At 61.6% G+C, this 52,094-nt stretch carries 37 protein-coding genes (1 of these 37 cut by a window edge); 13 read left to right on the forward strand and 24 right to left on the reverse strand.

Annotation, left to right across the window (positions count from 1 at the left end; all coding sequences use genetic code 11):
* Positions 1–999, forward strand: partial view of a YccS family putative transporter gene (yccS, locus tag NPS29_RS07725; RefSeq protein WP_274131765.1) — the final stretch only. The gene continues 1,209 nt to the left of window position 1, outside the view; 999 of the gene's 2,208 nt are visible here — the last part of the coding sequence; the start codon falls outside the window, past its left edge; the stop codon is at positions 997–999.
* On the opposite strand, the gene NPS29_RS07730 is transcribed toward yccS, so the two are convergent.
* Positions 980–1,717, reverse strand: coding sequence for a substrate-binding periplasmic protein (locus NPS29_RS07730; protein ID WP_274131767.1), 738 nt, complete (start codon positions 1,715–1,717; stop codon positions 980–982). The genes yccS and NPS29_RS07730 overlap by 20 nt on opposite strands.
* A 285-nt stretch (positions 1,718–2,002) precedes the next feature.
* On the opposite strand from NPS29_RS07730, the gene NPS29_RS07735 reads away from it, so the two are divergent.
* The gene (locus NPS29_RS07735; protein WP_274131768.1) at positions 2,003–2,461 is read left to right on the forward strand and encodes a GNAT family N-acetyltransferase; all 459 of its coding nucleotides are present in this window, start codon (positions 2,003–2,005) and stop codon (positions 2,459–2,461) included.
* 1 nt (position 2,462) lies between these two features.
* Here NPS29_RS07735 and NPS29_RS07740 read toward each other — a convergent pair whose 3' ends face one another.
* From NPS29_RS07740 to NPS29_RS07750, 3 genes are all read right to left on the reverse strand, one after another.
* Positions 2,463–2,759 (reverse strand): winged helix-turn-helix domain-containing protein, encoded by a 297-nt coding sequence (locus NPS29_RS07740; protein WP_274131770.1) that lies wholly within the window; start codon positions 2,757–2,759, stop codon positions 2,463–2,465.
* Between the two features lie 150 nt (positions 2,760–2,909).
* Positions 2,910–3,419, reverse strand: a complete 510-nt coding sequence (locus tag NPS29_RS07745; protein ID WP_274131771.1) for a YgjP-like metallopeptidase domain-containing protein — start codon at positions 3,417–3,419, stop codon at positions 2,910–2,912.
* Between the two features lie 39 nt (positions 3,420–3,458).
* Positions 3,459–5,600, reverse strand: coding sequence for a putative bifunctional diguanylate cyclase/phosphodiesterase (locus NPS29_RS07750; RefSeq protein WP_274131772.1), 2,142 nt, complete (start codon positions 5,598–5,600; stop codon positions 3,459–3,461).
* Between the two features lie 318 nt (positions 5,601–5,918).
* Here NPS29_RS07750 and NPS29_RS07755 point away from each other — a divergent pair, with 318 nt between their 5' ends.
* Positions 5,919–6,590, forward strand: a complete 672-nt coding sequence (locus NPS29_RS07755) for a polysaccharide lyase family 7 protein (RefSeq protein ID WP_274131773.1) — start codon at positions 5,919–5,921, stop codon at positions 6,588–6,590.
* Between the two features lie 172 nt (positions 6,591–6,762).
* On the opposite strand, the gene putP is transcribed toward NPS29_RS07755, so the two are convergent.
* A complete protein-coding gene (gene putP, locus NPS29_RS07760; RefSeq protein WP_274131774.1) occupies positions 6,763–8,247 on the reverse strand; it encodes a sodium/proline symporter PutP in 1,485 nt (494 codons plus the stop codon).
* 343 nt (positions 8,248–8,590) lie between these two features.
* Between putP and putA the strand changes: the two genes are divergently transcribed.
* Positions 8,591–12,544, forward strand: coding sequence for a trifunctional transcriptional regulator/proline dehydrogenase/L-glutamate gamma-semialdehyde dehydrogenase (gene putA, locus NPS29_RS07765; RefSeq protein WP_274131775.1), 3,954 nt, complete (start codon positions 8,591–8,593; stop codon positions 12,542–12,544).
* A gap of 1,215 nt (positions 12,545–13,759) precedes the next feature.
* Here the strand turns inward: putA and NPS29_RS07770 are convergent.
* Complete coding sequence (locus NPS29_RS07770) at positions 13,760–14,203, reverse strand: hypothetical protein (protein ID WP_274131776.1); 444 nt, start codon at positions 14,201–14,203, stop codon at positions 13,760–13,762.
* A gap of 4 nt (positions 14,204–14,207) precedes the next feature.
* A complete protein-coding gene (locus NPS29_RS07775) occupies positions 14,208–15,110 on the reverse strand; it encodes a hypothetical protein (RefSeq protein ID WP_274131777.1) in 903 nt (300 codons plus the stop codon).
* A 52-nt stretch (positions 15,111–15,162) separates the two neighbouring features.
* On the opposite strand from NPS29_RS07775, the gene NPS29_RS07780 reads away from it, so the two are divergent.
* The 4 genes from NPS29_RS07780 to selO all read left to right on the forward strand — a co-directional run bounded on the left by NPS29_RS07780 (position 15,163) and on the right by selO (position 23,791).
* A complete protein-coding gene (locus tag NPS29_RS07780; protein WP_274131778.1) occupies positions 15,163–16,965 on the forward strand; it encodes an acyl-CoA dehydrogenase in 1,803 nt (600 codons plus the stop codon).
* Between the two features lie 142 nt (positions 16,966–17,107).
* Complete coding sequence (locus tag NPS29_RS07785; RefSeq protein WP_274131779.1) at positions 17,108–18,850, forward strand: potassium/proton antiporter; 1,743 nt, start codon at positions 17,108–17,110, stop codon at positions 18,848–18,850.
* A gap of 36 nt (positions 18,851–18,886) precedes the next feature.
* Entirely contained in the window at positions 18,887–22,279 is a 3,393-nt protein-coding gene (gene mscK, locus NPS29_RS07790; protein ID WP_274131780.1) for a mechanosensitive channel MscK, read from the forward strand.
* A 48-nt stretch (positions 22,280–22,327) separates the two neighbouring features.
* Positions 22,328–23,791: a protein adenylyltransferase SelO gene (selO, locus tag NPS29_RS07795; RefSeq protein ID WP_274131781.1), complete on the forward strand. Its 1,464-nt coding sequence runs from the start codon at positions 22,328–22,330 to the stop codon at positions 23,789–23,791.
* A gap of 380 nt (positions 23,792–24,171) precedes the next feature.
* On the opposite strand, the gene NPS29_RS07800 is transcribed toward selO, so the two are convergent.
* The 3 genes from NPS29_RS07800 to NPS29_RS07810 form a co-directional block, all read right to left on the reverse strand.
* Positions 24,172–25,146: a hypothetical protein gene (locus NPS29_RS07800; RefSeq protein ID WP_274131782.1), complete on the reverse strand. Its 975-nt coding sequence runs from the start codon at positions 25,144–25,146 to the stop codon at positions 24,172–24,174.
* Positions 25,147–25,471: 325 nt separating this feature from the next.
* On the reverse strand, positions 25,472–25,768 hold the full coding sequence (locus tag NPS29_RS07805; protein ID WP_274131783.1) for an AbrB/MazE/SpoVT family DNA-binding domain-containing protein: 297 nt from the start codon (positions 25,766–25,768) through the stop codon (positions 25,472–25,474).
* A 136-nt stretch (positions 25,769–25,904) separates the two neighbouring features.
* Complete coding sequence (locus NPS29_RS07810; RefSeq protein WP_274131784.1) at positions 25,905–26,600, reverse strand: aspartate/glutamate racemase family protein; 696 nt, start codon at positions 26,598–26,600, stop codon at positions 25,905–25,907.
* 162 nt (positions 26,601–26,762) lie between these two features.
* Between NPS29_RS07810 and trxC the strand changes: the two genes are divergently transcribed.
* A complete protein-coding gene (gene trxC, locus NPS29_RS07815; protein WP_274131785.1) occupies positions 26,763–27,197 on the forward strand; it encodes a thioredoxin TrxC in 435 nt (144 codons plus the stop codon).
* 135 nt (positions 27,198–27,332) lie between these two features.
* A complete protein-coding gene (locus NPS29_RS07820; protein WP_274131786.1) occupies positions 27,333–27,704 on the forward strand; it encodes a PAAR domain-containing protein in 372 nt (123 codons plus the stop codon).
* Positions 27,705–27,753: 49 nt separating this feature from the next.
* On the opposite strand, the gene NPS29_RS07825 is transcribed toward NPS29_RS07820, so the two are convergent.
* Positions 27,754–28,533, reverse strand: a complete 780-nt coding sequence (locus NPS29_RS07825) for a ParA family protein (RefSeq protein ID WP_274131787.1) — start codon at positions 28,531–28,533, stop codon at positions 27,754–27,756.
* Between the two features lie 366 nt (positions 28,534–28,899).
* On the opposite strand from NPS29_RS07825, the gene NPS29_RS07830 reads away from it, so the two are divergent.
* Positions 28,900–29,385 (forward strand): hypothetical protein, encoded by a 486-nt coding sequence (locus NPS29_RS07830; protein ID WP_274131788.1) that lies wholly within the window; start codon positions 28,900–28,902, stop codon positions 29,383–29,385.
* 21 nt (positions 29,386–29,406) lie between these two features.
* On the opposite strand, the gene NPS29_RS07835 is transcribed toward NPS29_RS07830, so the two are convergent.
* On the reverse strand, positions 29,407–30,297 hold the full coding sequence (locus NPS29_RS07835) for a LysR family transcriptional regulator (protein ID WP_274131790.1): 891 nt from the start codon (positions 30,295–30,297) through the stop codon (positions 29,407–29,409).
* 112 nt (positions 30,298–30,409) lie between these two features.
* Between NPS29_RS07835 and NPS29_RS07840 the strand changes: the two genes are divergently transcribed.
* Positions 30,410–31,678 carry an MFS transporter gene (locus NPS29_RS07840; protein WP_274131792.1) on the forward strand — a complete coding sequence of 423 codons (1,269 nt, stop codon included), beginning with the start codon at positions 30,410–30,412 and terminating at the stop codon, positions 31,676–31,678.
* Between the two features lie 35 nt (positions 31,679–31,713).
* Here NPS29_RS07840 and NPS29_RS07845 read toward each other — a convergent pair whose 3' ends face one another.
* The 12 genes from NPS29_RS07845 to NPS29_RS07900 all read right to left on the reverse strand — a co-directional run bounded on the left by NPS29_RS07845 (position 31,714) and on the right by NPS29_RS07900 (position 49,398).
* On the reverse strand, positions 31,714–33,168 hold the full coding sequence (locus tag NPS29_RS07845) for a lytic polysaccharide monooxygenase (RefSeq protein ID WP_274131794.1): 1,455 nt from the start codon (positions 33,166–33,168) through the stop codon (positions 31,714–31,716).
* Between the two features lie 223 nt (positions 33,169–33,391).
* Positions 33,392–34,456 carry a uroporphyrinogen decarboxylase gene (gene hemE, locus NPS29_RS07850; protein ID WP_274131796.1) on the reverse strand — a complete coding sequence of 355 codons (1,065 nt, stop codon included), beginning with the start codon at positions 34,454–34,456 and terminating at the stop codon, positions 33,392–33,394.
* A gap of 213 nt (positions 34,457–34,669) precedes the next feature.
* Positions 34,670–36,088, reverse strand: a complete 1,419-nt coding sequence (locus NPS29_RS07855; protein ID WP_274131798.1) for an FAD-dependent oxidoreductase — start codon at positions 36,086–36,088, stop codon at positions 34,670–34,672.
* 135 nt (positions 36,089–36,223) lie between these two features.
* On the reverse strand, positions 36,224–40,669 hold the full coding sequence (gene gltB / locus NPS29_RS07860; RefSeq protein WP_274131818.1) for a glutamate synthase large subunit: 4,446 nt from the start codon (positions 40,667–40,669) through the stop codon (positions 36,224–36,226).
* A gap of 359 nt (positions 40,670–41,028) precedes the next feature.
* Complete coding sequence (locus NPS29_RS07865; RefSeq protein WP_274131800.1) at positions 41,029–42,657, reverse strand: SPOR domain-containing protein; 1,629 nt, start codon at positions 42,655–42,657, stop codon at positions 41,029–41,031.
* 10 nt (positions 42,658–42,667) lie between these two features.
* Positions 42,668–43,771 (reverse strand): 3-dehydroquinate synthase, encoded by a 1,104-nt coding sequence (gene aroB, locus NPS29_RS07870; protein ID WP_274131802.1) that lies wholly within the window; start codon positions 43,769–43,771, stop codon positions 42,668–42,670.
* A 131-nt stretch (positions 43,772–43,902) separates the two neighbouring features.
* Entirely contained in the window at positions 43,903–44,421 is a 519-nt protein-coding gene (gene aroK / locus NPS29_RS07875) for a shikimate kinase AroK (protein ID WP_274131804.1), read from the reverse strand.
* Between the two features lie 4 nt (positions 44,422–44,425).
* On the reverse strand, positions 44,426–46,528 hold the full coding sequence (pilQ, locus tag NPS29_RS07880) for a type IV pilus secretin PilQ (RefSeq protein ID WP_274131806.1): 2,103 nt from the start codon (positions 46,526–46,528) through the stop codon (positions 44,426–44,428).
* Between the two features lie 53 nt (positions 46,529–46,581).
* Positions 46,582–47,109 carry a type 4a pilus biogenesis lipoprotein PilP gene (gene pilP / locus NPS29_RS07885; RefSeq protein WP_274131808.1) on the reverse strand — a complete coding sequence of 176 codons (528 nt, stop codon included), beginning with the start codon at positions 47,107–47,109 and terminating at the stop codon, positions 46,582–46,584.
* Positions 47,106–47,753, reverse strand: coding sequence for a type 4a pilus biogenesis protein PilO (pilO, locus tag NPS29_RS07890; RefSeq protein WP_274131811.1), 648 nt, complete (start codon positions 47,751–47,753; stop codon positions 47,106–47,108). Before pilO ends, pilP begins: the two co-directional genes overlap by 4 nt.
* On the reverse strand, positions 47,750–48,334 hold the full coding sequence (locus NPS29_RS07895) for a PilN domain-containing protein (RefSeq protein WP_274131812.1): 585 nt from the start codon (positions 48,332–48,334) through the stop codon (positions 47,750–47,752). The genes pilO and NPS29_RS07895 overlap by 4 nt, the downstream gene beginning before the upstream one ends.
* Entirely contained in the window at positions 48,334–49,398 is a 1,065-nt protein-coding gene (locus NPS29_RS07900) for a pilus assembly protein PilM (protein ID WP_274131813.1), read from the reverse strand. The genes NPS29_RS07895 and NPS29_RS07900 overlap by 1 nt, the downstream gene beginning before the upstream one ends.
* Positions 49,399–49,607: 209 nt before the next feature.
* Between NPS29_RS07900 and NPS29_RS07905 the strand changes: the two genes are divergently transcribed.
* Complete coding sequence (locus tag NPS29_RS07905; RefSeq protein WP_425312463.1) at positions 49,608–52,082, forward strand: penicillin-binding protein 1A; 2,475 nt, start codon at positions 49,608–49,610, stop codon at positions 52,080–52,082.
* Positions 52,083–52,094: the final 12 nt, after the last annotated feature.

Genomic DNA, 52,094 nt, shown 5'->3' on the forward strand with positions numbered 1-52,094 from the left:
CTGCCTCTGGCGCTGGTGGTCGGCTACATCATGCTGCACCTGATCCATCCCTCCCAAGGCTACTGGATCATCCTGACCACGGTATTCGTTTGCCAGCCCAGCTACGGCGCCACTCGGCGCAAGCTGGGGCAGCGGATCATCGGTACGGCCATCGGCCTGACGGCGGGCTGGATTCTGTTCGACCTGGTCACCTCACCGATTCTGCAATCGATGTGCGCGGTGCTGGCCGGGGTGGTGTTCTTCGTCAACCGCACCACGCGCTACACCCTGTCCACGGCGGCGATCACAGTGATGATCCTGTTCTGCTTCAACCAGGTGGGCAACAGTTACGGCCTGTTCCTGCCACGCCTGATGGACACCCTGCTGGGCAGCCTGATCGCAGGCCTCGCGGTGTTCCTGTTCCTGCCGGACTGGCAAGGCCGGCGCCTGAACAAGGTGCTGGCCAACACGCTCACCTGCAACAGCATTTACCTGCGCCAGATCATGCAGCAGTACGCCCGCGGCAAGAGCGACGACCTCGCCTATCGCCTGGCCCGGCGCAACGCCCACAACGCCGACGCCGCCCTGTCGACCACCCTGGCCAACATGCTGATGGAGCCCGGGCACTTTCGCAAAGAGGCCGATGTCGGCTTTCGCTTCCTGGTGCTTTCCCACACGCTGCTCAGCTACCTGTCAGGCCTGGGCGCGCATCGGGGCACCGAGCTTCCGGACGAGGTGCGCGAGCAGTTGATCGAAGGCGCCGGGGCGCAGTTGGCGTCGAGCATCGACGAAATCGCCCAGAGCCTGGCCAGCCGTGAAGCGGTGGCGGTACAAAGTGACGCCGAAGAGGCGCTGGCGGTGGATCTGGAGCAGATGCCCGAGGAGATCGACGAAGGTCAGCGCCTTGTGCAGACCCAGCTTGCGCTGATCTGCCGCCAGCTCGGGCCGCTGCGCACCCTGGCTGCACACCTGATCAAAGACCCGGTCAAAGAACCGCAGATCACAGACCGTGCAGCTTGAGCAGCTTGTCGTAGCTGCCGTCGGCCTTCATCGCGGCGATGGCCTTGTCGAAGTCGGCCACGATCTTGTCGTGGCCAGGGGTTTTCAGGCTGACGAGGATGAACAGCCCGTTTTCGCTGAGTGAGCGTGGCAGGAATTCGACGTTGTCACGGACTTCGGCGGGCTCGCGCCCCAGCGCCACTTTGGCCGCGTATTCGTCCTCGACGGTCAATTCGACCCTGCCCGCCGCCAGCATCCGAACTGCCGTCGAGAAGCTCGCCACCGGCACTTTCTTCAGATTGGTGTCGTTATCGAACGCCGGCGAGTAGGCATAGCTGCGCACCACCGCGATGGAGTACGGGTGCAGTTGGGTGAGGTTCTGATAATCGACGGTCGATTCCTTGCGCTTGAGAAAACGCAGGCGGTTGACGAGGTACTCCTGTGAAAACTCACCAATCTGCTCGCGATCTTCGCTGTACCAGGCGTTGATCAGCACGTCATAGCGGCCCTCGCCCACCCCATGAATCGCCCGCGCCCACGGCACCTGTTCATACTCGGTGGTGTAGCCGGCGCGGCCCAGTGCGGTGCGAATCAGGTCGGTGGAGAGGCCGTCGTTGAGCAGCGACACATCGGCGTAAGGCGCCCATGCATCACCCACCAGGCGGAGTGTCTGCGCCGCCGCGCCATGGGCGATCAGCAGCATTCCCAGCAGCACCACGGCTCGCACCAAACGCGACATGCTCAGAATCCTTCAGGCAACGGATGGCAACTGGCCTTCATTGAAGACCTGTTCGGTCGATTTCACAACTCACAAGAACATGAAGTTTGTGCGGCAGTTCAAGAATTACAACTCCCCTGCTCCTGTAGCCCGCGACCGCGGTATTTCATGCAACATTGCGCTGTCTGGTCCACTGCAATCGCGGGCAAGCGCGCTCCTACGGCTGTTCAAGGCAGACTGTGGATTTGGGGTTGGCGCATTAAGCGTTTAGTATCCGGCATGGACTTTTTTTCGTGAGCCGGCTTCATGTCTATCAACTGGATTTGCAAACACCACACCGCCCTGACCAAAGAGCAGTTGTACGCCATTTTGCAGCTGCGCGCGCAGGTGTTCGTGGTGGAACAGAAATGTTGGTATCAAGACGTCGATGGTCAGGACCTGCTGGGCGATACCCGCCACCTGATGGCCTGGCAGGGCGAGGAGCTGGTCGCGTACCTGCGCCTGCTCGACCCGATCCAGCAGGACGGTGACGTGACCATCGGCCGGGTCGTGACTGCCCCCTCGATGCGCAACAAGGGCATGGGCCATGAACTGATGGTGCAGGCGCTGGAACACGCCGAACGCAACTGGCCCGACCAGCCGATCTACCTTTCCGCACAGGCTCATCTGCAAGGCTATTACAGCCGTTACGGCTTCAACCCCGCAGGCGAGGTGTACGTCGAGGACGGCATCCCGCACATCGGCATGCGCCGCGACCTGGACTGACTCAGGGATACCCCAGCACCGCCTTGATCTGCGAGAGGTTCGAGTCGATCCACTGCCGGTCGATGGCGCCCCAGTCGCGGATCCGGTAGCTGCCGGCATGATTGCGCCCACCGTCCAGTTGCTCGAATTCACAGACGATATCCAGGTCCGCCAGCGCCGCAATGGTGTCCTGGGCGGTGCGCCGCGGCATGCCGGTGACGTCGGTCAGGGCCGGCACGCTGCTGGCGATTTCGCTGTCGATCAGATACGCCACGTACAGGCGCCGGTAGAAGCTGCTCTTGGTCTTGCTGACGTCCATCGTCAGGTCCTTGTGGATGAAGAGTGCATTGTCGTTATACAGCCCCTGTAGGAGTGAGCTTGCTCGCGATTACGGTTTACCAGACGCTGCACTATCGACTGACACACCGCAATCGCGAGCAAGCTCACTCCTACAGGTCAGCGGCGGATTCTAATTCTGCATATCCCGCCACGTCAGGTACACGCGCAGGTCGAACTCCAACTGGTGATACCCGGGCTGCATGTACTCACACAATTTGTAGAACGCCTTGTTGTGCTCGCTCTCTTTGAAGTGCGCAAGCTCGTGCACCACGATCATCTTCAGAAACTCCGGTGCCGCGTCCTTGAACAGGGACGCCACGCGGATCTCCTTCTTGGCCTTGAGCTTGCCGCCCTGCACCCGCGACACGGTGGTGTGCAGCCCCAGGGCGCGGTGCGTGAGGTCCAGGCGGTTGTCGAACAGCACCTTGTCGATGGTCGGCGCATTGCGCAGGTGTTCCTGCTTGAGGGCCAGGGCGTAGGCGTACAGCGCCTTGTCGCTCTGTACGTCATGCCGCCCGGGATAGCGCTGTTGCAGGTAGGCGCCCAGCTTGTCCTGGGCGATCAACTGGCGAACCTGATCCTGCAGCGACGCCGGATAGGCCTGCAGGTACTTGAGTGGCGTGACGGCGGTAACGGTCATGGTGAGGTCAGGAAACGGAAAAGGCGCCAGTCTAGCGCTTCAATCATGGCCAAGCAGCGGATCTTTGCCCGGCAGCACGGTCGGCTCGACGAAACGCAGCGCGTCGTCCGGCGTCTGCGGGTGCGCCAGCAAAAAGCCCTGGATGATCTGGCAACCGTTTGCGACCAGCCACTGATACTGCTCCAGCGTTTCGACGCCCTCGGCTATCACTTCGATATTGAGCAACCGACACATGTCGATAATGCTGCGCGCCACCGCCAGATCCCGTGGCGAACTCATCATGCCGCCGATGAAGTGCCGGTCGATCTTGAGCGTATCAAGATCCAGATTGCGCAAGTGCGCCAGGGAGCTGTCCCCCGCCCCGAAGTCATCCAGCGAGACCCGCACGCCAATGTCATGCAGTTGCTGGAGCTGTTTGCGGCTGTGCACCAGGTTATGCACCAGCGACGGCTCGGTGATCTCGACCTCCAGTTGCCGAGGCTTCAGGCCGTGCAGGTGAATGGCCCGTGAAAGCTCCGCCGCCAGGTTGGGCATGCTGAACTGCGCAGGACTCACGCTGACACTCATGACCAGATCATCGGGGAACACGTCCTGCCAGCGTTTGCGCTGCGCGGCCCCCTGCTCGAAAATCCAGCTGCCGAGCTTGTTGATCAGACGTGTCTCTTCCAGCAGCGGAATGAACAGGCTCGACGGCACGTCGCCGGCGTCCGGGTGATTCCAGCGCAACAGCGCCTCGAAGCCGCGAGTGCGGCCGGTGACCACGTTGATCTGTGGCTGATAGACGATGGAAAAATCCTTGCCCTCGATGGCCGTGCGCACACTTTCTTCGAGCATCAGGCGCGAACGCGCGCGACCGTTCATGTACTGGTCATAGAAGCGGTATTGCTGGCGCCCCGCCCGCTTGGCCTCGTACATGGCGATGTCGGCTGCGCGCAACAGGCCATCCAGGTTGGTGCCGCAATCGGGATACACCGCAATACCGATACTGGCGCCAAGAGTCGCCTCGATTCCATCGACGTGACGTCGGGCCGAGACGCGCTCGATGAGTTTCTCCGCGACCTTGGCCGCGTGCTCGGGGAAGTCCAGGCCGTCGATGACCACCACGAACTCGTCCCCACCCATGCGCGCCAATACGTCGTAGGGGCGCAGACATTCCTTGAGCTGCTCGGCGACCCAGACCAGCACCTGATCGCCGGCGTCGTGCCCCAGCGAATCATTGACGTGCTTGAAGCCGTCCAGATCCAGATAGAGCACCACCAGGTATTTTCCGGCGTGCTCGTTGCGCGACAGCATGCCTTCGACGGTCTGGTAGAAACCACGTCGATTGAGCAGCCCGGTCAGCGAATCGGTCACGGCCTGATGTTCGAGCTGGCGGTACAGATCGCGCACCACCGACATGTCGAGCACGCTCAACACCATGGCTTTCTGTTCTTCGGGCAGCGGCGCGCAGGACAGCGCAACCGGCACCTGGCGGCCTTCCGGCGTGCGCAGGATCGCGTCGTGCACACGGTAGGTATCGGCGCGGCGATAGTGGTGATAGAACCCCGAGTCCATCCATTCGCTGACGTAGGGTTCTTGCAGGTAGCCGCACAGCGAGGTGCCGCGCAGCTCGCCGTCGGTCATGCCCAGCAGCCGGCAGATGGCGGGGTTGGCAAAACTGATGTTGCCATCTTCGCCAACCACCAGAATGCCCTCGGCCACATTGGCCAGCACCGAGGCGTTGAACGCCCGCGCCGACTCAAGCTCACGGCTGAGTTTCTGCAGGGCGCGGCGATTCTGCTGATGCTCCAGCAGCGCCTGGACCTTGGGCTTGAGGACGTTGGGGTCGAACGGTTTGAACAGGTAGTCCACCGCGCCGCTGGCGTAGCCCTTGTGCACGGCATCGCGAGACTGCTCGTTGGCGGTCAGGAAGATGATCGGGGTCAGCCGGGTTCGCTGGCTGCCGCGCATCAGCCGCGCGACTTCGAAGCCGTCCATCTCGGGCATCTGTACGTCGAGCAGGACGATGTCGACATCGACATCCAGAAGCAGCCCCAGGGCTTCCATACCCGAACTGGCCGTGACGATTTCCCAGTCCTGTCGTTGCAGGACCGCACGCATCGTGACCAGGTTTTCAGGGTAGTCATCGACTACCAACAGGACTGATTTGCCATTAGGTGGCTGTGGTTGCACGCATTCCATGCTGCTACTCATTTCACGTTACTGCCTGGTGAAAGGGCTCCGCCCGTGAATCGGATCGCCTTTACTCTAGCCCCGAATGCGGAAAAGAGAAGCAGCGCCACCGTTATGCCATCTCTAAATAATACACAAGCCGACTAACGGTATCTCCTCTAACAGCCCCACCCAAACGGATAGAGCGAGGAAATAGCGGCCTTTTGACTGTATCCGTTCGACGGAATCACATTAACAAAGCAGGCCCCCATACGTATAAGGAGCACCCCTGAAACCCTTGCGCCAGACACGTTTACTGGCAATGAGACATATCGGACAGCATACACAATGATTGATCTGGGATCGTGGAATCTGAGCATTCCAGTGGGCTCGCCCCCCGCTACCATCGAAACGAAGAAGCTCGTCCAGGGATACGACGACAAATATTTCAAATCCGGCTCGTCGAACGTCACCTTCTGGGCTCCGGTCACCGGCGCCAAGACTGCCAACGCCATCTACCCGCGTACGGAACTGCGCGAAACCTTCTCTGACGGCACCCTGCGCAACTGGTCCTACACCGACGCCGACAATTTCCTCAATGCCAAGCTCAAGGTGCTGCAGGTGCCCTCCTCGGGGCGCGTGGTGATCGGCCAGATTCACGTCTACGAAAGCACCCAGCCACTGCTGAAGGTCGAATACCAGTACCGCGACGCCACCAAGGACGGCGCCATTGTGGCCAAGGTGCGATTTCATCCCACCGACAAGAAAGCGCGGATTTTCACCGTGGCCGAGGGCATCCCCCTCAATGAAACCTTCAATTACGAAATCCACCTGAACAAGGCCGGCTTGTTGACCGTCAAGGCAGGGAACATGGCCTGGTACGACCGCATCAGCGCGACCTGGAGCAAGGAACAGCTGTATTTCAAAGCCGGCGTGTACACCCAGGACAACACCGGGTACACCAGCGAAGGCGGCAAGACGATGTTTTTCAACCTGGACATCGACCACCGCAAGACCTGATAGCTCCACCGAACCTGTAGGAGTGAGCTTGCTCGCGATTGCGATCTGTCTGTGACGTATTCGTCGCCTGACACACCCCATCGCGAGCAAGCTCACTCCTACAGGAGGGGTGCAAGACACAAAAAAGCCCGCGCTCCTTGCGAAGCGCGGGCTATCCTTTATAGGCAGGTTTTTACGCCGCCTTGTACTCTTTCTCAGCCGCTTCGAATCGCGCCTGCATACCCGGCGTCGGCCCTTTGCCCATCAGGCTGAACACCACGATGGCAATGCTGGCGAAGATGAAGCCCGGAATGATTTCGTACAGCCCCAGCAGTTCGAAATGCTTCCACAGCACCACCGTGATCGCACCCACCAGAATCCCGGCCAGCGCACCGTTGCGGGTCATGCCTTTCCAGATCACGGAGATCAGCACCACCGGCCCGAACGCTGCACCGAAGCCTGCCCAGGCGTAGCTCACCAGGCCCAGCACGCGGTTTTCCGGGTTGGCGGCCAGCGCAATGGCGATCAGCGCCACCAGCAACACCATCGCCCGGCCCACCCAGACCAGCTCAAGTTGCGAAGCGCCTTTGCGCAGGAAGGCCTTGTAGAAGTCCTCGGTCAGGGCACTGGAGCACACCAGCAACTGGCAGCTCAGGGTACTCATGACCGCCGCCAGAATGGCCGACAGCAACACGCCGGCGATCCACGGGTTGAACAGGATCTTCGCCAGCTCGATGAACACCCGCTCGTGGTTTTCGGTTACCGGAACCGCCATGTCTGGGTGCGCCGAGAAATAGGCGATCCCGAAGAAGCCCACCGCCACGGTGCCGCCCAGGCACAGGACCATCCAGGTCATGGAGATACGGCGGGCGTTGGCAATCGACTTGACCGAATCCGCCGCCATGAAGCGCGCCAGGATATGCGGCTGGCCGAAGTAGCCCAGGCCCCAGCCCATCAGCGAAATGATGCCGATGAAGGTGGTGTTCTTGAGCATGTCGAAGTTGGCCGGATCTTTCGCTTCGATGGCCAGGAACGTGGTGTCGACGCCACCGGTGGCCAGCAGGACGATGATCGGCGTGAGAATCAGCGCGAAAATCATCAGGGTGGCCTGTACGGTATCCGTCCAGCTAACGGCCAGGAAACCGCCGATGAAGGTGTAGGCAATGGTCGCCGCAGCGCCCGCCCACAGGGCCGACTCGTAGGACATGCCAAAGGTGCTTTCGAACAGGCGCGCGCCTGCGACGATGCCCGAGGCGCAGTAAATGGTGAAGAACACCAGAATCACGATCGCCGAAATCACCCGCAACAGACCGCTGTTGTCCTCGAAACGGCTGGAAAAGTAATCCGGCAGCGTCAGGGCGTCACCGTTGTGCTCGGTCTGCACCCGCAGGCGCCCCGCCACGAACAGCCAGTTCAGGTAGGCACCGACGATCAGGCCAATGGCGATCCAGCTTTCCGACAGGCCGGACATGTAGATTGCGCCGGGCAAGCCCATCAGCAGCCAGCCGCTCATGTCGGAGGCACCCGCCGACAGCGCAGTGACGACGCTGCCCAGGCTGCGGCCACCGAGGATGTAGTCCGAGAGGTTATTGGTGGATCGATAGGCCATCAGTCCGATCAGGACCATTGCCGCGATGTAGATCACGAAGGTGATCAGGGTTGGGTTACTGACGCTCATTGGGTGTCCATGCTTTATATTTTTATGGCAGGGGGCAACGGGTTGCACCAAGGGCGCGCATGCTAGACAGAATAGCAACACAGGCGCAACCAGAAGATGAGAATCAGTTGCACCCGGATGGGCAAAAAATGTAACCGACTGGTTTTATTAGGCTTTCGGAAAACCGCCGCAGCACGCCGCAACGCCTGATTACAGGGGGCCATCGCCCCACTTCGGGGCATGCGTGACGCTTTCTGAAATATTCGGAAAAAACAGGTTGCACCCGGTTGCACCCCGTCCGATGCGCAGATAATCTTGGCGGCAACGATAGCCACGCGAACAGTGGCTCCTATGAGGACAAGAAATGGCCACCACTACTCTGGGCGTCAAACTCGACGACCCGACCCGCGAGCGTTTGAAGGCAGCTGCGCAGTCCATTGACCGGACCCCGCACTGGCTCATCAAGCAGGCAATCTTCAATTACCTGGAAAAGCTCGAGAGTGGTGCAACCCTCAACGACCTCAATGGCCTGACCGGCAAGGATTCCGACGATCAGGGCGACCTGCCGGCCGACAATGGCCACCAGGCGTTCCTCGAATTCGCCGAAAGCATCCTGCCGCAGTCGGTGCTGCGCGCCGCGATCACTTCCGCCTACCGCCGCCCGGAACCCGAAGTGGTGCCGATGCTGCTGGAACAGGCTCGTCTGGCCCAGCCGATGGCCGACGCCACTCATAAACTGGCCGCCTCCATTGCCGAAAAACTGCGCAACCAGAAGAGCGCCGGTGGCCGTGCCGGCATCGTGCAGGGTCTGCTGCAGGAATTCTCATTGTCGTCGCAGGAAGGCGTGGCGCTGATGTGCCTGGCCGAAGCGCTGCTGCGCATCCCGGACAAAGGCACCCGCGATGCCCTGATCCGCGACAAGATCAGCACCGGCAACTGGCAACCGCACCTGGGCAACAGCCCATCGCTGTTCGTCAACGCCGCCACCTGGGGCCTGCTGCTGACCGGCAAACTGGTCAGCACCCACAACGAGGCGGGCCTGACCTCTTCGCTGAGCCGCATCATCGGCAAGTCCGGCGAGCCGATGATCCGCAAGGGCGTCGACATGGCCATGCGCCTGATGGGCGAGCAATTCGTGACCGGCGAAACCATTGCCGAAGCCCTGGCCAACGCCAGCAAGTTTGAATCCAAAGGTTTCCGCTACTCCTACGACATGCTCGGCGAAGCCGCACTGACCGAGCACGACGCACAGAAATACCTGGCCTCGTACGAACAAGCCATCCACTCCATCGGCAAAGCCTCCCACGGCCGTGGGATCTACGAAGGTCCGGGCATTTCCATCAAGCTGTCGGCACTGCACCCGCGCTACAGCCGCGCCCAGTACGAGCGCGTCATGGAAGAGCTGTATCCACGCCTGCTGTCGCTGACCCTGCTGGCCAAGCAGTACGACATCGGCCTGAACATCGACGCCGAAGAGGCCGACCGCCTGGAGCTGTCGCTGGACCTGCTCGAACGCCTGTGTTTCGAACCGCAACTGGCGGGCTGGAACGGCATCGGCTTCGTGATCCAGGCCTACCAGAAGCGCTGCCCGTACGTGATCGACTACGTGATCGACCTGGCTCGTCGCAGCCGTCACCGCCTGATGATTCGCCTGGTGAAAGGCGCCTACTGGGACAGCGAGATCAAGCGCGCCCAGGTCGAAGGCCTGGAGGGCTATCCGGTCTACACCCGCAAGGTGTACACCGACGTTTCCTACATCGCCTGTGCTCGCAAACTGCTGTCGGTGCCGGAAGTCATCTACCCGCAGTTCGCGACTCACAACGCCCACACGCTGTCGGCTATCTACCACATTGCCGGTCAGAACTATTACCCCGGCCAGTACGAATTCCAGTGCCTCCACGGCATGGGCGAGCCTTTGTACGAGCAGGTTGTAGGCAAAGTCGCCGATGGCAAGCTGAACCGTCCGTGCCGTGTGTACGCTCCGGTCGGCACCCACGAAACGCTGTTGGCCTACCTGGTGCGTCGCCTGCTGGAAAACGGCGCCAACACCTCGTTCGTCAACCGAATCGCCGACCAGTCGATCTCCATCCAGGAACTGGTGGCCGATCCGGTGTCCAGCATCGAGCGCATGGCCACCCAGGAAGGCGGTTTCGGCCTGCCGCATCCGCGCATTCCATTGCCGCGTGACCTGTATGGCAGCGAGCGCGCCAACTCGGCGGGCATCGACATGGCCAACGAACACCGTCTGGCGTCGCTGTCCTCGGCCCTGCTGGCCACCGCCCACAACGACTGGAAAGCCCTGCCGATGCTGGCGCACCCGGTCAGTGCGGGCGCTGAAACCCCGGTGCTGAACCCGTCCGACCTGCGTGATGTGGTCGGTCATGTGCAGGAAGCCAGCATCGAAGACGTCGACAACGCCCTGCTCGGCGCACTGAGTGCCGGTCCGATCTGGCAAGCCACGCCGCCTGCAGAGCGCGCCGCGATCCTGGAGCGTGCCGCCGACCTGATGGAAGCCGACATCCAGCCGCTGATGGGCCTGCTGGCCCGCGAAGCCGGCAAGACCTACGCCAACGCCATCGCCGAAGTGCGCGAAGCCGTGGACTTCCTGCGCTACTACGCCGTGCAGGCGCGCAACGATTTCAGCAACGACGCCCATCGCCCGCTGGGCCCTGTGGTGTGCATCAGCCCGTGGAACTTCCCGCTGGCCATCTTTAGCGGCCAGGTGGCTGCGGCACTGGCTGCGGGCAACCCGGTCCTGGCCAAGCCTGCCGAACAGACCCCGCTCGTCGCTGCCCAGGCCGTGCGTTTCCTGCTCGAAGCCGGTATCCCCGAAGGCGTGGTGCAACTGTTGCCCGGCCGTGGCGAGACCGTCGGTGCGCGCCTGGTCGGCGATGATCGCGTCAAGGGCGTGATGTTCACCGGCTCCACCGAAGTCGCCCGCCTACTGCAACGCAACATCGCCGGTCGCCTGGATTCTCAAGGCCGTCCGATTCCGCTGATCGCCGAAACTGGTGGCCAGAACGCAATGATCGTCGACTCCTCGGCGCTGACCGAACAAGTGGTCATCGACGTGGTGTCCTCGGCGTTCGACAGCGCCGGTCAGCGCTGCTCAGCCCTGCGCGTACTGTGCTTGCAGGAAGATTCCGCCGACCGTGTCATCGAAATGCTCAAGGGCGCCATGGCCGAAAGCCGCCTGGGTAACCCTGAGCGCCTGTCCGTGGACATCGGCCCGGTGATCGACGCCGAAGCCAAGGCAGGCATCGAGAAACACATTCAGGCCATGCGCGACAAAGGCCGTAACGTTTACCAGGTCGCCATCGCCGACAGCGACGAAATCAAGCGCGGCACCTTCGTGATGCCGACCCTGATCGAGCTGGAAAGCTTCGACGAGCTGCAGCGTGAAATCTTCGGCCCGGTCCTGCACGTGGTGCGCTACAAGCGCAAGGAACTGGATCAGTTGATCGCCCAGATCAATGCGTCGGGCTACGGCCTGACCCTGGGTGTACACACCCGCATCGACGAGACCATCGCCAAGGTGATCGACTCGGTGAACGCGGGCAACATGTACGTCAACCGCAACATCGTGGGTGCGGTGGTCGGGGTGCAACCGTTCGGCGGCGAAGGCCTGTCGGGGACCGGCCCGAAAGCCGGTGGCCCGCTGTACCTGTATCGTCTGCTGTCGACGCGCCCTGCCGATGCCGTGCAGAAATCCTTCGCGCTGCGTGACGCCGGGACTACACCGGACACCCGCATGCGCGACGTGCTGCTCAAGCCACTGACCGCCCTGCAAGCCTGGGCTGCGAGCCAGCAACTGGCGGATCTGGAGGCGGTGATCTCGCAGTTCGCCGAGCAATCGCAAAGCGGCGTCACTCGCCAGCTGGCAGGCCCGACCGGCGAGCGCAACAGCTACAGCATCTTGCCCCGCGAGCACGTGCTGTGCCTGGCAGAAGATGAGGCCGACTTGCTGACGCAACTGGCTGCGGTCCTGGCGGTTGGCAGCACTGCCATCGTGCCGGACAACGAGCTGAGCAAACCGCTGTTCAAACGCCTGCCAAAAGAAGTTCAGGCGCGGATCAAGCTGGTAGGCGACTGGAACAAGGACGACGTACTGATCGAAGCCGTACTGCACCACGGCGACTCCGACCAGTTGCGCGTCATCTGCGAGCAAGTCGCCCAACGCAACGGCGCCATCGTGGGTGTGCACGGCCTGTCCAAAGGCGAAACCAGCATCGCGCTGGAACGCCTGGTGATCGAACGCGCGCTGAGCGTAAACACCGCGGCAGCAGGTGGTAACGCAAGCCTGATGACGATTGGCTAACCCCCCCCCCGATAAAACGCAATAACACCGTAGCAGTCCGGCTTGCCGGCGACAGCGCCCACAAAATCGCCCCCGCCGGCGAGCCGTGCTCCTACAGGTGACCTAAACCAACCTCTGTAGGAGCGCGCTTGCCCGCGACGGCGTCGGGTCAGACGCCACTGCGGTGTCTGCACTGACGCAATCGCGGGCAAGCGCGCTCCTACACATCCTGCGGCGCTTCGACCATTCGCGCCCAACCCCACCCACCGTAGCAGTCCGGCTTGCCGGCGGGACCACCCTCAAAATCGCCCCCGCCGGCGAGCCGTGCTGCTACGGATCATCTACCTCAACCTCTGTAGGAGCGCGCTTGCCCGCGACAGGGCCAGGTCAAATACCCCTGCGTTGTCTGCCCCGACGCAATCGCGGGCAAGCGCGCTCCTACACGCTCTGCGGCGCTTCGACCATTTGCGCCCAACCCCACCCACCGTAGCAGCACGGCTTGCCGGCGGGACCACCCTCAAAATCGCCCCCGCCTCCAAGCCATACTCAGATAGACAATCGGCCCCGATCGCTGTGGGAGCGCGCTTGCCCGCGATTGCGTTGGGTCAGACGCCATTGCGGAATATGTGTTGACGCAATCGCGAGCAAGCTCACTCCTACAGGTTCTGCGGACGTTCGACCATTTGCGCCCAACCCCACCCACCGCAGCAGTCCGGCTTGCCGGCGACAGCGCCCTCAAATCGCCCCCGCCGGCAAGCCGTGCTGCTACAGGTGACCGAAACCAACCTCTGTAGGAGCGCGCTTGCCCGCGACGGCGTCGGGTCAGACACCACTGCGGTGTCTGCACTGATGCAATCGCGAGCAAGCTCACTCCTACAGGTTCTGCGGACGTTCGGGCATTTGTGCTCAACACCGCACACCGTAGCAGCACGGCTTGCCGGCGGGAGCGCCCTCGAAATCGTCCCCGCCGGCAAGCCGTGCTGCTACAGGTGGCCTAAACCAACCTCTGTAGGAGCGCGCTTGCCCGCGACGGGGCCAGGTCAGGCCCCCTGCGTTGTCCGCCCCGACGCAATCGCGGGCAAGCGCGCTCCTACACACCCTGCGGCGCTTCGACCATTCGCGCCCAACCCCACCCACCGTAGCAGTCCGGCTTGCCGGCGACAGCGCACTCAAAATCGCCCCCCGCCGGCGAGCCGTGCTGCTACATATCCCCTACAGGCACGGCCTATTACAGAATTACTCCAAGGCATAACGCCCCCTGCCACTTACCCATAACGTCCATACCTTCAAACCTTCAGAAATAACTAACAACGACAAAAGCAGGGCAATGCCATACCGTTCTTTAAGATCTGCCCCCATGAACAGCACAGAAATTGAGGGAACAAACAGCACCAACCTCAATGGCACTTGAACGTAGGCCAACCATCTTGCAATGCGCCAGCGCAAGAAAAATAAGCAACAACTCAATACGATTGAAATTTCCAACGCCCATACCAAAGCCGCCAAAAACTTCGGCAAAGCCCCATGAACGGCCAAGAGCCCCATGGCACTGTTAAAATCGTCCACATAAGGGATCCTGCCTGCACTCACGCTCAACAACACATAACGAACAATATAAATAGCATCAAAGACTCCCCAACCCACATAAACCTTCTCAGCAGAAAGTTTTATTCGACCCATCCGCTCACTTTTCCTTGAGTTCATATTCAATGTCCGCCGTAACAGGACGCCAGTGCCAAGAGCTGCCAGATAGTTGCCAATGGTCATCCGCCTCTACGAATTGCTGCCTGATGTGGCGCAGCTCGCCGAATTCGCGATGGACCGATTTAGCTTTGAGCCGCCTCTCCCCGTCCGTTAGAGGCTGCCATTCCTGAATTATCGTCCGGAACGTATTCGCATAATCCTTCCCCTCAGCAAGAAATACCCGCCCTTCATCCCCTCTGGAAGTGAGCCAGTTTGCAGCGAAGGACAATGCGTTGGTTGCGATATCGGCCTGTATGTCAAGGGTCACCCAACGGCCCGGGCCGTGGGGCAGACACATGTTCGCCCTCGCCATGCTTAGCTGCCGGCAGGGAGGTGCTGAAAACCTGAACCCGTAATACTTTTCGAGTTCAACAGAGGTGAGTGGCTTGATAGGCCTGTCCGTTATAAAAAACCAATCACCTCGATTAATCTTTTCACCAATTCGGCTTCTATGGTAATCCAACTGGCAGTCTTCTATAGAGATACCGCACTCTCGAATCAATTCGGGCAACCCTCTGATACTGGCGGGATCACTCAAAGCCCTCTGAATTTCACGTGTTGCGAAAACCGGGCTTTCTATTCGCTGCAACTGATGACGTCTTATCTCACCTTTGGCAACAACCTCATTCATCTCCGGCCCCTTGAAAAGACATGACCAATAAAAACACTCGGCCTTGATACCGTCTTTGCTGATCCAGGAATGCCGGATACATCTTCTATCAACGTAGGATGATTCCGTTTTCAGTTGCTTCCGAAAAACCACGGCTGGATACCGACGTTCCTGCGCCACACAGACCCACCGCTTTTCTACCCCCCCATCACCCAAATCAATCTTGCTACCCACCCCACCCTCGCCCTCCTAGACTCGGCAGCACTTCAATGAAAGGTACGCCGCCATGTCCGAGATGCTGCTCAGTTCCCGCAATCTGGCTTTCGAGCTATATGAGGTGCTGGACGCCGAGGCGCTGACTCGGCGGGAGCGTTTTGCCGAGCACAGTCGGGAGACGTTCGACGCGGCGATCACGACGGCGCGGACCATTGCCGAGAAGTTCTTTGCCCCGCATAACCGCAAGAACGATGAAAACGAGCCGCGCTACGAGAATGGCGAGGCGGTTTTGATTCCTGAGGTCAAACCTGCGGTGGATGCGTTTCTCGAGGCGGGTTTTCTCAATGCCGCTCGCGGTTTCGAAGACGGCGGCATGCAGTTGCCGACGCTGCTGTCTCAGGCCTGTTTTGCGCACTTTCAGGCCGCCAACGCGGCTTCTGCGTCCTATCCGTTTCTGACCATGGGCGCGGCGAACCTGATCGAGAACTTCGGCAGCGAGGAGCAAAAGCGCCGCTTCCTGCAGCCGATGATCGAGGGCCGGTTCTTTGGCACCATGGCCCTGACCGAGCCCCACGCCGGCTCGTCCCTGTCAGACATCCGCACCCGCGCCGAGCCCGCAGCAGACGGCAGCTATCGCCTGCGCGGCAACAAGATCTTTATCTCAGGTGGGGACCATCCGCTGTCGGAGAACATCGTCCATCTGGTGCTGGCCAAGCTGCCGGACGCGCCTGCCGGAGTGAAGGGGATCTCTCTGTTCATCGTGCCGAAATTCCTGGTCAACGACGACGGCAGCCTTGGGCCGCGCAATGATGTGCTGCTGGCCGGGCTGTTCCACAAGATGGGCTGGCGCGGCACCACGTCCACCGCGCTGAATTTCGGCGACAACGGCAACTGCACGGGATATCTGATCGGCAAGCCGCACCAAGGCCTGAGCTACATGTTCCAGATGATGAACGAGGCGCGCATCGGCGTCGGCATGGGTGCGGTGATGCTGGGTTACGCCGGCTACTTGTACTCACTGGACTACGCCCGCGAGCGTCCGCAAGGCCGGCTGCCCGAGAGCAAGAACCCGGAAAGCGCGCAGGTTTCGATCATCCAGCATGCCGACGTCAAACGCATGCTGCTGACCCAGAAAGCCTATGTCGAAGGTGCGTTCGATCTGGGCCTGTATGCCGCCCGTCTGTTCGACGACACGCAAACCGCTGAAACCGCGGACCAGCGCACCCAGGCACATGAGCTGCTGGACCTGCTCACGCCCATCGTCAAATCCTGGCCGTCGGAGTTCTGCCTCAAGGCCAACGAGCTGGCGATCCAGATCCTCGGCGGCCACGGCTACACCCGCGAATACCCGGTGGAGCAATACTACCGCGACAACCGCCTGAACCCGATCCACGAAGGCACCCACGGCATTCAGTCGCTTGACCTGCTGGGGCGCAAGCTGGCGCAGAACGGCGGGGCCGGGCTCAAACAACTGCTGCGTCTCATTGCAGCCACCTGTGAGCGTGCGCAGCAGCACCAGAACCTCGACTCGTTGCGCGAGCCGCTGGAAAAGATCGTCGCCAACCTGCAAGTGGTCACGCTGGCACTGCTGACCGACCTGGCCCAAGGCAAAGTCACGGGCACACTGGCCAACTCGGCGCTGTATCTAAAAGCCTTCGGCCATACCGTGATCGGCTGGCGCTGGCTGGAGCAGGCGATTCGCGCCCAGGAGGGTCTGAATGCAGGCAACGAAACCGACGCCGACTTCTACCGGGGCAAGCTGCAAGCGGCGCGCTACTTCCTGACGTGGGAAGTGCCAGCCTGCCACCATGAGCTTGCGATTCTGCAAGCCCGTGATGATGTCTGCCTGGCCACTCAGGACAGCTGGTTCTGATTTATCCAGACATGGCATTGCGCACCGGACACTCGACAAAGCTTTGACAGCTCGCTAATTCAACGGGTTAAATCCCTTGGCACGTGGACTGCATGTCAGTCCGCGCATGCGTTCTTATCTGCTTTTGTCTGGAGTACCGCCCTTGGATGCCACGACCATCAACAGCCTGTTCCTGATCGGCGCGTTGCTGGTGGGCGCAAGTATTCTGGTCAGTTCGCTGTCGTCGCGTCTGGGCATCCCGATTCTGGTCATCATTCTGGCGGTCGGCATGGCGGCCGGTGTCGATGGCGGCGGTATCATCTTCGACAATTACCCAACGGCCTATCTGGTCGGCAACCTGGCACTGGCGGTGATCCTCCTCGACGGCGGATTGCGCACGCGGGTGGCGAGTTTCCGGGTGGCCCTGTGGCCTGCGCTGTCTTTGGCGACGGTGGGCGTGCTCATCACCACCGGGCTGACGGGCATGATCGCGGCCTGGCTGTTCGACCTGAACATCATCCAGGGCCTTTTGATCGGCGCCATCGTTGGCTCCACGGACGCGGCGGCGGTGTTCTCGCTGCTGGGCGGCAAGGGCCTGAACGAACGGGTCACGGCCAGCCTCGAAATCGAATCTGGCAGCAATGACCCGATGGCGGTGTTTCTCACCGTCACGCTGATCGACATGCTGTCCAGCGGCCAGACCGGCCTGCACTGGAGCCTGCTGGGGCATCTGATTCAGGAATTCGGCATCGGCAGCATTCTGGGCCTGGGCGGCGGCTGGCTGATGCTGCAACTGGTCAACCGGATCAACCTGGCCAACGGCCTGTATCCGATTCTGGTGATCGCCGGGGGCCTGGCGGTCTTCGCGTTGACCAACGCCATTCACGGCAGCGGCTTTCTGGCCGTCTACCTCTGCGGCCTGGTGCTGGGCAACAAGCCGATTCGCAGCCGCCACGGCATCCTGCACATGCTCGACGGCATGGCGTGGCTGGCGCAGATCGGCATGTTCCTGGTGCTGGGCCTGTTGGTCACGCCTCACGATCTGCTGCCGATTGCCGTGCCTGCGCTGGGCCTGGCCCTGTGGATGATTCTGGTGGCGCGGCCGCTGTCGGTGCTCGCCGGCTTGCTGCCGTTTCGGGTGTTCCATGGCCGCGAAAAGGCCTTTATCGCCTGGGTCGGCCTGCGCGGCGCGGTGCCGATCATTCTGGCGGTGTTCCCGCTGATGGCCGGGCTGCCTCAGGCGCAGCTGTTCTTCAACCTGGCGTTCTTCATCGTGCTGGTGTCGCTGCTGGTGCAGGGCACGAGCCTGCCGTGGATGGCCAAGTGGCTGAAGGTGACGGTTCCGCCAGATCCTGCTCCGATCTCCCGCGCGGCGCTGGAAGTTCACGTGACCAGCGAGTGGGAACTGTTCGTTTATCGACTCGGTGCGGAGAAATGGTGCATCGGCGCGGCCCTTCGTGAGCTGAAAATGCCCGAAGGCACCCGGATCGCCGCCCTGTTTCGCGGCCAGCAACTGCTCCATCCGTCGGGTAGTACGGTGCTGGAGACCGGTGACCTGCTGTGCGTGATCGGCCACGAACACGACCTTCCGGCACTGGGCAAGCTGTTCAGCCAGGCACCGCAGCGTGGTCTGGATCTGCGCTTCTTCGGTGACTTCGTCCTCGAGGGAGACGCTCAGCTCGGGGCTGTCGCGGCTTTGTACGGTCTGAAACTCGACGGCCTAGATTCGAATATGCCGCTGAGCCAGTTCATCATTCAGAAGAATCGCGGCGAGCCAATCGTCGGCGACCAGATCGAATGGAACGGAACTATTTGGACAGTTGCAGTGATGGAGGGGAACAAGATCCTCAAAGTGGGCGTCAGATTCCCCGAAGGAAGCCGCCCGGGTCCCGGGTTGTTCCTCTAAACTGCTCCCCTTTCCTGATTGTTCGACCCGGTGTCTATGTTCTCGCTGCGTACCTTTCTTGCCTCAGCCTTGCTGGGGCTTTGCCTGTCCAACGTCCCGGCTCACGCCGCCGACACGCCCCCACCGTCCAGCGAAGCCGTTCAGCAGAGCCTGGACAAGATCGCCGACCGCAAGCTGTCGCCCGATGACCAGAAAGCCCTGCAACAGGTGCTGGAGCAGACGCTCACGTTCCTGGCCAGCCAGAAGGACAACCAGCGCAAGCTCGAAGACCTGAAGAAGCAGTTGGCCGACGCGCCGAAACAGACGGTAGACAATCAGAAAGAACTGACACGCCTCAAGGGCATCCGCCAGATACCGGTGGCCCAGCGCTACGCCAACATGGACGTGCCGGCCCTCGAGCAGTTGCTCAGCCAGCGCAGCGCCCAGCAGGCCGACCTGCAGAAAGCCCTGAACGACGCCAACAGCCTGACGATCACCGCCCAGACCCGCCCCGAGCGTGCGCAGGCGGAAATCAGCAGCAGCCAGACGCGCATGCAGACCATCAGCGGCATTCTCAAGTCAGGCAAGGATGGCAGCAAAGCCATCAGCGCCGACCAGCGCAACCAGCTCAATGCAGAACTGGCCTCGATCAACGCGCTGATCGCCCTGCGTCGCCAGGAGTTGGCCGGCAACAGCCAGTTGCAGGACCTGGGCGGCAGCCAGCGTGACCTGTTGACCGAAAAAGTCGCCCGCCAAGACCAGGAAATCCAGGACCTGCAAACGCTGATCAACGACAAGCGCCGCGCACAGTCCCAGGAAACCGTGACGCAGTTGTCCATCGAGGCACAAAAAGCTGGCGGCAGCAGCCTGCTGGCGACCGAAAGCGCGACCAACCTCAAGCTCTCGGACTACCTGCTGCGCGGCACCGACCGCCTCAACGAACTGACTCAGCAGAACCTCAAGACCAAGACCCAGCTGGACGCCATCACCCAGACCGACGCGGCGATGGACGAGCAGATCAACGTGCTCAGCGGCAGCCTGCTGCTGTCCAAGATTCTCTATAAACAGAAACAGGCACTGCCCAAGCTCAAGCTCGACAGCGGCCTGGCGGACGAAATCGCCGACATTCGCCTGTATCAGTTCGAGGTCAACCAGCAGCGCGAGCAGATGAGCAACCCGGCCAGCTACGTCGACACCCTGCTGGCCACCCAGAAGCCCGAAGACGTAACCCCGGCGCTGCGCAAGACCCTGCTGGACCTGGCCACCACCCGCAGCGACCTGCTCGAACGCCTGAACCGCGAACTGAGCGCCCTGCTCAACGAGTCCATCACCCTGCAGCTCAACCAGAAGCAACTGGTCAGCACGGCCACCAGCCTGCGCCAGACCCTGGACGAGCAGATGTTCTGGATTCCCAGCAACAAGCCGCTGGACCTTGAGTGGTTCCAACGGGTGCAGCCACGCCTGATGAAGCAGATCACCACGCTGCCGTGGACGTCCACCGTCAGCGAACTGGGCGACGGCCTGAGCCAGCGCCCGCTGATCTTCCTGCCGCTGTTGCTGGTCATCGGCGCCTTGATGTGGAAGCGCAAGGCGCTGTACGCCAAGCTCAATCGCCTGCATGGCGACATCGGCCATTTCAAGCGCGACAGGCAGTGGCAGACGCCGCTGGCGATCTTCATCAACATCCTGCTGGCCATGCCCCTGTCCCTGGCACTGGCCTTGTGCGCGCTGGCGCTGCAGATCGACGCCCGGGAGCAGAACGTCAATCTGGGCGCGGCGCTGATGCAGATTTCCCTGGCCTGGCTGGTGTTCTACACCGCCTACCGCATCCTCGCGCCGGGTGGCGTGGCGCAGTTGCACTTCCGTTGGGAAAAGCCGCAGGTCGAATTTCTGCGTGGCTGGATCCGGCGCATGGGCCTGGTTGTGCTGGCGTTGGTCACCGTGGTGGCTGTGGCCGAGCACGAGCCCTCCGCTCTGGCCGACGACGTCATCGGCATCGCCGTGGTCCTGACCTGCTACGCCATGATGACCTGGCTGCTGGCCAAGCTGCTGCTGACAAGCCCCACGCACCAGAACGCCTCGCTGTTCCGCCGCGCCGTGGGCCTGGCGTTTACCGCGCTGCCCATCGCGCTGTTCCTGGCGGTGTGCTTTGGCTACTACTACACCGCGCTGAAACTCAGCGACCGGCTGATCGACACCCTGTATCTGATGATGCTGTGGCTGGTCATCGAAGCGGCGTTCGTGCGCGGCCTAGGCGTCGCGGCACGCCGTCTGGCCTACAACCGCGCGCTGAGCAAACGCCAGGCGGCCAAGGAAGCCGGCGAAGGCGAAGTGCTGGTCGAAGAGCCGACGCTTGACATCGAGCAGGTCAACCAGCAGTCGTTGCGCCTGATCCGCCTGGCGCTGATCGGCGGCTTCATCGGTGCGCTGTATCTGGTCTGGGCCGACCTGATCACGGTGTTCTCGTACCTGGACAACATCACCCTGTACGAATACACCAGCGGCACCGGCGCCAACATGAGCATGGTGCCCATCAGCCTGGGCGACCTGATCGGCGCGCTGGTCATCATCGGCATCACCTTCGTGCTGGCGGGTAACCTGCCGGGCCTGCTGGAAGTGTTCGTGCTGTCGAAACTGAACCTAAAGCAGGGCAGTTCCTACGCGACCACTACCCTGCTTTCCTACATCATTGCGGGCGTCGGCTTTGTCTCCACACTGTCGGCACTGGGCGTGAGCTGGGACAAATTGCAGTGGCTGGTGGCGGCGCTGTCGGTCGGCCTGGGTTTCGGCATGCAGGAAATCTTCGCCAACTTCATCTCCGGCATCATGATCCTGTTCGAGCGTCCGGTGCGGATCGGCGACACCATCACCATTGGCAACCTGTCGGGCACCGTGAGCAAGATCCGCATCCGTGCGACCACCATCACCGACTTCGACCGCAAGGACATCATCGTCCCGAACAAGACGTTCATCACCGGACAGCTCATCAACTGGTCGCTGACCGACACCATTACCCGCGTGACCCTGAAACTGGGCGTGGATTACGGCTCGGACCTGGACCTGGTGCGCACTCTGCTGCTGCAGGCCGCCCATGACAGCCCGCGGGTGCTCAAGGAGCCGGAGCCGATCGTCTACTTCCTGAACTTCGGCGAGAGCACGCTGGACCACGAACTGCGCATGCACGTGCACGACCTGGGCGACCGCAACCCGGTGCTGGACGAGATCAACCGCTTCATCAACAAGGAGTTCAAGAAGCACAAGATCAACATCTCGTTCCGGCAGATGGAGGTCTACCTCAAGAACATGCAGGGCCAGGAATACAAGATGGTGCCCGTCGAACCCGAGCACAAGACCATCGCCCCGCCGCTGGTTGCACCGGCTTCGGCGCCCGCCGAGATCAAGCCTGCGCCCAAGGATGCCCCCGAGCCGCCGGAAGTCAAACTCGACTGACCCGGTAAATTCCAGCAGAGTAGTCATCTACTCTGCTGGAGCTGTCCCTTGAAAGCCCTCGACGAACTGACCTTCGATAACCGCTTCGCCCGCCTGGGCGACGGTTTTTCCACGTCCGTGCTGCCCGAGCCCATCGCCGAACCGCGGCTGGTGGTCGTCAGCAATGCGGCACTGGCGCTGCTGGACCTGGACCCTGCCCAGGCCGAAGAGCCGGTGTTCGCCGAGCTGTTCAGCGGCCACAAGCTCTGGGCCGAAGCCGATCCGCGGGCGATGGTCTATTCGGGCCACCAGTTCGGCTCCTACAACCCGCGCCTGGGCGATGGCCGCGGCCTGCTGCTGGGCGAGGTGTACAACGAGGCGGGCGAGCATTGGGACCTGCACCTCAAGGGCGCAGGGCAAACGCCCTATTCGCGCATGGGCGATGGCCGGGCCGTATTGCGCTCTTCGATCCGCGAATTCCTGGCCTCCGAGGCGCTGCATGCACTGGGTATCGCCACCAGCCGGGCCGCCTGCGTGATCGGCTCCAGTACGCCGGTGTGGCGCGAAACCCAGGAACGCGCGGCCATGGTTCTGCGCCTGGCCAAGAGCCACGTGCGTTTTGGCAGCTTCGAATACTTTTTCTACACCAAGCAGCACGAGCAGCTCAAAGAACTGGCCGACCACGTGCTGTCGCTGCACTACGCCGAGTGCATGGAACAGCCCGAGCCGTATCTGGCGATGTTCCGGGTGATCGTCGAGCGCCAGGCGGAAATGATCGCCAAATGGCAAGCCTACGGCTTCTGCCACGGCGTGATGAACACCGACAACATGTCGATCCTGGGCATCACCTTCGACTTCGGTCCGTTCGCGTTTCTGGACGACTTCGACCAGCACTTCGTCTGCAACCATTCCGACCACGAAGGCCGCTACTCCTTCAGCAATCAGGTGCCCATCGGCCAGTGGAACCTCAGCGCACTGGCCCAGGCGCTGACGCCTTTCGTCGAGGTCGAACCGCTGCGCGAAGCACTCGGGATGTTTCTGCCGATTTACCAGGCCCACTACCTGGACCTGATGCGCCGCCGCCTGGGCCTGACCACCGCCGAAGACGACGACGCCGACCTGATCGCCCGCCTGCTGCAACTGATGCAGAACAGCGGCGTGGACTACAGTCTGTTCTTCCGCCGACTGGGCGACGAACCCGCCGATGTTGCCGTCAGCCGCCTGCGCGATGACTTCGTCGACATGCTGGGCTTCGATGCCTGGGGGCAAGCCTACTTGGCACGCGTCGCCCGCGAACCCCAGACCACCCAGGACGAACGCCGCACCCGCATGCACGCGGTCAATCCGCTCTACGTGCTGCGCAACTACCTGGCCCAACGCGCCATAGAAGCCGCCGAACAGGGCGACTACAGCGAAGTGCGCCGCCTGCATCAAGTCCTCACCCGCCCGTTCGAAGAACAGCCAGAAATGGACAGTTATGCACAGCGGCCACCGGATTGGGGCAAGCATCTGGAGATCAGTTGTTCGTCGTGAGCACCAAACGCCGTGCCGCTACGGATGACCGACACCAAACCCCTTAGGAGCGCGCTTGCCCGCGACAGGGCCAGGTCAGGCGCCGCTGCAGTGTCTGTACCGACGCCGTCGCGGGCAAGCGCGCTCCTACAGGTATTGCGGTGTTAGGGGATTTGGTTCAACACGCCCACCGTAGCAGCACGGCTTGCCGGCGGGAGCGCCCTCAAAATCGTCCCCGCCGGCAAGTCGCGCTGCTACGGGTGACATACACCCATTCCCGTAGGAGCGCGCTTGCCCGCGACAGGGCCAGGTCAGGCGCCACTGCAGTGTCTGTACCGACACCGTCGCGGGCAAGCGCGCTCCTACAGGTTTGGCGGTGTTAGGGCATTGCGTTCAGGCTGCTACGGACCTGGGGCAGCCGGCGCAGGCGTGGTGTCGGGAGCCTTCTGCGCTGGTGCTGCGCCCGCGACGGCAGCAGCCTGGGCCGACCTCGCTTCACGTTTTTTCATGTAGGCCTCGGTCCAGGTCACTGGCACGGGGGAAGTCCTCGGGCTGAATTTCTTGCTGTAAGCAGAGTTCACCAGGCTGGATTTCTCCTGTTTGGTGTCAACGACTCCGGCGAGAATGTCATAGAGCGTCAGCTTGCGGTCCGGCGCCTGACGACTCGGCACGCCGGGCAGCCCGGGCAAGGTCGGATCGTTTTTGATCCTGTCACGCAGAACCGCCTCGGCATTTTTCGGATACCCCACCGCCTTCTCGATAGCCGGCAAAGACTGGTAATAACTCAACGCCTCCCGATAGAACTTCGACGCCTTGCCGGTTCGCACCTGCTCGATGGTCCCCTCGGCAATCGCAACCTTCTGCCAGGCGTCGTCCATCTTCTGCACCACATGCCACGCTGCCCGCCGCTCATTCTGGGTGAACATGCCGCTGTCGTCGTACACGACCGCGTTCAACTGCTCACGGGACAGATTATCGAAGGGACTCGTCGCATGCTTGTCACCTGCGATGGTTCTGGACACAAACTCGCTGGCCTTGCGGGCGCGGTCCAGCAGTTCGGGATCCTTGGTGTTCGGCACTTCCATCGCGCGGGTAAAACTGTTGGCGGTCTTGGTCTCCTGCAGAAACTCATTGACCCGCCCCACCCCGTACTTGCCCAGGTCATCGTGAGTCATCTGTGCCTCACGCTTCGCGGCACGGGCGGTGCTTTCGTTCAACTGATTGGCCAGCGTCGAAAAACTCGCCTTGTCGGTTGACGGCTTGGCGGTTTTGTCCACAGCGGGCTGGTTGCTCTCCTGCTCCTGAGGCGGTGTAACGGCGGTGCCTGACATCCTGGCGACAACCGTCGCGGCGGCAGCTTGTATCTGACTGATCATTGGCGACTCCCTGGCAATGAGATGACAGGGGCCGATGCATCAGGTCCGGATAAATGCCCCCTCAGCGCGGGAAGCTAGGCGTGGTGCTGGTTGGTGACTAGCTGGGCAAACGGGCCTCTCTTTCGGATAAAGCGCCGCAGACGCTAGCGGTAAGCGCAATGATTCTGGAGGGAAGGGGTGATAAATCGAAAAATGGTGAACGTCGCGGATTGCCGCTGACGCTTGGGTGAAACGGTAAAAACTTAGATGAAATGTGAAATGAGGCACAAACGTCTGGTGAGCCGCGAATCCTGCAAATCAATCCCACTGAGGACTAAGGATACGATTAGATGACTTCCCGGCCGACCGGCTCACCATCTCTTGCCCAGGCGGTTTCGCTATTGAGTTCGGCGACATGCTCGGCACCTTTCAACAACTCTGCAGCCGAGTAGCGCTTCCTGACCATCTGAGGGACTGGCTTAGCGATCAGTCCGCCCGCTTCAACGCTCAGTTCGACCTGAGACCCTATATCCAGATCCAGTAGTCTGAGAAAAGCAGGAGGAATGGTCATTACCGCCGCCCCGCCTTGCCTGCGAATAGTGGAGTTCATCGTCATCGTCTTTCTCTTGTCGACCATAGCCATTGCCTCACCTGACAGTGCTACAAAAGTAGCACCCGACACCGGCCTTTGCGATGAGCGAGGATAAGCGTCCAGCCTAATCATCTGCGAAAGACCATCCAATGCGAAACGTCATCCAGCCTTGTGGGAATTGGCTGAATCAACTCCCCAACAACCACCCCAACCCCATCTCCACATGCTCCTGAGTGCTGTCCACCAGCGGCAGCGGGCTTTGCACGCCTTCCAGCAGCAGGCCGATTTCGGTGCAGCCCAGAATGGCGGCCTGGGCACCCTGGTCGCGCAGTTGCTCTAGCACGCCCAGGTAGAAGTCGCGGGCGGGTTGGTGGAATTGGCCCAGGCACAGTTCGGCGAAGATCACGCGGTCGATTTCGGCCATGGCGTCGAGGCTGGGCAGCAGCGTTTCGATGCCGAAGCGGTCAGCCAGGCGGCGCTTGTAGAAGTCTTCCTGCATGGTGAAGCGGGTGCCCAGTAGCGCGGCGCGGGTGACGTCCCTGGCCTGTAGCGCCTGGCCGACGGCGTCGCCGATGTGCAGCAGGGGGATGTCGACGGCGGACTCGATGGCTGCCGCCACCTTATGCATGGTGTTCGTCGCCAGCAGGATCGCGCCGGCACCGGCGCGTTCGAGGCCCCGGGAAGCCTCGGCCAGTCGTTCGCCTGCCAGGTCCCACTGGCCGGATTTCTGCAGCGCGGCGATGCCGGCGAAATCCACCGAGTGCAGCAGCAACGGCGCCGAGTGCAGGCCGCCCAGGCGATTGCGGACGCCTTCGTTGAGCCATTTGTAATACGTCGCGGTGGATTCCCAACTCATCCCGCCCAGAACACCGAGGGTTTGCATAAGGTTCTCTCTGTTTTTATTGGCAACTCAGGCTAGGCCGATTGCCACGAGCAAGCCAGTAACAGAAGCGGCTCAAGCTGGCGGTACAGTCGTGGTCCACACTTGATATGCGGCCGCCCTGGCTCCATCTACCGCTCATTCGCCCTTATTCCGGTAACCATCATGTCCGAGCCCCTTGTCATCCCCTGCCCTCAGTGCAACGGCCTGAATCGCATCCCTGCCGACCGTCTGGGCGATGCGCCCAAGTGCGGGCGCTGCAAACAGCCAGTGCTGCTGAACAAACCGTTCAACCTCACCCAGGGCGACTACGCCAGCCAGATCAAGGGCGACCTGCCATTGCTGGTGGACGTGTGGGCGGACTGGTGCGGGCCGTGCAAATCCTTCGCGCCGACCTTCGAACAGGCCGCCGCTCAACTGCAAGGGCGCGTGCGCCTGGCCAAGCTGGACAGCGAAGCCAACCAGCAACTGTCAGCGCAATTGGGGATTCGTTCGATTCCCAGTCTGATCCTGTTCAGGAATGGCCGCGAAGTGGCGCGTCAGAGCGGTGCCATGCCCTTGCCTCAGTTGACCGCCTGGCTGGCAAGCCAGGGCATCTGACAGCCTTTGCTGCACGGCTCGCAGTGCTTTCCTGTTTTGGCGGTAGGGCATTTCTGAAAGCGCTTTTCAGCCCTTCGCGGGTTGGTTTCAGCGCCTAGGGTTAGCAGCTCACTGGTTAATCCGAGGCTGCGAACGATGACATGTGCAATCAGGGAAGGCGACTCGACCACCACCGGCGGCATTGTGCTGCAGACATCCGCGACGCTTTCGTGGGAGGACCGCCGGCTGGCCCGCATCGGCGACCCGGTATGGTGCGCCGCCTGCCGACAGGTCGGCTTCATCGCCCAAGGCAATCCGACGTTCATCGATCAGGTGGTGGCCATCGCCACCCACGATCAACTGGTGTGCTGTGGCTGCCCGTTCGGCGAGCACAGGCTGATCGCCAGCCAGGACCAGCTCAAGGCAGACATGCAGGCAGCGATCAGCATCTCAAGGGATCAGGCAGAAAAAGCCCGCAGCCACGCCCGACACTTGATGAAGACGATGCGTGGAGGCAAGGCAGCCTAGTCGCCGTTCACATGTCGGCGGTGTTCTCGCACCGCCGACATGGGCGCAATCAATGGTCGGTGTTGCTCTCGAGCAGATGGTGCAACTCGACGAACTGCTGGCTCAGCTTGTGCCGCGCGTCCAGGTGGATCAGCGGCAGGCTGGCCTGGTGCGACTCACGCATCTTCACCGAACTGTTGAGGTACACCGGCAGCACCGGCAGCCCTTCGGCGATCAGTTCGTCGAGCATCTGCTGGGGCAAGCTGGCGCGAGCCTGAAACTGGTTGACAATAATGCCTTCCACCTCCAGATCCTCGTTGTGATCCTCCTTGAGCTCTTCGATTTCCTTGAGCAGGCCATACAGCGCCTGACGGGAAAAGGTGTCGCAGTCGAAGGGAATCAACACTCGATCAGCAGCGATCAACGCCGAAACCGCGTAGAAGTTCAAGGCTGGCGGCGTATCCAGGTAGATACGGTCGTAATCCTCGTCCAGTTCATCCAGCAGTTTTCGCAGCTTGTTGATCTTGTGCTTGGCCTCAAGCTTGGGCTGAAGGTCGGCAAGCTCCGCAGTCGCGGTGACCACATGCAGGTTGTCAAAAGGGGTTTCGTAGATATCCACCTGGTTCTTCTTGGCGAACGGCCCCGATGACAGGCTTTGCTTGAAGAATTCGGCAATGCCCATGGGGATGTCTTCCCCGGTAAGACCCGTGAGGTAGTGCGTCGAGTTGGCCTGAGCGTCCAGGTCGATCAAGAGGGTCCGATACCCCTCGTTGGCGCTGACCGCCGCCAGATTGCAGGCGATGCTCGATTTGCCAACGCCGCCTTTCTGATTGAACACCACACGCCGCATTTCTTAACTCCCTGTTGCCGTCTTGCTGTGGAGGACCGCCGAGCGATCCGATGAATGGTCCCGAGTTTAGGCAATTGAGATAAGTCGGGCGAGCATCATGGAAAAATCTGACGACTGGAGCGGACATGTGATCCAGCCGCTCCAAAGCCTCCCACAGCGCATCGTAATCCCTTTGCCCCGTATCAGTAGGAAAGATCCCAAGTAAGCACACTATTTGTTTCAGCGTTTGCCTCTGCGCATTGGCATCGGGATAATGCCCGCCACTCGGGAATGGCTCCATTGGCCGGCCGCGCCTGCTGGCAAAAACCTCTGGCCCCGCCTGGCAGCCTCAGCCTGTCGGCGAACACTCTACAAAGGTGACTCCCCATGATTCGCGCTCTGCTGGTGGCTTGCATGTTGTTTCTGAGCGCCTGCGCCAGCCACGCCCCGCTGCCTGCCCAAATCCCGCATATCAAGTTCCCGGTTCAACTGCACGTGCAGCGCGAACAGGCCGGCCAGCGTCAGGACTGGACCCTGCAGGCGCAGAAAGAACGCCACGGCCTGCGCTTTTCCCTCACGGACCCGCTGGGCATGCCGGTAGCCCGCCAGCTATTGCACGAAGAAACCTGGAAGGCCGATGGTTTGCCGCCCAACCCTGAAGCCCGCGAGCTGTTCGCGGCTGTGCTGTTCGCGCTGACGTCCGAAGAGGAAGTGCGCTTCGACTACCCCGGCGTGCAACTGCTGCCCCATGGCCGCACCCTGGATGAGCGCTGGCGGGTCGACTACGCCTCCGAAGGCATTTTCCGGCTCACGCTTGAGGGTGGCGAGTTGAAATACATTGTCAGCCCATTGCAGGGCAAGGCGTCCAAATGACCGCGATAACGTAGGGCACCCTCACCCCGCCTTGCGCGTCACCAGCTCCACGAACGCCTTGGCCATGGGTGATTTCTGATCCTTACGCTGCACCAGCCATACCGCCGAGGTCGCCTCGGGGTCGAGCAACGTGCGGTAGACCACCCCTTCGATACGCATCCGCTGATAGGACGCTGGCAGCACCGTCACCCCCAGCCCAGCCGCCACCAGGCCGATGATGGTCATCGCCTCGCCCGCTTCCTGGGTGAACAACGGGCTGAATCCCGCCTCTCGCGCCAGGCTCAGCAGTTGCGCATACAGGCCACTGCCGTAGCTGCGGGGAAAGAACACGAACGGTTCGCTCGCCAGCTCCTTTAGGTACAGGCCCTTGTCGCTGCCCGTGGCCAATGGATGATCCGAACGCAGAATTGCCACCAACGGCTCACGCAACAACTCCACCGCCACCAGTGAATCCGGCAGGGGCAATGGCCGCATGATGCCGACCTGCATCGACTCCTCCTCCAGCCGATCAGACACCTCCTTGCTGCTCATTTCCTGAAGCGCCAGATGCACGGCCGGATAGCGTTGGCGGAAGGCAAAAATCGCCTGGGGAATGCTGGAGGTGAACGGTGCTGACGCGGTAAAGCCCATCTTGAGTTCGCCCAGTTCGCCCAACTGCGCGCGCCGGGCGACGTCCGAGGCTTTTTCCACCTGCGCCAGCACGAGACGCGCTTCGTCCAGAAACAGCCGCCCAGCCTCGCTCAGTTCCACTCGTCGGTTGGTTCGCTCGAACAGCCGTGCCCCTAACTCCTGTTCGAGCGCCTGAATCTGCTGGCTCAGCGGTGGCTGCGAAATACCGAGAGACTCGGCAGCCCGGCCAAAGTGCAGCTCTTCGGCGACCGCGATGAAGTAGCGCAGGTGTCGTAATTCCATGGAAATCCTATTAGGTCGTGAAACCTATCAAACAGGTCGAACAATATATTGGAAGGAATCGTTAGCTGGCTATATTCTTTTTCTCATCGCCGCTTCATCCCTGAGGTTCTCCGTGAATACTGCTGCATCCCCCGCCGCGTCTGCGCCTGACTCGATCAACGCCGCGATACCGCTGGGTGATACCTACATCGAAAAAGACACCCCGGCCTTCATGCGCACCGTGCTCGCGCTGTTTGCCGGCGGCTTCGCGACCTTCGCCCTGCTCTACTGCGTGCAGCCGATGATGCCGATGCTGTCCCACGAGTTCTCGATCAATGCGGCCCAGAGCAGCCTGATCCTCTCGGTGGCCACCGCCATGCTCGCCATCGGCCTGCTCATCACCGGCCCGATTTCCGATCGTCTCGGACGCAAATCGGTGATGGTGTTCGCGCTGTTCTCCGCCGCATTTTTCACCATCGCCAGCGCCTTCATGCCGACCTGGGAAGGCATCCTGCTCACACGGGCGCTGGTGGGGCTTTCGCTGAGCGGCCTGGCCGCCGTGGGAATGACCTACCTCAGCGAAGAGATCCACCCCCAGCACATCGGCCTGGCCATGGGCCTGTACATCGGCGGCAACGCCATCGGCGGCATGAGCGGACGCTTGATTACCGGGGTGCTGAGCGACTTCGTCAGTTGGCACACCTCACTCATGATCATGGGCCTGATCGCCCTGGGCGCTGCCAGCCTGTTCTGGAAATTCCTGCCGCCGTCACGCAACTTCCGCCCTCGCCCGCTCAATGCCCGCAGCCTGCTGGACGGCTTCGTCCTGCAATTTCGCGACGCCGGCCTGCCGTGGCTGTTCCTCGAAGGCTTCCTGCTGATGGGCGCCTTCGTGACACTGTTCAACTACATCGGTTATCGGCTGCTGGCTGATCCCTACAACCTCAGCCAGGCAGTGGTCGGGCTGTTTTCGGTGGTCTACCTGTCGGGCATCTACAGCTCGGCGAAAATCGGCGCCCTGGCCGACAAACTCGGCCGTCGCAACGTGCTGTGGGCGGTGATCGTGCTGATGCTGGCGGGCCTTGCGCTGACGATGTTCACTCCGTTGACCGTCGTGGTCATAGGCGTGCTGATGTTCACCTTCGGCTTCTTCGGCGCCCACTCCGTGGCCAGCAGCTGGATCGGCCGCCGCGCCATCAAGGCCAAGGGTCAGGCCTCCTCGCTGTACCTGTTCAGCTACTACGTCGGCTCCAGCGTCGCCGGCACCGGCGGTGGCATGTTCTGGCACTACGCGGGCTGGAACGGGATCGGCGTGTTCATCGGCATCCTGCTGCTGGTGGCCCTGGGTGCAGCGCTGAAGCTTACGAAGGTGAAGCCGTTGGCGGTGAACATTCAGGCTTAGTCACACCGCCGGGCCTTGCTCGTAACCGCCGATCCCTACTTCAGTTTCCAGGCATCCTGCCAGTCGGAGCCTGTTCCGGGACCATAGTGATGAGGGCTTTGCTTGCACCAGCCCGATGCAGGGAACGGCAGGCACTCGTAGACCTTGCCGTCGGCCGGCTGCAGGACAGTGGTGCCGGCGGTGTAGGTATCGATGTCTTGCGGGTAAACCGCGTCGTATTCCTGGCCACCACCTTCGCCGGTCAGGGTGAGATTCTCCAGAGCCTGGCGCGTGGTACGCCCGTCTGGGGTGACCCCGGTCAGCTTAATCTGGTGCTGGCCCGGCTCGCTGAGCAAGGCAATGTCGAGCGTCGCGCTGCCAGGTTCAAACGCACGGGTGACAGCACCGACAGGTTTGTGTGAAGCATCGAAAACCGTGGCTTCGATGTTCATGCTGCGGTTGCCGGTCACGACCAGTGGCAGCGTTGCTCGTCCCTTGACCAGCTCCAGGTCCTGGCTGACGGGCTGGATGTTCAGTTGGGCCTGGGCATCCTCCACCAGATCCATCTGCAGTTCATACCGGTTCACGCCGCTTTCCTGTTTGGCGTAGAGGTTGTTCGCGCCCCTGACCGGAGCGATGGTGCCGTCTTCGCCCCGCACGCCTGCCCGTACCAGTGTGTGCGCTTCATTGAGTTGCCGCGCAAGGTTGAATGACCAGTTCCCGGGCTTGCCGTCTTCTGCGCTGGCGATGGTGATCTGCGAGCTGAACTCGGCGCTCTCGCCCTCACCGGTCATGGCCCGGACCTTGACCTTGTCACCGACCCACAATTCATCCCGAGGCGTGATGTTGCCCACCGGTCTCCAGCCATCCGGCGCCTCCGCCTCGGCGACAATGTTCACATCGAGCACGTTATGAAACGCGCCTCCCGTGTCATGGACGGTCCAGATACCGAGGATGACGTGATGGCCGCTGCGATCCGAGGGTAGTTCACAGCTGTGTTTCTCCCGGGCAGGCCCCTCGCTGCCCGGCGGCTGATCCGTGGGTAAGCGGCCACCCGCATCGATGACACAGAAAGGGGTAAGGGCGAACGAGCTGCGTGCCAGTTCGGCGTTGGGATTCCAGCCGTTCTGGGTGATGAAGTATTCGTACTTGGTAGCAGGGTGAGTCGCCTTGTAATACCAGTCAAAGGCGACGCTGCGATCCTTGATTTCGGTCTTGTGCCAGCGGGTGGCGGACTGCACATCCAGCGCTGCAAACCTGGAAATCGCGCCGCTGGCGATCTTGCCGTTGGGCACGCCCGTGGCGGGAAAGCCCTTGTCCGTTTCACCTACGCTTTGCGGCTCGTACTGTGCACCCCCGCACTCCTTGTTGAGTCCCTTCTGACAGAGCAATGCCCGGGAAGGAGGGTCATTCAGATAACCGTGGGCAGCGGCATATCGAGGCGATGCCAGCGTAGCTAAAATGGCGAGAGAGGTGACTCCAAGTGACGCAATGGTGAGCTTCGACATCATTCATTCATCCTGTCTGAATTCTTAGGCGTCCGTCCGTGAACGACCTGACCAAGTCTATGCGCATCATTTTTTTTTGATGTAGGAATGCTTCCCGCTAATTTGAGAGGACATTCGCCAAATGTTGACAGCGAAGTTACCGACCACCTGAGCGCCCAGACGTGGAACACGCAGACACAAAAACGCCCGGCAATGACCGGGCGTTTTCACATCTGAGCTTTAGCGCTTACTGGTGATACTTCGCCGACAACTCGTGCACAGCCTCGATGAAGGCACCGGCATTGGCCGGGTCCACTTCGGGGGTGATGCCGTGGCCGAGGTTGAAGACGTGGCCGGTGCCGCTGCCGTAGCTGGCCAGGATGTTGGAGACTTCCTGACGGATGGCTTCCGGGCGGGCGTAGAGCACGGTGGGGTCCATGTTGCCTTGCAGGGCGACTTTGCTGCCGACGCGGCGGCGGGCTTCGCCGATGTCGCAGGTCCAGTCCAGGCCCAGTGCGTCGGCGCCAGCTTCGGCGATGCTTTCCAGCCACAGGCCGCCGCCTTTGGTGAAGAGGATCACCGGGACCTTGCGGCCATCGTGTTCACGGATCAGGCCGCTGACGATCTTGCGCATGTAGGCCAGGGAGAATTCCTGGTACGCCGCCGCCGAGAGGCTGCCGCCCCAGCTGTCGAAGATCTGCACCGCTTGCGCACCCGCCAGGATCTGGCCGTTCAGGTAAGAGGTGACCGATTGCGCCAGTTTATCCAGCAGCAGGTGCATGGCCTGCGGGTTGTCGTAGAGCATGGCCTTGGACTTGCGAAAATCCTTGGAGGAGCCGCCTTCGACCATGTAGGTCGCCAGGGTCCAGGGGCTGCCGGAGAAGCCGATCAGCGGTACGCGGCCGTTGAGTTCACGGCGAATGGTACTGACCGCGTCCATCACGTAGCCCAGGTCTTTCTGCGCATCCGGGATCGGCAGCGCTTCGATGTCGGCCAGGGTGGTGACGGTTTTCTTGAAACGCGGGCCTTCGCCGGTCTCGAAGTACAGGCCAAGGCCCATGGCATCGGGAACGGTGAGAATGTCAGAGAACAGGATCGCGGCATCCAGTGGATAGCGCTCAAGGGGCTGCAACGTGACTTCGCAGGCGAACTCCGGGTTCTTGCACAGGCTCATGAAATCCCCGGCCTTGGCGCGGCTGGCGCGGTATTCCGGGAGGTAGCGACCGGCCTGACGCATCATCCACACGGGGGTGACGTCTACGGGTTGCTTGAGCAGGGCGCGAAGGAAACGGTCGTTCTTCAGGGCAGTCATGGCGAAATCCGCTAAAAAAGTGCGCGCATTTTCTCAGACACCAACGCAAAAGGCACGGTAAGTACCGTGCCTTTTGTCTATGGGGGCGATTTGTCGCAGAAAAGCCTGGCTGTTGGCGCTATCAATTACCGTAGCAGCACGGCTTGCCGGCGGGGGCGGCCGGAAGATCGCTCCCGCCGGCAAGCCGTACTGCTACGTGGCGCCCCACGCAAATCAGACGCCCAAGTAGTCCAGGATGCCTTCAGCCGCATTGCGGCCTTCGAAGATCGCGGTCACTACCAGGTCCGAACCGCGGACCATGTCGCCGCCGGCGAAGATCTTCGGGTTGCTGGTCTGGTGCTTGAACTTACCTTGCTCGGGCGCCACGACGCGGCCCTGGCTGTCCATCTCGATGCCGTATTGCTCGAACCACGGCGCCGGGCTTGGGCGGAAGCCGAACGCGATGACCACGGCATCGGCCGGGATGATCTCTTCGGAACCCGGAATCGGCTCGGGGCTGCGGCGGCCGCGGGCATCGGGTTCGCCCAGACGCGTCTCGACCACCTTCACGCCTTCGACCTTGTCTTCACCGACAATGGCGATTGGCTGGCGGTTGTAGAGGAACTTCACGCCTTCTTCCTTGGCGTTCTTCACTTCCTTGCGCGAACCCGGCATGTTTTCTTCGTCGCGGCGATAGGCGCAGGTCACAGCCTTGGCGCCCTGACGGATCGAGGTGCGGTTGCAGTCCATCGCGGTGTCGCCACCGCCCAGTACCACGACCTTCTTGCCTTTCATGTCGACGAAATCTTCCGGCGACTTTTCAAAGCCCAGGTTGCGGTTGACGTTGGCGATCAGGAAATCCAGCGCATCGTGCACGCCCGGCAGGTCTTCGCCCGGGAAACCACCTTTCATGTAGGTGTAGGTGCCCATGCCCATGAACACGGCATCGAACTCGGTCAGCAGTTGCTCGACGCTGATGTCCTTGCCGACTTCGGTATTGAGGCGGAACTCAATACCCATGCCGGTGAAGACTTCGCGGCGGTTGCTCAGCACGCTCTTCTCGAGCTTGAACTCAGGAATACCGAAGGTCAGCAGACCACCGATTTCCGGGTTCTTGTCGAACACCACCGGGGTCACGCCGCCACGCACCAGCACGTCGGCGCAGCCCAGGCCAGCAGGGCCTGCACCGATGATCGCCACGCGCTTGCCGGTCGGTACAACGCGGGACATGTCCGGACGCCAGCCCATGGCGAAGGCGGTGTCGGTGATGTACTTCTCGACCGAACCGATGGTCACCGCGCCGAATCCGTCGTTGAGGGTGCACGCACCTTCGCACAGACGATCCTGCGGGCACACGCGGCCGCAGACTTCCGGCAGGGTGTTGGTCTGGTGGGACAGCTCGGCGGCGGCGAGGATGTTGCCCTCCGACACCAGCTTGAGCCAGTTGGGAATGAAATTATGCACAGGGCATTTCCATTCACAGTACGGGTTACCGCAACCCAGGCAGCGGTGGGCCTGGTCGGCCGACTGCTGGGGTTTGAAGGGTTCGTAGATCTCCACGAACTCTTTCTTGCGTTGACGCAACAGTTTCTTCTTCGGATCTTTGCGCCCGACATCGATGAACTGGAAGTCGTTACTGAGACGTTCAGCCATTCTCTTCAACCTCTTGAAGCAGCCTCAAGCTGCAAGCCCCAAGCTATAAGCTTGAAGCGATCAAATTTATTTCCGACACCGCGTACCGCTTTGGCTTGCAGCTTGAAGCTTGTCGCTTGAAGCTGCCGCCAGGATTTATTGCGGGTTGGCGCGTGTACTCGACAGCAAGGACTTGAGGTTGGCGGCCTTAGGCTTGACCAGCCAGAAGCGGCGCAGGTAGTCATCCAGGTTTTCCCAGAGGTTACGGCCCCACTCGCTGTCGGTTTCCGCCACATACTCGGCCAGCACGCGCTCCAGGTGGCTGCGATAGGCTTCCATCGCTTCGCCGCTGATGCGCTGGATTTCCACCAGTTCGTGGTTGACCCGGTCAACGAAGGTGTTGTCCTGGTCGAGCACGTAGGCGAAACCGCCGGTCATGCCGGAACCGAAGTTGTAGCCGGTCTTGCCCAGTACGCAGATGAAACCGCCGGTCATGTATTCGCAGCAGTGGTCGCCCGTGCCTTCCACTACGGCGTGGGCGCCAGAGTTACGCACACCGAAACGCTCGCCTGCGGTGCCAGCGGCGAACAGCTTGCCGCCGGTTGCGCCGTACAGGCAGGTGTTGCCGATAATCGCGCTGTCCTGGGTTTTGAACGGGCTACCTTTTGGCGGCACGATCACCAGCTTGCCTGCGGTCATGCCTTTGCCGACGTAGTCGTTGGCGTCGCCTTCCAGGTACATGTTCAGGCCACCGGCGTTCCACACGCCGAAGCTCTGGCCAGCGGTGCCCTTGAAGCGGAAGGTCACCGGGGCGTCTTTCATGCCCTGGTTGCCGTGCAGCTTGGCGATTTCACCGGAAATACGCGCGCCGATGGAACGGTCGCAGTTACAGATTTCCAGCTCGTATTCGCCACCGGACTTGGACTCGATGGCCGCCTTGGCCATTTCGACCATCTTCTCGGCCAGCAGGCCCTGGTCGAATGGCGGGTTGCGCTCGACGCCACAGAACTGTGGTTTGTCCGCAGGCACGTGGTCGCTGCCCAACAGAGGGGTCAGGTCCAGGTGCTGCTGCTTGGCGGTCTCGCCCGGCAGGATGTCTAGCAGGTCGGTACGGCCGATCAGTTCTTCGAGCGAACGCACGCCCAGTTTGGCCAGCCACTCGCGGGTTTCTTCGGCCACGTAGGTGAAGAAGTTGATCACCATGTCGACGGTGCCGATGTAATGATCCTTGCGCAGCTTGTCGTTCTGGGTCGCAACGCCGGTGGCGCAGTTGTTCAGGTGGCAGATGCGCAGGTATTTGCAGCCCAGGGCGATCATTGGCGCGGTGCCGAAGCCGAAGCTCTCGGCGCCGAGGATGGCTGCCTTGATGACGTCCAGGCCGGTTTTCAGACCCCCGTCGGTCTGTACCCGGACCTTGCCGCGCAGGTCGTTGCCGCGCAGGGTCTGGTGGGTTTCGGCCAGGCCGATTTCCCACGGGGCGCCCGCGTATTTGATCGACGACAGTGGCGATGCACCGGTGCCGCCGTCATAGCCGGAAATGGTGATCAGGTCGGCGTAAGCCTTGGCCACACCGGCGGCGATGGTGCCGACGCCTGCTTCGGCCACCAGTTTGACCGATACCAGTGCCGACGGGTTGACCTGCTTGAGGTCGAAAATCAGCTGCGACAGGTCTTCGATCGAGTAGATGTCGTGGTGCGGCGGCGGCGAGATCAGGGTCACACCCGGCACTGCGTAGCGCAGCTTGGCGATCAGGCCGTTGACCTTGCCACCTGGCAATTGACCACCCTCGCCCGGCTTGGCGCCCTGGGCGACCTTGATCTGCAGCACGTCGGCGTTGACCAGATACTCAGGCGTCACACCGAAGCGACCGGTTGCGATCTGCTTGATCTTGGAGCTGCGGATGGTGCCGTAGCGTGCAGGATCTTCACCGCCCTCACCGGAGTTGGAGCGCGCGCCCAGGCGGTTCATCGCCTCGGCCAGCGCTTCGTGGGCTTCCGGCGACAGCGCGCCCAGGGAGATGCCAGCCGAGTCGAAGCGCTTGAGGATCGCTTCCAGCGGCTCGACTTCGTCCAGGCTCATCGGGGTTTCCAGTTCCTTGACCTTGAACAGGTCGCGGACCATCGACACCGGACGGGTGTCCACCAGCGCGGTGTATTCCTTGAACTTGGCGTAGTCGCCCTGCTGCACGGCGGCTTGCAGGGTCGCGACCACGTCAGGGTTGTAGGCGTGGTATTCGCCACCGTAGACGAACTTCAGCAGGCCGCCTTGCTGGATCGGCTTGCGCGGGCTCCAGGCTTCAGAGGCCAGTGCCTTCTGCTCGTCTTCGAGGTCGACGAAACGCGCGCCCTTGATGCGGCTCGGCACGCCACGGAAGCTCAGGTCGCAGACTTCCTCGGACAGGCCGATGGCCTCGAACAGTTGCGCACCGCGGTACGAGCCGATGGTCGAGATACCCATCTTCGACAGGATCTTGAGCAGGCCCTTGGTGATGCCTTTGCGGTAGTTCTTGAAGACTTCATACAGATCGCCCAGCACTTCGCCGGTGCGGATCAGGTCGCCCAGCACTTCGTAGGCCAGGAACGGATAGACCGCCGACGCACCGAAGCCGATCAGCACGGCGAAGTGATGCGGGTCACGGGCGGTCGCGGTTTCGACCAGGATGTTGCTGTCGCAGCGCAGGCCTTTTTCGGTCAGGCGGTGGTGCACCGCGCCGGTGGCCAGGGATGCGTGGATCGGCAGCTTGCCCGGCGCGATGTGGCGGTCGGACAGGACGATCTGGGTCCGGCCGCTGCGCACCGCTTCTTCGGCCTGATCGACAACGTTGCGCAGCGCGGCCTCGAGGCCGGTGGCTTCGTCGTAGTTCAGGTCGATGATGGCGCGGTCGAAACCTTCACGCTCAAGGTTCATCAGCGCGCGCCACTTGGCAGGCGAGATGACCGGCGAGCTGAGGATCACGCGGGAAGCGTGCTCAGGGGATTCCTGGAAGATGTTGCGCTCGGCACCCAGGCAGACTTCCAGCGACATGACGATGGCTTCACGCAGCGGGTCGATCGGCGGGTTGGTGACCTGCGCGAACTGCTGGCGGAAGTAGTCGTACGGCGTGCGCACACGACGCGACAGCACGGCCATTGGCGTGTCGTCACCCATGGAGCCCACGGCTTCCTGGCCCTGCTCGCCCAGCGGACGCAGCACCTGATCGCGCTCTTCGAACGTGACCTGGAACATCTTCATGTACTGCTTGAGCTGATCGGGGTTGTAGAACGCCGAACCGTGGTCGTGGTCTTCCAGGGTCGCCTGGATGCGCAGCGCGTTCTTGCGCAGCCACTGCTTGTACGGGTGGCGCGACTTCAGACGGCTGTCGATGGCGTCGGTGTCGAGGATCTGGCCGGTTTCGGTGTCCACGGCGAAGATCTGGCCCGGGCCCACACGGCCCTTGGCGACGACGTCTTCGGGGGTGTAGTTCCACACGCCGATTTCCGACGCCAGGGTGATGTAGCCGTTCTTGGTGGTGACCCAGCGCGCCGGACGCAGACCGTTACGGTCGAGCAGGCAGACGGCGTGGCGACCTTCGGTCATCACGATACCGGCCGGGCCGTCCCACGGCTCCATGTGCATGGAGTTGAATTCATAGAACGCACGCAGATCCGGGTCCATGGTCTCGACGTTCTGCCATGCAGGCGGCACCAGCATGCGCACGCCACGGAACAGGTCGATGCCGCCGGTGACCATCAGCTCGAGCATGTTGTCCATGCTGGAGGAGTCCGAGCCCACGCGGTTGACCAGCGGGCCCAGTTGCTCCAGGTCCATCAAGTCGTTGGTGAACTTGGTGCGACGGGCCTGGGCCCAGTTGCGGTTACCGGTGATGGTGTTGATCTCGCCGTTGTGGGCGAGGAAGCGGAAAGGCTGGGCCAGCGGCCATTTCGGCAGGGTGTTGGTCGAGAAGCGCTGGTGGAACACGCAGATCGCGGTACGCAGGCGCTCGTCGCTGAGGTCTGGATAGAATGCCGTGAGGTCACGCGGCATCATCAGGCCTTTATAGATGATGGTCTTGTGCGAGAAGCTGCAGATGTAGTGGTCGGTGTCGGCGGCATTGGCAACCGACGAACGGCGACGGGCACTGAACAGCTTGATCGCGAATTCCTGATCGCTCAGGCCTTCACCGCCGATGAACACCTGCTCGATCTTCGGCAGGCGCTCCAGCGCCAGACGGCCCAGGACGCTGGTGTCGATGGGCACCTGGCGCCAGCCGATCAGGGTCAGGCCTTCGGCGAGGATTTCGCGGTTCATGTTCTCGCGGGCAGCTTCGGCGCGGGCGTCATCCTGATTGAGGAACACCATGCCCACGCAGTACTGGCGCGGCAGCTCGACACCGAAGTGCTCGGTGGCCACGGCGCGCAGGAACATGTCGGGTTTTTGCATCAACAGGCCACAACCGTCACCGGTCTTGCCGTCGGCGTTGATCCCACCACGGTGGGTCATGCAGGTCAGGGCTTCAATAGCCGTCTGCAACAGGTGATGACTGGGCTCGCCTTGCATATGGGCGATCAGGCCGAAACCACAGTTATCCTTGAATTCTTCCGGACGATACAGACCTGCTTTCATAGACACGTTCTCACCAGGCTGCCTCTTAACGAGGCAAATTTCTTTTCAATTCAGCCATTTACCGTCCACGCTGAACGTACGCCAGCTTTGCGGGAGCAAAAGGGAGGTCATTGTACACACCGACACAAAGCCCCACAAATTTAACGACGAAACGTCGCAAATTCATGTCGCAATTATGAAAGGTTTTAAGTCGATTCTCGTGGTAGCCAGAGCTTTGTTGCGAGTCTGACTAAAGAGAGCCCGAAATTCAATGCGTGCCTGAGACGCAGACACCGCAAGGCGCGCTGCTCATTGGCAGCACGCTCATGCGCGATTTTCGGGGGAGCCAACAGAGCGACCCGGGTAGGGTCGCTGACTAATCAGCGAGCTGCGGCGAGTTCCTGTTGGATACTGCCGACAGTACGAGGCCAAGGTTTACCAGCCTGAACCTTCGCTGGCAAGTTCTTGATGGCAGAGAGCGCTGCGTTGCGGTCGGCAAAACTGCCGTAGGTGACCACGTACAGCGGCTTGCCTTGCAGGGTTTTCTTGAAGTAGCGGTACTCGGCGCCTTGCTCTTTCACGTAGCTCTGAGCGGTGGCCTCGGAGCTGGTGCCAAGAATCTGGACCACGTAATGGCCAGGTGCCTGACCCGAATACCAGCCACCGCCAGCAGGCGCTGCAGCGGCGGCGGCTGGCTTCTCGGCAGGCTTGGCTGCCGGCTTGGCGGTCGCGACCTGAGTCGGCGCTGGCGCAGGCTTGGCGGCCGGTGCCGGGGCTGGAGCAGGTTTGGCAGCCGGCGCCGCCGGGGCCGGACGCGGGGTCGGAACCGGCGTTTGCGCCATGGTCGGAGCCGGGCTTGCGGTGGCGCCTTGTGGCGGTGCGGTGGTGGTGACGGTTGGCGGTTGCAGCGGCTGGTTGGCAGCCGGGCCGCCGTCTTCGCCATCACCCTCGCCCGAGCCAGCTGCCTCGGCCAGGGGACCGCGCATGACAGGCTGCGAGTTGCCGACCAACGGTAGCGGCATCGGCTGCGAATTACCGGCGAACTCGATGGCCGGGCCACCGTTGTTCGACTGCTGCGCAGGCGCCTGGCCCTGCCCCAGAGGCAGTTGCGCCTGGGAATTGGCCGGCGCCGTCGGTGCGTTGCCGCGACCTGGAATCAGCACCGCAGCCAGCACGGCCGCAGCCACTACCCCACCCAGAGCCAACACATATTTCTTGGACATCTTGAACCCCATACTTGGACGCTTGACCGCAGAGCGGCTGGCGATCATGGCTTCGATCATCGAGTCGCGCGCGACCTGGTTGATCGCGCCCGGCCATCCATTGGACTGTTCGTGAATATCGGCAATCTGCTCGGCACTGAACACTTCAATGCCCTGGCCTGCACCTTCAAGGCGCTGGGCCAGGTATTCACGGGTTTCTTCTTCGGTGTACGGAGCCAGCTCGATCACGTGGAAGCGTTCGCCCTCCACGCCACTCTCGGAGCACAGCTGATCCAGACGATCGATGATCGAGGCCTCGCCGAACAGGAAGACATGCGGACGCCCTTCAGGCGTGCCCGCTGCCAATTCCAACAACGCTTCGAGTGCGGATTCGCCCAGTTGTTCGGCATCGTCCACCAGGATGTAGACTTCCTGGCCGGTCAGGGCCAGCTGCACGACCTGGGAAAGGATCGGACGCATTTCCGGCTGCACGACGTTGAGCGCTTGCGCCACCTGACGCAGTACCCCCGAGGCATCGCCTGCGCCGCGGGCCGACACCACCACGCTTTGCACCGACTGCTTGTTGGTACTGGCGACCAGCGCCTGGCGCAGCAGGGTCTTGCCGCTGCCGTGAGGGCCGGTCACCAGGAGCAGCAGCTCGCTGTAGCGCGCCAGGTGATGCAATTGCCCCAGCACGGGCTTGCGCTGGGCCGGGAAGAATTTAAAGCCGGGGACCCGCGTGGCAAAAGGGTCATGACTCAACTGGTAATGACCGAGGAAGGCCTCATCGGCGTGCAAACTAGTCATGGATTTATCATTAACCTCTAAGCTGATCCACCAAGGCGCGGTAGTCCGCAACCAATGTGGCCTGTAGTACTTCTCTTGGATATTCGTCAGTCACCACTGCCTCGCCCATACGGCGCAACAGCACCAGACGCAGGCGACCGTCGATCACTTTTTTATCAACTGCCATGTGCTCGAGGAAATGCTCAGGCGTCATGTCTTCAGGCGGAACCACCGGCAGGCCGGCGCGCTGAAACAGACGGATACCACGATCTCGTTCCTGCTCGCTGATCCAGCCCAGGCGCGCCGACATCTCCAGCGCCATGACCGTACCCGCCGCAACCGCTTCGCCATGCAGCCAGACACCGTAGCCCATGTGGGTTTCAATGGCATGGCCGAAGGTATGGCCCAGGTTCAAGGTTGCACGCACGCCGGATTCACGCTCGTCGGCACCCACCACCGCAGCCTTGGCCGCACAGGAGCGTTCGATGGCCGTGGTCAGCGTGGCCTGGTCCAGGCCGCGCAGCTTGTCCATGTTCTCTTCGAGCCAGGTCAGGAACGGCTCGTCGCAAATCAGCCCGTACTTGATGACCTCGGCCAGCCCCGCCGACAACTCGCGCGCTGGCAGCGTGTTCAGCGAAGTGGTGTCGATCAGCACGGCGTTGGGCTGGTAGAAGGCACCGACCATGTTCTTGCCCAGCGGATGGTTGATGCCGGTCTTGCCGCCCACCGAAGAATCCACCTGGGAAAGCAGTGTGGTCGGAACCTGGATGAAATCCACCCCGCGCTGATAACAGGCAGCGGCAAAACCGGCCATGTCGCCGATCACACCGCCGCCCAAGGCGATCACGGTGGTGCGGCGGTCATGGCGCGCGGTCAGCAGGGCGTCGAAGATGGTTTGCAGGGTTTCCCAGTTCTTGAAGGCTTCGCCATCGGGCAGCACGATCGGCAGCACGTTGAAGCCCGCCAGCGCCTGGGTCAGGCGCGCCATGTACAGAGGCGCGACCGTGGCATTGGAAACGATCGCTACCTGCTTGCCGACGATATAGGGCGTTAGCAGTTCAGGCCGATCCAGCAAGCCTTCGCCAATGTGGATTGGGTAGCTACGTTCGCCAAGCTCGACCTTGAGTGTCTGCATGTGTCCCCACAATGTACTAACAATTGGATGCCAGGGTCCGTGCGCAACAGCGTCAACAGGACCTGGGCGCAAGACCGCTGGGCGGTCCTGCTTTTTATGGTCGCCGAGGATAGCGCATTTCCGCCTGTGCTTTAACGGGGAGGAAGCTCGGCCAACAGCGCGAGGATGTCAAGAACGACCATCCGGGGCGGCCGCTCGTCGGTCTCGATGATGACGTCGGCGATTTCCCGGTACAGCGGATCGCGTATGGCCAGCAGGTCGCGCAACACCCGGGCCGGGTCTGCGGTACGCAACAATGGCCGATTGCGATCACGGGACGTGCGCCCCACTTGCTGTTCCACCGAAGCATGCAGATACACCACGCGCCCGCCGGCATGCAGCGCCCGGCGGTTTTCTTCGCGCATGACCGCGCCGCCACCGGTTGCCAGCACCACGCCATCAAACGCGCAGAGCTCTTCAATCATGGCTTGTTCGCGATCCCGAAAGCCCGCCTCACCTTCCTTGTCGAAGATCCACGGGATATTGGCACCCGTACGCAGCTCGATTTCCTTGTCAGAATCCTTGAAGGGCAGTCGAAGCTCTTTGGCCAGCAAGCGACCGATGGTGCTTTTGCCAGCGCCCATCGGTCCCACAAGTATTAAATTTCGCACAGAATCAACGACTCACAGCAATCGCCTGGTTGTTCATGATACGCGGAGTGAGGAACACCAGAAGCTCGGATTTGCTTTGAGTGACCACATCTCGACGGAAAAGGCGGCCAACATACGGCACATCGCCCAAAAATGGCACCTTGTCGACGACTTTATTCTGCGTATTGGAGAACACGCCACCGATCACGACGGTTTCGCCGTCGGAAACCAGCACCTTGGCGTTGACCTCGTTCTTCTTGATCGGCGGCACGCCCAGCACGGTATTCACGTAGTCAGGCTCATCCTTGGTGACCTTGACCTCCATGATGATCCGGTTGTCCGGGGTGATCTGCGGCGTCACTTCGAGCGACAGCGAAGCCTCTTTGAAGGATACCGACGTCGCACCGCTGGAACTGGCTTCCTGATACGGCACTTCCGTACCTTTCAGGATTTTCGCGGTTTCCTTGTCCGAGGTGACGACCTTGGGCTGGGAAACCACTTCGCCGTTACCGGTCTTCTCCATGGCGCTGAGCTCAAGGTCCAGGATCGTGTTGTTGGTCAGGAAACCCAGGCCGATGGAGGATGTCGGGTCGCTGACGCCCAGGTCCACGAACGGGCCGTTGGTATTGCCTGCACCGGTCACCGTGCCGCTGCCACCCGTGGTGAAGTTGCCTTTGCTGCTGGAACCGCCCCAACGCACACCCAGGGACTTGTCGTAATCGACGTTGGCCTCGACGATGCGCGCCTCGATCATCACCTGGCGTACCGGGATGTCCAGTTGGGAAACGATGCGACGCAGTTCGTCCAGGCGATCCTGGGTCTGGTAGGCAATGATGTTGTTGGTCCGCTCATCGACGGTGATAGAGCCGCGTTCGTCGGTCTTCGCCTCGTTACTGGTCACCGACTGGAACAGCTTGGCGATGTCGGCAGCCTTGGCGTAGTTGACCTGCAACAGCTCGCGACGCAATGGAGCAAGCTCCGAGATCTGCTTGAGCGACTCCAGTTCCTGACGCTCGCGGGCGGCGATTTCGTCAGCCGGCGCCACCAGCAGTACGTTGCCGACCTTGCGTTTGTCCAAGCCCTTGGTCTTGAGCACCAGGTCCAGTGCCTGATCCCACGGCACGTTCTGCAGGCGCAAGGTGATGCCGCCCTGAACGGTGTCACTGGCCACCAGGTTGAGGTTGGTGAAGTCGGCGATCAGTTGCAGCACCGAGCGCACGTCGATGTCCTGGAAGTTCAGCGACAGCTTCTCGCCGGTGTACACCAGTTTTTCCGCGTTGCGACGCTCGAGGTCTTCGTTGGTCAACGGACGGACGCTGATGGTCAGCTTGTTGTCGGTCTGGTACGCCGAGTAATCGAAGGCGCCGGACGGCTCGATGGAAATGCTGGTCTTGTCGCCGGTCACGCTGGAATTGACGTATTGCACCGGGGTCGCGAAATCCTTGACGTCCAGCCGCACGCGCAGTGGGTCGGGCAGCTGGGTGCGAGCGAAATCGACGCGGATCTTGCCGCCCTGCTCCTGGATGTCCGGGGCAATGCTCGGGTCGCTCAATTCGATGACCACGTTGCCTTCACCCAGCTCGCCGCGCTGGAAGTCGACGTTCCTGACCGAGCGCGGACCCGGGGCGTAGGACCGCGGGGCGGGTTTGGCCTGGGCCTGGGCCTGGACCTGGGATTGAGCCGACGGCGGCGTGCTCACGCGCGGCGCGCCCTGGGCAGTGCTGGGTTGCGAGCCCTGTGCAGCCGCTGCGCCCTGGCCGACGACCACGAACAGGTTGTTGCCATCGACCCGCGAACTGTACGGCGCGAGGGTGGTGAGGTTGATGATGACACGGGTGCGATCCTTGGCCTCGACCACCACCACGCTGTGGGCGTTGCCCGAGCCCAGGTCGCGGCTCTTGGTCTGCAACTGGCTGGTAACGCCCGGCAGGTCCAGCGCAATGCGCGCCGGTTGCTCGGTGGTATAGCCGCGCGGGGCCGCCACCGGACCGTCGAAGGACAGTTTCAATTCGACCCGATCCCCCGGCAATGCGGCGACATCGAGCGTCTTGAGGTTGGCCGCCTGGAGAATCGGTGAAAGCATCGCCATCCCTAGCGACACGCCGATAATCGAAAGAATCCTAGTCATGTTCACATTCCACCACTGTGCAGATCCGAAGGTGTATCGCTTGCTTGTCGTCTTCATGAGCGTTCTTTCAGGGAAATGCTACGCGGTCGCTCAAGCCACGCCCCCTCTCCATCCGGCACGATTTCAATCACCTGCACCGCCGAATCGCTGATGCCGACGATTCGCCCGTCGTTGCGCCCCAGGTAGTCGCCCACCTTGACCCGATGCACGCCGCCGGCCCCACGCAACAGGGCGAAGGTGCCCGTTTCGTTGCTCAGGGTGCCGACCATCTCGAAGCCGTCGATATTGAAGCCTTCAAGGAACTGCTTGACCCGCGTCGGATCCGGCTGGACCAGGCGCGAACCCTTCTGGCGGTTCACCAGGTCGACCTTGATCGGCGGCTGGAACGGGCTGCGCAAGCTCGCCGCAGCATAGGTGAATGCCTCGTACGGGCGAAACTTGGGCATCGGCTCGATATTGCCGACCGGACGCGCCCGCACCTGGGCCATGAACTGCTTGAGGTCATCGAACTCGCCGGAACCGTCGCAACCTGCCAGCGCCATCAGCGTGACGCCCATGCACAACCAATGCACGGCCCTCATTTCGCCTGTCCTTTGTTGTCTGTGTTCTGAAGTCCCTTGTCGTTGTAGCGATAGGTCTTGGCGAGAATGCTCATGCGCAGTTTTCCAGGGGACTTGGCGTCCACCGGTTTGATTTCGAAATCGTGCAGAGTCACTATGCGCGGCAGGCTGGCCACGCCGCTGACGAAGGTCGCCAGGTCGTGGTAGGTGCCGGTCACGGTGATCTGGATAGGCAGTTCGATGTAGAACTGCTGCGCCGCCTCGGGCAACAGCTTGATCTCTTCGAATTCAAGGCCGCTGCCAAGGCCGGTGCGGGTGATGTCCTCCAGCAGGCCGGGCACCTCGGTATCGCCAGGCAATTGCCGCAGCAGCGCGCCGAAGGTGTTTTCCATCTCCACCATCTGGGCCTTGTAGGCCGGCAGGTTGGCGGCCTGATAGGCCTTGTTGGAGAACTGCTCGCGCAGGCTCGTCTCGTCGTTACGGGCCTGATCCAGTTGGGTTTGCAGGTCCTGGATGTGGAAAAAGTAACCACCGGCCAGCACCAGCACCAGCAACAGGACACCAGCGATGGTTTTCACCGCCGATGGCCACGAGCCCAAGTTGTTGAGGTCCAGGTCGTTGATATCGATCTTGCGCAGGCTTTCGAGCCATTCATTCACATTCATGGCTTGGCACCTTTGGCGTCTGCTGGATCGACAGGTGGTTGCGTCTGACGCACGGTCAACTGGAACGAGTTGGACTGGTCGGCCGAACCCACGGCGCTGTTGGCCTTGACCTCGGTCAGGCTCGGTGCCTCCATCCAGTCGGAAGCATCCAGGTTGCGCAACAGGTCAGAAACCCGGTTGTTGGACTCTGCGGCACCGGAAATGCTGATCAACTGGTCGGTCATTTTCACTTCGTTGAAATACACACCGTCCGGCAGGGTGCGGGCGAGCTGATCGAAGATGCGTCCGATGATCGGCCGGTTGCCCTGCAGATCCTGGATGATCTTCATCCGCTCGAGCAATTGCTTGCGCCGCGCCTTCAGTTCGCTGATCTCCTTGATGCGCGCGTCGAGCTGGACGATCTCGGTCTTGATGAACTGGTTGCGGGCGTTCTGGTGATCGATGGCACTGCTCAAATATTGATCAGCCAGAAAAATGGCACCAATGCCGGCAACCAGCACGCCAGCCAGGGAAATCAGGAAGCGCTTCTTGCGCTCCTCGCGCTGCTGCTCGCGCCAGGGGAGTAAGTTGATCCGTGCCATTAGTCGAAGCTCCTCAACGCCAGACCGCACGCGATCATCAACGCCGGGGCGTCACTGGCCAGCGCACCGGCGTTGACCTTGGCGCTCAGGGCCATGTCGGCGAACGGGTTGGCGACCATGGCAGGCGTGCCCAGACGCTCCTGGATCAGGCGGTCGAGCCCAGCGATCGAAGCCGTACCGCCCGCCAGCATGATGTAGTCGACGCGGTTGTACTGGCCGGCCGCAAAGAAGAACTGCAATGAGCGCGACACCTGCTGGACCACGGCGTCCTTGAACGGCTGCAGCACTTCCAGGGTGTAGTCGTCGGGCAGCCCGCCCTGCTTTTTCGCAAGCCCGGCTTCGCCCTGGGACAGGCCGTAGCGGCGCTGGATCTCTTCGGTGAGCTGGCGCCCGCCGAACAGTTGCTCGCGGGTGTAGATGATGCGGCCGTTGTGCAGCACGCTGAGGGTGGTCATGGTGGCGCCGATGTCGATCACCGCCACCGTCAGTTGCTCGTGATCCTGCCCCAACTGGGCCGACAGCAGGCCGAATGAACGCTCCAGCGCGTAGGCTTCGACATCGACCACGCGCGGCGTCAGGCCGGCCAGCGCCAGCGCGGCCTCGCGAACCTCGACGTTTTCCTTGCGACAGGCAGCCAGCAGCACTTCGACGCGCTCGGGGTTGCGCGCCGAATAGCCCTGGACCTCGAAATCGATGGCGACTTCTTCCAGCGGATAGGGAATGTACTGGTCAGCCTCGATCTTGAGCTGGTTTTCCATCTCGTCATCGGAAAGCCCGGCGTCCATCTCGATGGTCTTGGTAATGACCGCTGATCCAGCCACCGCCACCGCCGCTATCTTGACGTTGCTCTTGGCTTTTACCAGCACGCGCGTCAAAGCATTGCCGACCCCTTCGAGCTCGGCAATGTTCTTCTCGACCACCGCGTTGGCAGGCAGTGGCTCGACCGCGTATGACTCGACCTTATAGCGGGTACCGGAACGACTCAGTTCAAGGAGTTTTACCGAGGTGGAGCTAATATCGATCCCTAGAAGGGTATTGGCCTTCTTACTGAAGAGTTCGAACACAACCGATTCCCTATGCGTTTCCGTCACTTACGGATATTTTTTTGTCCAACACCACTGTCGGCAGCCTTGACAGTAGCGCAAATAACGCTCGGCGACGAAAAATGCTTATAATGCCCAGCGTTTTTTTCGTGTAGCAAAGCTTCAAGGCGTGTTCATTTGTTGATGCCTGCGCTTAACCCATTCTTTTTTCTGGAAATCCAAAAGCCTTGATACGCCTGCTGAAGTTTTTCTGGTGGTCCATTGTCGCTATCGTCTGCGGGCTGCTGCTCGGTCTGAGCGGCGCCTTTCTCTATCTGTCGCCGAATCTGCCTTCGGTCGATGCGCTGCGCAACATCCAGCTGCAGATCCCGCTGCGAGTGTTCAGCAGCGACGGCAAACTCATTGCCGAGTTCGGCGAAATGCGCCGTTCTCCAATCCGTTTCGCCGAAATTCCGCCCAATTTCATCAGCGCCCTGCTGTCGGCCGAAGACGACAACTTCGCCAATCACTACGGCGTCGACCCGAGCAGCCTTATGCGCGCCGCCAGCCAGTTGGTCAAGAGCGGTCACATCCAGTCCGGCGGCTCGACCATCACCATGCAGGTGGCCAAGAACTACTTCCTGACCAGCGAGCGCAGCTTCTCACGCAAGACCACCGAGATTCTTCTCGCCTTGCAAATCGAGCGCCAACTTACCAAGGACGAGATTCTCGAGCTCTACGTCAACAAGATCTACCTGGGCAACAGGGCCTATGGTATCGAGGCTGCAGCACAGGTTTATTACGGAAAATCGATCCGTGACCTCAGTGTTGCCCAGATGGCCATGATAGCCGGTCTGCCGAAGGCACCGTCACGATTCAACCCACTGGCCAACCCGGTGCGCGCCAAAGAGCGCCGCGACTGGATTCTGGGGCGCATGTTCAAACTGGGCAAGATCGACCAGAACACCTACCAGACCGCCCTGGCTGAACCGATCAACGCCAGCTATCACGTTCAGAGCCCTGAAGTGAACGCGCCGTACATCGCCGAAATGGCCCGCGCCGAGATGGTCGGCCGCTACGGCAGCGAAGCCTACACAGAAGGGTTCCGCGTCACCACCACCGTTCCGAGCGATCGCCAGGAAGATGCCAACAAGGCCGTGCAGGATGGCCTGATCGAATACGACCAGCGCCACGGCTATCGCGGCCCTGAAAGCCGTTTCCCGGGCCTGACCCGCGACGGATGGACGCAGGAGCTGACCAAGCAGCGTCCGATCAGCGGCCTTGAGCCGGCCATCGTGACCCAGGTCGACAAGAACGGCATCCACGTCCTGACCCGCAACGGCGAGAAAGAAGAAGCCGTTGCCTGGGACAGCATGAAGTGGGCCAAGCCCTTCCTGAACACCAACAGCGTCGGCGCCAATCCGAAGCAGCCTGCCGATGTCGCCCATGTCGGTGACCTGGTGCGGGTGCAGCGCCAGCATGACAATTCGCTCAAGTTCAGCCAGATTCCCCAGGCGCAGAGTGCCCTGGTGTCGCTGGATCCGCACAACGGCGCGATTCGTGCGCTGGTCGGTGGCTTTGCCTTCGAGCAGAGCAACTACAACCGCGCCATGCAGGCCAAACGCCAGCCGGGCTCGAGCTTCAAGCCGTTCCTCTACTCTGCCGCGCTGGACAACGGCTACACCGCAGCCAGCCTGGTGAACGATGCACCGATCGTGTTCGTCGACGAAGCCATCGACAAGGTCTGGCGCCCGAAGAACGACACCGGCACCTTCCTGGGCCCGATTCGCCTGCGTGAAGCGCTGTACAAGTCGCGTAACCTGGTGTCGATCCGCCTGCTGCAGAGCCTTGGGGTCAACACGGCGATCAACTACATCACCCGTTTCGGCTTCAACAAGGCGGACCTGCCGCCGAACCTGTCGCTGGCCCTGGGTACCGCAACCCTGACGCCGATGGAAATCGTCAGCGGCTGGAGCACCTTTGCCAACGGCGGTTACAAGATCACCCCGTACCTGATCGACAAGATCGAGGACCGCGAGGGCAAGACGCTGTTCGTCGCCAACCCGCCAACCGTGCCGGCCAACGACCCGAACCCCAAGCTGGTCAACGAAGCCGCCGTGAGCGACGCCTCGACCTACGCCGCGCCGGAAACGCCAGCACTGACCACCAATGCGGCACCGAACGCCCTGGACACCAATGGCGCGCCACCCGCGCCAGCCGTGGCCGAGCGCATCGTTGACGGGCGTACCACCTACATCCTCAACAGCATGCTGCAGGACGTCATCAAACGCGGCACAGGCCGCCGTGCGCTGGCGATGAACCGCCCGGACATCGCAGGCAAGACCGGTACCACCAACGATTCGAAAGACGCCTGGTTCTCCGGCTACAACGGCGACTACGTGACCACGGTCTGGACCGGCTTCGACCAGCCCGAAAGCCTGGGCCGCCACGAGTTCGGCGGCACCGTCGCGCTGCCGATCTGGATGAACTACATGAGCGCCGCGCTCAAGGACAAGCCGCCGCACGTGCAGGCCGAGCCTGACGGCATCCTCAGCCTGCGAATCGACCCGGTCAGCGGCCGCTCCGCCACGCCAAGCACGGCAGGTGCGTTCTTCGAGCTGTTCAAGAGCGAAGACACACCACCAAGCGTGAACGAACTCAACGGCAGCCCTGCACCGGGCAGCCCGCTGCCAGCGGATGAATCGGCACCGATCGATCTGTTCTGATAAACGCGAGCC

The organism is Pseudomonas putida, from assembly GCF_028682175.1.
Taxonomy (GTDB): domain Bacteria; phylum Pseudomonadota; class Gammaproteobacteria; order Pseudomonadales; family Pseudomonadaceae; genus Aquipseudomonas; species Aquipseudomonas putida_AD.

Coding starts and splice junctions, on each gene's coding strand:
- NPS29_RS07830 (WP_274131788.1), top strand. CDS start 28,900: ATGATTCGCGCTCTGCTGGTGGCTTGCATGTTGTTTCTGAGCGCCTGC.
- NPS29_RS07780 (WP_274131778.1), top strand. CDS start 15,163: ATGTCCGAGATGCTGCTCAGTTCCCGCAATCTGGCTTTCGAGCTATAT.
- NPS29_RS07820 (WP_274131786.1), top strand. CDS start 27,333: ATGACATGTGCAATCAGGGAAGGCGACTCGACCACCACCGGCGGCATT.
- NPS29_RS07755 (WP_274131773.1), top strand. CDS start 5,919: ATGATTGATCTGGGATCGTGGAATCTGAGCATTCCAGTGGGCTCGCCC.
- NPS29_RS07805 (WP_274131783.1), bottom strand. CDS start 25,768: ATGGCTATGGTCGACAAGAGAAAGACGATGACGATGAACTCCACTATT.
- NPS29_RS07825 (WP_274131787.1), bottom strand. CDS start 28,533: ATGCGGCGTGTGGTGTTCAATCAGAAAGGCGGCGTTGGCAAATCGAGC.
- putP (WP_274131774.1), bottom strand. CDS start 8,247: ATGAGCGTCAGTAACCCAACCCTGATCACCTTCGTGATCTACATCGCG.
- gltB (WP_274131818.1), bottom strand. CDS start 40,669: ATGAAAGCAGGTCTGTATCGTCCGGAAGAATTCAAGGATAACTGTGGT.
- NPS29_RS07835 (WP_274131790.1), bottom strand. CDS start 30,297: ATGGAATTACGACACCTGCGCTACTTCATCGCGGTCGCCGAAGAGCTG.
- hemE (WP_274131796.1), bottom strand. CDS start 34,456: ATGACTGCCCTGAAGAACGACCGTTTCCTTCGCGCCCTGCTCAAGCAA.
- pilQ (WP_274131806.1), bottom strand. CDS start 46,528: ATGACTAGGATTCTTTCGATTATCGGCGTGTCGCTAGGGATGGCGATG.
- trxC (WP_274131785.1), top strand. CDS start 26,763: ATGTCCGAGCCCCTTGTCATCCCCTGCCCTCAGTGCAACGGCCTGAAT.
- NPS29_RS07845 (WP_274131794.1), bottom strand. CDS start 33,168: ATGATGTCGAAGCTCACCATTGCGTCACTTGGAGTCACCTCTCTCGCC.
- NPS29_RS07770 (WP_274131776.1), bottom strand. CDS start 14,203: ATGGGTCGAATAAAACTTTCTGCTGAGAAGGTTTATGTGGGTTGGGGA.
- NPS29_RS07750 (WP_274131772.1), bottom strand. CDS start 5,600: ATGGAATGCGTGCAACCACAGCCACCTAATGGCAAATCAGTCCTGTTG.
- NPS29_RS07855 (WP_274131798.1), bottom strand. CDS start 36,088: ATGGCTGAACGTCTCAGTAACGACTTCCAGTTCATCGATGTCGGGCGC.
- mscK (WP_274131780.1), top strand. CDS start 18,887: ATGTTCTCGCTGCGTACCTTTCTTGCCTCAGCCTTGCTGGGGCTTTGC.
- NPS29_RS07800 (WP_274131782.1), bottom strand. CDS start 25,146: ATGATCAGTCAGATACAAGCTGCCGCCGCGACGGTTGTCGCCAGGATG.
- pilP (WP_274131808.1), bottom strand. CDS start 47,109: ATGAGGGCCGTGCATTGGTTGTGCATGGGCGTCACGCTGATGGCGCTG.
- aroB (WP_274131802.1), bottom strand. CDS start 43,771: ATGCAGACACTCAAGGTCGAGCTTGGCGAACGTAGCTACCCAATCCAC.
- NPS29_RS07745 (WP_274131771.1), bottom strand. CDS start 3,419: ATGACCGTTACCGCCGTCACGCCACTCAAGTACCTGCAGGCCTATCCG.
- putA (WP_274131775.1), top strand. CDS start 8,591: ATGGCCACCACTACTCTGGGCGTCAAACTCGACGACCCGACCCGCGAG.
- NPS29_RS07865 (WP_274131800.1), bottom strand. CDS start 42,657: ATGACTAGTTTGCACGCCGATGAGGCCTTCCTCGGTCATTACCAGTTG.
- NPS29_RS07730 (WP_274131767.1), bottom strand. CDS start 1,717: ATGTCGCGTTTGGTGCGAGCCGTGGTGCTGCTGGGAATGCTGCTGATC.
- NPS29_RS07735 (WP_274131768.1), top strand. CDS start 2,003: ATGTCTATCAACTGGATTTGCAAACACCACACCGCCCTGACCAAAGAG.
- pilO (WP_274131811.1), bottom strand. CDS start 47,753: ATGAATGTGAATGAATGGCTCGAAAGCCTGCGCAAGATCGATATCAAC.
- NPS29_RS07740 (WP_274131770.1), bottom strand. CDS start 2,759: ATGGACGTCAGCAAGACCAAGAGCAGCTTCTACCGGCGCCTGTACGTG.
- NPS29_RS07895 (WP_274131812.1), bottom strand. CDS start 48,334: ATGGCACGGATCAACTTACTCCCCTGGCGCGAGCAGCAGCGCGAGGAG.
- NPS29_RS07810 (WP_274131784.1), bottom strand. CDS start 26,600: ATGCAAACCCTCGGTGTTCTGGGCGGGATGAGTTGGGAATCCACCGCG.